The sequence below is a fragment of the Bradyrhizobium sp. WSM2793 genome (assembly GCF_000379585.1).
Lineage (GTDB): Bacteria > Pseudomonadota > Alphaproteobacteria > Rhizobiales > Xanthobacteraceae > Bradyrhizobium.
In genome coordinates, this window is record NZ_KB902813.1 from 56,033 (window position 1) to 111,781 (window position 55,749).

The 55,749-nt window shown below is 64.3% G+C and carries 53 protein-coding genes and 4 pseudogenes (2 of these 57 only partly in view); 27 read left to right on the plus strand and 30 right to left on the minus strand.

Annotation, left to right across the window (positions count from 1 at the left end; all coding sequences use genetic code 11):
• On the plus strand, positions 1–1,171 hold the 3' portion of the coding sequence (locus A3AS_RS44665; RefSeq protein ID WP_026202680.1) for a PAS-domain containing protein. 524 nt of this gene lie to the left of the window's left edge; 1,171 of the gene's 1,695 nt are visible here — the last part of the coding sequence; its start codon lies beyond the left edge, outside the window; its stop codon occupies positions 1,169–1,171.
• A gap of 31 nt (positions 1,172–1,202) precedes the next feature.
• On the opposite strand, the gene A3AS_RS48665 is transcribed toward A3AS_RS44665, so the two are convergent.
• Positions 1,203–1,367 carry a hypothetical protein gene (locus A3AS_RS48665; RefSeq protein ID WP_018322107.1) on the minus strand — a complete coding sequence of 55 codons (165 nt, stop codon included), beginning with the start codon at positions 1,365–1,367 and terminating at the stop codon, positions 1,203–1,205.
• Between the two features lie 93 nt (positions 1,368–1,460).
• On the opposite strand from A3AS_RS48665, the gene A3AS_RS0134880 reads away from it, so the two are divergent.
• Both A3AS_RS0134880 and A3AS_RS0134885 read left to right on the plus strand, forming a co-directional pair.
• Positions 1,461–1,799, plus strand: coding sequence for a hypothetical protein (locus A3AS_RS0134880; protein WP_018322108.1), 339 nt, complete (start codon positions 1,461–1,463; stop codon positions 1,797–1,799).
• 105 nt (positions 1,800–1,904) lie between these two features.
• On the plus strand, positions 1,905–2,282 hold the full coding sequence (locus tag A3AS_RS0134885; protein WP_018322109.1) for a hypothetical protein: 378 nt from the start codon (positions 1,905–1,907) through the stop codon (positions 2,280–2,282).
• A gap of 175 nt (positions 2,283–2,457) precedes the next feature.
• On the opposite strand, the gene A3AS_RS0134890 is transcribed toward A3AS_RS0134885, so the two are convergent.
• Both A3AS_RS0134890 and A3AS_RS49515 read right to left on the minus strand, forming a co-directional pair.
• Positions 2,458–2,952 carry a hypothetical protein gene (locus A3AS_RS0134890; RefSeq protein WP_018322110.1) on the minus strand — a complete coding sequence of 165 codons (495 nt, stop codon included), beginning with the start codon at positions 2,950–2,952 and terminating at the stop codon, positions 2,458–2,460.
• A gap of 177 nt (positions 2,953–3,129) precedes the next feature.
• Positions 3,130–3,282 (minus strand): annotated as a pseudogene (locus tag A3AS_RS49515) (aspartate/glutamate racemase family protein); the annotation flags it as partial.
• 86 nt (positions 3,283–3,368) lie between these two features.
• Here A3AS_RS49515 and A3AS_RS0134900 point away from each other — a divergent pair.
• Positions 3,369–4,112 carry a DUF5131 family protein gene (locus A3AS_RS0134900; RefSeq protein ID WP_018322112.1) on the plus strand — a complete coding sequence of 248 codons (744 nt, stop codon included), beginning with the start codon at positions 3,369–3,371 and terminating at the stop codon, positions 4,110–4,112.
• Here A3AS_RS0134900 and tcmP read toward each other — a convergent pair.
• From tcmP to A3AS_RS0134930, 6 genes are all read right to left on the minus strand, one after another.
• Entirely contained in the window at positions 4,068–4,970 is a 903-nt protein-coding gene (gene tcmP, locus A3AS_RS0134905) for a three-Cys-motif partner protein TcmP (protein ID WP_018322113.1), read from the minus strand. The genes A3AS_RS0134900 and tcmP overlap by 45 nt on opposite strands.
• A gap of 134 nt (positions 4,971–5,104) precedes the next feature.
• Positions 5,105–5,836, minus strand: coding sequence for an aspartate/glutamate racemase family protein (locus tag A3AS_RS0134910; RefSeq protein WP_018322114.1), 732 nt, complete (start codon positions 5,834–5,836; stop codon positions 5,105–5,107).
• 37 nt (positions 5,837–5,873) lie between these two features.
• Positions 5,874–6,752, minus strand: a complete 879-nt coding sequence (locus tag A3AS_RS0134915; protein ID WP_018322115.1) for an ABC transporter permease — start codon at positions 6,750–6,752, stop codon at positions 5,874–5,876.
• Between the two features lie 3 nt (positions 6,753–6,755).
• Positions 6,756–7,715 carry an ABC transporter permease gene (locus tag A3AS_RS0134920; RefSeq protein WP_018322116.1) on the minus strand — a complete coding sequence of 320 codons (960 nt, stop codon included), beginning with the start codon at positions 7,713–7,715 and terminating at the stop codon, positions 6,756–6,758.
• A complete protein-coding gene (locus tag A3AS_RS0134925) occupies positions 7,715–9,004 on the minus strand; it encodes a PotD/PotF family extracellular solute-binding protein (protein WP_026202682.1) in 1,290 nt (429 codons plus the stop codon). Before A3AS_RS0134925 ends, A3AS_RS0134920 begins: the two co-directional genes overlap by 1 nt.
• Before the next feature lie 42 nt (positions 9,005–9,046).
• The gene (locus A3AS_RS0134930; RefSeq protein WP_018322118.1) at positions 9,047–10,033 is read right to left on the minus strand and encodes an ABC transporter ATP-binding protein; all 987 of its coding nucleotides are present in this window, start codon (positions 10,031–10,033) and stop codon (positions 9,047–9,049) included.
• A gap of 267 nt (positions 10,034–10,300) precedes the next feature.
• Between A3AS_RS0134930 and A3AS_RS0134935 the strand changes: the two genes are divergently transcribed.
• From A3AS_RS0134935 to A3AS_RS0134950, 4 genes are all read left to right on the plus strand, one after another.
• Positions 10,301–11,008 carry a GntR family transcriptional regulator gene (locus tag A3AS_RS0134935; protein WP_018322119.1) on the plus strand — a complete coding sequence of 236 codons (708 nt, stop codon included), beginning with the start codon at positions 10,301–10,303 and terminating at the stop codon, positions 11,006–11,008.
• Positions 11,009–11,416: 408 nt separating this feature from the next.
• Positions 11,417–12,964, plus strand: a complete 1,548-nt coding sequence (locus A3AS_RS0134940; RefSeq protein ID WP_026202683.1) for an FAD-dependent oxidoreductase — start codon at positions 11,417–11,419, stop codon at positions 12,962–12,964.
• Between the two features lie 254 nt (positions 12,965–13,218).
• Positions 13,219–14,577 (plus strand): amidohydrolase family protein, encoded by a 1,359-nt coding sequence (locus tag A3AS_RS0134945; protein ID WP_026202684.1) that lies wholly within the window; start codon positions 13,219–13,221, stop codon positions 14,575–14,577.
• Positions 14,578–15,050: 473 nt separating this feature from the next.
• Complete coding sequence (locus tag A3AS_RS0134950) at positions 15,051–16,808, plus strand: CYTH and CHAD domain-containing protein (RefSeq protein ID WP_018322122.1); 1,758 nt, start codon at positions 15,051–15,053, stop codon at positions 16,806–16,808.
• Positions 16,809–16,925: 117 nt separating this feature from the next.
• Here A3AS_RS0134950 and A3AS_RS0134955 read toward each other — a convergent pair whose 3' ends face one another.
• From A3AS_RS0134955 to A3AS_RS0134965, 3 genes and pseudogenes are all read right to left on the minus strand, one after another.
• On the minus strand, positions 16,926–17,549 hold the full coding sequence (locus A3AS_RS0134955; protein WP_026202685.1) for a transglutaminase-like cysteine peptidase: 624 nt from the start codon (positions 17,547–17,549) through the stop codon (positions 16,926–16,928).
• A 328-nt stretch (positions 17,550–17,877) separates the two neighbouring features.
• Positions 17,878–18,489, minus strand: a complete 612-nt coding sequence (locus A3AS_RS0134960) for a PilZ domain-containing protein (protein ID WP_026202686.1) — start codon at positions 18,487–18,489, stop codon at positions 17,878–17,880.
• Between the two features lie 134 nt (positions 18,490–18,623).
• Positions 18,624–19,812 (minus strand): annotated as a pseudogene (locus A3AS_RS0134965) (MFS transporter).
• Positions 19,813–20,317: 505 nt separating this feature from the next.
• On the opposite strand from A3AS_RS0134965, the gene A3AS_RS0134970 reads away from it, so the two are divergent.
• From A3AS_RS0134970 to A3AS_RS0134980, 3 genes are all read left to right on the plus strand, one after another.
• The gene (locus tag A3AS_RS0134970) at positions 20,318–21,469 is read left to right on the plus strand and encodes a zinc-binding dehydrogenase (RefSeq protein WP_018322125.1); all 1,152 of its coding nucleotides are present in this window, start codon (positions 20,318–20,320) and stop codon (positions 21,467–21,469) included.
• Positions 21,448–21,954: a DUF5680 domain-containing protein gene (locus A3AS_RS0134975; protein ID WP_018322126.1), complete on the plus strand. Its 507-nt coding sequence runs from the start codon at positions 21,448–21,450 to the stop codon at positions 21,952–21,954. The genes A3AS_RS0134970 and A3AS_RS0134975 overlap by 22 nt, the downstream gene beginning before the upstream one ends.
• A gap of 110 nt (positions 21,955–22,064) precedes the next feature.
• A complete protein-coding gene (locus A3AS_RS0134980) occupies positions 22,065–22,487 on the plus strand; it encodes a VOC family protein (RefSeq protein WP_018322127.1) in 423 nt (140 codons plus the stop codon).
• 160 nt (positions 22,488–22,647) lie between these two features.
• Here the strand turns inward: A3AS_RS0134980 and A3AS_RS49520 are convergent.
• The 4 genes and pseudogenes from A3AS_RS49520 to A3AS_RS0135000 form a co-directional block, all read right to left on the minus strand.
• Positions 22,648–22,851, minus strand: a pseudogene (locus A3AS_RS49520) (SAM-dependent methyltransferase); the annotation flags it as partial.
• 248 nt (positions 22,852–23,099) lie between these two features.
• A complete protein-coding gene (locus A3AS_RS0134990) occupies positions 23,100–23,558 on the minus strand; it encodes a nuclear transport factor 2 family protein (protein ID WP_018322129.1) in 459 nt (152 codons plus the stop codon).
• Positions 23,559–23,702: 144 nt separating this feature from the next.
• Positions 23,703–24,176 carry an isoprenylcysteine carboxylmethyltransferase family protein gene (locus A3AS_RS0134995; RefSeq protein ID WP_026202687.1) on the minus strand — a complete coding sequence of 158 codons (474 nt, stop codon included), beginning with the start codon at positions 24,174–24,176 and terminating at the stop codon, positions 23,703–23,705.
• A 21-nt stretch (positions 24,177–24,197) separates the two neighbouring features.
• Entirely contained in the window at positions 24,198–25,091 is an 894-nt protein-coding gene (locus tag A3AS_RS0135000; RefSeq protein ID WP_026202688.1) for an NAD(P)/FAD-dependent oxidoreductase, read from the minus strand.
• Between the two features lie 211 nt (positions 25,092–25,302).
• Here A3AS_RS0135000 and A3AS_RS0135005 point away from each other — a divergent pair, with 211 nt between their 5' ends.
• The 4 genes and pseudogenes from A3AS_RS0135005 to A3AS_RS0135020 all read left to right on the plus strand — a co-directional run bounded on the left by A3AS_RS0135005 (position 25,303) and on the right by A3AS_RS0135020 (position 29,151).
• Positions 25,303–25,986, plus strand: a complete 684-nt coding sequence (locus A3AS_RS0135005) for a TetR/AcrR family transcriptional regulator (protein ID WP_018322132.1) — start codon at positions 25,303–25,305, stop codon at positions 25,984–25,986.
• 7 nt (positions 25,987–25,993) lie between these two features.
• A pseudogene (locus A3AS_RS46010) lies at positions 25,994–26,305 on the plus strand (transposase); the annotation flags it as partial.
• Positions 26,306–26,416: 111 nt separating this feature from the next.
• Positions 26,417–26,929: a hypothetical protein gene (locus tag A3AS_RS0135015; protein ID WP_018322134.1), complete on the plus strand. Its 513-nt coding sequence runs from the start codon at positions 26,417–26,419 to the stop codon at positions 26,927–26,929.
• A 272-nt stretch (positions 26,930–27,201) separates the two neighbouring features.
• On the plus strand, positions 27,202–29,151 hold the full coding sequence (locus tag A3AS_RS0135020) for a DEAD/DEAH box helicase (protein WP_018322135.1): 1,950 nt from the start codon (positions 27,202–27,204) through the stop codon (positions 29,149–29,151).
• 78 nt (positions 29,152–29,229) lie between these two features.
• Here A3AS_RS0135020 and A3AS_RS0135025 read toward each other — a convergent pair whose 3' ends face one another.
• Both A3AS_RS0135025 and A3AS_RS0135030 read right to left on the minus strand, forming a co-directional pair.
• Positions 29,230–29,538 (minus strand): hypothetical protein, encoded by a 309-nt coding sequence (locus A3AS_RS0135025; protein ID WP_018322136.1) that lies wholly within the window; start codon positions 29,536–29,538, stop codon positions 29,230–29,232.
• Between the two features lie 126 nt (positions 29,539–29,664).
• Complete coding sequence (locus tag A3AS_RS0135030) at positions 29,665–30,171, minus strand: GNAT family N-acetyltransferase (protein ID WP_018322137.1); 507 nt, start codon at positions 30,169–30,171, stop codon at positions 29,665–29,667.
• 146 nt (positions 30,172–30,317) lie between these two features.
• Between A3AS_RS0135030 and A3AS_RS0135035 the strand changes: the two genes are divergently transcribed.
• Positions 30,318–30,704: a hypothetical protein gene (locus tag A3AS_RS0135035; RefSeq protein WP_018322138.1), complete on the plus strand. Its 387-nt coding sequence runs from the start codon at positions 30,318–30,320 to the stop codon at positions 30,702–30,704.
• Between the two features lie 53 nt (positions 30,705–30,757).
• On the opposite strand, the gene A3AS_RS0135040 is transcribed toward A3AS_RS0135035, so the two are convergent.
• Positions 30,758–31,891, minus strand: a complete 1,134-nt coding sequence (locus A3AS_RS0135040) for a DJ-1/PfpI family protein (protein ID WP_018322139.1) — start codon at positions 31,889–31,891, stop codon at positions 30,758–30,760.
• Between the two features lie 127 nt (positions 31,892–32,018).
• Complete coding sequence (locus A3AS_RS0135045) at positions 32,019–32,573, minus strand: PAS domain-containing protein (protein ID WP_018322140.1); 555 nt, start codon at positions 32,571–32,573, stop codon at positions 32,019–32,021.
• Between the two features lie 455 nt (positions 32,574–33,028).
• On the opposite strand from A3AS_RS0135045, the gene A3AS_RS0135050 reads away from it, so the two are divergent.
• Together A3AS_RS0135050 and A3AS_RS0135055 are read left to right on the plus strand one after the other, a co-directional pair.
• Positions 33,029–33,850: a rhomboid family intramembrane serine protease gene (locus A3AS_RS0135050; RefSeq protein ID WP_018322141.1), complete on the plus strand. Its 822-nt coding sequence runs from the start codon at positions 33,029–33,031 to the stop codon at positions 33,848–33,850.
• A 190-nt stretch (positions 33,851–34,040) separates the two neighbouring features.
• Complete coding sequence (locus A3AS_RS0135055) at positions 34,041–34,469, plus strand: CBS domain-containing protein (protein WP_018322142.1); 429 nt, start codon at positions 34,041–34,043, stop codon at positions 34,467–34,469.
• On the opposite strand, the gene A3AS_RS0135060 is transcribed toward A3AS_RS0135055, so the two are convergent.
• Entirely contained in the window at positions 34,470–35,504 is a 1,035-nt protein-coding gene (locus A3AS_RS0135060) for a patatin-like phospholipase family protein (protein ID WP_018322143.1), read from the minus strand.
• A gap of 245 nt (positions 35,505–35,749) precedes the next feature.
• Between A3AS_RS0135060 and A3AS_RS0135065 the strand changes: the two genes are divergently transcribed.
• Positions 35,750–36,823 (plus strand): hypothetical protein, encoded by a 1,074-nt coding sequence (locus A3AS_RS0135065; protein WP_018322144.1) that lies wholly within the window; start codon positions 35,750–35,752, stop codon positions 36,821–36,823.
• Between the two features lie 401 nt (positions 36,824–37,224).
• The gene (locus A3AS_RS48670) at positions 37,225–37,419 is read left to right on the plus strand and encodes a hypothetical protein (protein ID WP_018322145.1); all 195 of its coding nucleotides are present in this window, start codon (positions 37,225–37,227) and stop codon (positions 37,417–37,419) included.
• 110 nt (positions 37,420–37,529) lie between these two features.
• On the opposite strand, the gene A3AS_RS0135075 is transcribed toward A3AS_RS48670, so the two are convergent.
• Positions 37,530–38,522 carry a zinc-dependent alcohol dehydrogenase family protein gene (locus A3AS_RS0135075; RefSeq protein ID WP_026202690.1) on the minus strand — a complete coding sequence of 331 codons (993 nt, stop codon included), beginning with the start codon at positions 38,520–38,522 and terminating at the stop codon, positions 37,530–37,532.
• 102 nt (positions 38,523–38,624) lie between these two features.
• Here A3AS_RS0135075 and A3AS_RS0135080 point away from each other — a divergent pair, with 102 nt between their 5' ends.
• Together A3AS_RS0135080 and A3AS_RS0135085 are read left to right on the plus strand one after the other, a co-directional pair.
• Positions 38,625–39,470, plus strand: a complete 846-nt coding sequence (locus A3AS_RS0135080) for a LysR family transcriptional regulator (protein ID WP_026202691.1) — start codon at positions 38,625–38,627, stop codon at positions 39,468–39,470.
• 1,310 nt (positions 39,471–40,780) lie between these two features.
• Positions 40,781–43,243, plus strand: coding sequence for a bifunctional diguanylate cyclase/phosphodiesterase (locus A3AS_RS0135085; RefSeq protein ID WP_018322148.1), 2,463 nt, complete (start codon positions 40,781–40,783; stop codon positions 43,241–43,243).
• On the opposite strand, the gene A3AS_RS0135090 is transcribed toward A3AS_RS0135085, so the two are convergent.
• The 3 genes from A3AS_RS0135090 to thrS all read right to left on the minus strand — a co-directional run bounded on the left by A3AS_RS0135090 (position 43,229) and on the right by thrS (position 47,272).
• A complete protein-coding gene (locus A3AS_RS0135090) occupies positions 43,229–44,497 on the minus strand; it encodes a serine hydrolase (protein ID WP_018322149.1) in 1,269 nt (422 codons plus the stop codon). The two genes, A3AS_RS0135085 and A3AS_RS0135090, sit on opposite strands and share 15 nt — an antisense overlap.
• Positions 44,498–44,560: 63 nt before the next feature.
• Positions 44,561–45,124, minus strand: a complete 564-nt coding sequence (locus A3AS_RS0135095; protein ID WP_018322150.1) for a nitroreductase — start codon at positions 45,122–45,124, stop codon at positions 44,561–44,563.
• A gap of 93 nt (positions 45,125–45,217) precedes the next feature.
• Entirely contained in the window at positions 45,218–47,272 is a 2,055-nt protein-coding gene (gene thrS, locus A3AS_RS0135100) for a threonine--tRNA ligase (protein ID WP_018322151.1), read from the minus strand.
• A 184-nt stretch (positions 47,273–47,456) separates the two neighbouring features.
• Here thrS and A3AS_RS0135105 point away from each other — a divergent pair, with 184 nt between their 5' ends.
• Both A3AS_RS0135105 and A3AS_RS0135110 read left to right on the plus strand, forming a co-directional pair.
• On the plus strand, positions 47,457–48,626 hold the full coding sequence (locus tag A3AS_RS0135105; RefSeq protein WP_018322152.1) for an MFS transporter: 1,170 nt from the start codon (positions 47,457–47,459) through the stop codon (positions 48,624–48,626).
• Positions 48,627–48,717: 91 nt separating this feature from the next.
• Complete coding sequence (locus tag A3AS_RS0135110; protein ID WP_018322153.1) at positions 48,718–49,095, plus strand: hypothetical protein; 378 nt, start codon at positions 48,718–48,720, stop codon at positions 49,093–49,095.
• Between the two features lie 34 nt (positions 49,096–49,129).
• On the opposite strand, the gene A3AS_RS0135115 is transcribed toward A3AS_RS0135110, so the two are convergent.
• Together A3AS_RS0135115 and A3AS_RS0135120 are read right to left on the minus strand one after the other, a co-directional pair.
• On the minus strand, positions 49,130–49,456 hold the full coding sequence (locus A3AS_RS0135115) for a GrlR family regulatory protein (protein WP_026202692.1): 327 nt from the start codon (positions 49,454–49,456) through the stop codon (positions 49,130–49,132).
• Between the two features lie 171 nt (positions 49,457–49,627).
• Entirely contained in the window at positions 49,628–50,917 is a 1,290-nt protein-coding gene (locus tag A3AS_RS0135120) for a hypothetical protein (RefSeq protein ID WP_018322154.1), read from the minus strand.
• A gap of 352 nt (positions 50,918–51,269) precedes the next feature.
• On the opposite strand from A3AS_RS0135120, the gene A3AS_RS0135125 reads away from it, so the two are divergent.
• Positions 51,270–52,637 (plus strand): APC family permease, encoded by a 1,368-nt coding sequence (locus tag A3AS_RS0135125; protein WP_018322155.1) that lies wholly within the window; start codon positions 51,270–51,272, stop codon positions 52,635–52,637.
• Between the two features lie 2 nt (positions 52,638–52,639).
• The gene (locus tag A3AS_RS0135130) at positions 52,640–53,854 is read left to right on the plus strand and encodes a hypothetical protein (protein WP_018322156.1); all 1,215 of its coding nucleotides are present in this window, start codon (positions 52,640–52,642) and stop codon (positions 53,852–53,854) included.
• On the opposite strand, the gene A3AS_RS50185 is transcribed toward A3AS_RS0135130, so the two are convergent.
• Together A3AS_RS50185 and yidD are read right to left on the minus strand one after the other, a co-directional pair.
• A complete protein-coding gene (locus tag A3AS_RS50185; RefSeq protein ID WP_026202694.1) occupies positions 53,855–54,094 on the minus strand; it encodes a hypothetical protein in 240 nt (79 codons plus the stop codon).
• Positions 54,095–54,186: 92 nt separating this feature from the next.
• Entirely contained in the window at positions 54,187–54,525 is a 339-nt protein-coding gene (gene yidD, locus A3AS_RS0135140; protein ID WP_026202695.1) for a membrane protein insertion efficiency factor YidD, read from the minus strand.
• A gap of 247 nt (positions 54,526–54,772) precedes the next feature.
• On the opposite strand from yidD, the gene A3AS_RS0135145 reads away from it, so the two are divergent.
• Positions 54,773–55,672 (plus strand): hypothetical protein, encoded by a 900-nt coding sequence (locus A3AS_RS0135145; RefSeq protein WP_026202696.1) that lies wholly within the window; start codon positions 54,773–54,775, stop codon positions 55,670–55,672.
• Positions 55,673–55,739: 67 nt separating this feature from the next.
• On the opposite strand, the gene A3AS_RS0135150 is transcribed toward A3AS_RS0135145, so the two are convergent.
• Positions 55,740–55,749, minus strand: partial view of an iron-sulfur cluster assembly scaffold protein gene (locus tag A3AS_RS0135150; protein WP_018322160.1) — the 3' portion only. The gene runs 446 nt beyond the window's last position; 10 of the gene's 456 nt are visible here — the last part of the coding sequence; its start codon lies off the right edge, out of view — the gene reads right to left on this strand; its stop codon occupies positions 55,740–55,742.

The window sequence follows — 55,749 nt, forward strand, 5'->3', positions numbered from 1 at the left end:
CCGCACCGTGCGCAGCAAGCTCAACAGCGATATCGAGGCGCTCGAGCGCATCTACCAGCAGCGCGCCCGCGAGGCGGACGAACTCGCCAATGAGAACCGCTATGCGGCTGCCTATCTGTTCGCACTCGGACTCGCCGCCTTGATGCTGGCGGCGCTCAACGTCGTCGTCATGCGCAGTTCGATCGTCGGCGCCCTGGCCGATATCACGCAGGCGACCGACCGGATCGCGCAAGGCGACGTCAAGAGCGAGGTGCCGCATCTCGGCCGTCACGACGAGATCGGACGTCTTGCGCGCGCCGTGCAGAACTTCCGCGACGCCGTCGCGCGCATCTTCGAGCTCGAGGAGCTCGAGCTCGGCACCGCCCAGGCGCGCGACGCCGCGCGGACCGAGCGCGACCAATTCAACGACAAGTACCAGGCCAAGAAGTGGCAGCTCTCGGCGGCGATCAACAGCATGCCGCAGGGCCTGATCATGCTCGACGGCAAGGCGGTCGTGGTCGCGATGAACTCGAACTACCGGCAGATCTACAATCTGCCCGAGACGATCCAGGCCGGATCGACCCTCGAGGATATCCTCCAGCACCGGGTCAAGAGCGGGCTATTCAGCGGCGACGTCGCGAAATATGTCGCAGCTGTTCTCGACCGGATCGCCAGGCGCGAACCGGCGGCCTACGAGATCGCCCTGAACGACGGCCGCATCATCAAGATCTACGAGCGTCCGATGGATGGCGGCGGCTGGGTGTCGGTGCAGGAGGACGTCACCGAACAGCGCCAGCGCGAGCGCATTCTCGAGCGGATGGAGCGCTTCCTCGCCACCATCATCGAGAACGTGGCCGAGGGCATCATCGCCAAGGATGCGCGCAATCTGCGCTACGTCTTCGTCAACAAGGCGGCCGAGAAGATGATCGGCATGTCGCGCGGCGAGATCATCGGCAAGACCGCGCGGGAATTGTTCTCCCCGGAGGCGGCCGAACTGATCGAGCGGCGCGACAAGCAGCTGCTCGCGCAGAAGCAGCAGCTCGAGCCGATCATCGATACCATCGACAATCCCGCGCGGGGGCGCCGCGTCATCTCCGCACGGCGGGTTCAGATCGGTGGCGCCAGCGAAGAGTCCCACATGTTCGTGACCATGGTCGAGGACCGGACGGAGAATAGGGTGGCGGCCGCCTAGCGATTATGCGCGCCCTCACGACAGCACCGCGTCAGCGCCCTTCGGATTCGCGCGCTTCGATTGCGCCTGCGACCTTCTCGTGGCCGGCGGCCCACAGCGCATGCTCGTCGCTGCCGTCGAGGTAAGGATTGGCTTCGGCCGGGATGTTGTCGCGCGCGGCGCGTTCGCCTTCTGCAAAAGGATCGCGATCGGTCATCGTGATGAGCCTCCTCGCTTTCAAGCTGATGTGACGGCATTTGTTCCGGAACCGGCCTTCGCCGCGGCGGTTGACCGGTAAAGGAGAATTCTCATGGCCGCATCGTCTGCAACCGTCTCAATCAAGACCATGATGGTGATCTTCGCCCTTGTGGCGATGCCAGCCGTCGCATTCGCGCAGGCGGGCGGCGGTTCTGCCGGATCGACCGGAGGCGCTGCGGGATCGACTGGAGGCTCCGTCGGATCGAGCGGAGGCGTCGCCAACTCGCCGGCTCCGCCGCCCGGCACCAACAGCCTGGGTACGGCTCAGTCATCCGGCCCGGGCTCCGGAGTTACGACCGGCAGCGGCACAGGCGGCAGCGCCGATGCCACCGTCAATGCCGAGAATCGGATGCTCGACAAGAAGCTCAAGAGCATCTGCCGCGGCTGCTGATCCCCTCGCGCGGAAGTGAGACAGCGTGGCTGTCCCGAATGCCCACGTGACGTTAGCTTGATCCTGCTTTGAAGCGTGGAGCGTGTCCACGCGGAGGATCGAGTGATGTTACGCAGGATGATGATGGCGGCGCTGGCCGTCGCGGCAGTCGGGCTGTCGGCGCCGCAGGTGGCCCACGCAGGCGGATTCGGACATGGCGGCGGGGGACATGGCGGCTGGGGGCACGGCGGGAGCGGCTGGGGCCATGGCGGCCATTGGCATGGCGGCGGCTTCTGGCCCGGAGTTGCGATCGGGGCGGGGATCGCCGGTGCTGGCTACTACGGCGGCTATTACGGCTACGGCTACCCTTATTACGGCGGTCCCACCTATTATAGTACCGGCTACGGCGACTATAACGATGGCTATGGCGGCTGCTACGTCGCGCGCAAGCGCGTCATGACGCCGGCGGGCTGGCGTATCCGCCGCGTGGACGTCTGCGAATAGCGTCCCACAAAAAAACAAGGCCGTTGACGCAGTATACCGTCAACGACCTTGCCAGCCCCGGACATTGAAATCGGCTCACGCCATCCGGTAGGGGCGAGCATCGCGCGGAATCATACGGCTGAATGTGATCCAGTTCACAAGTGGCGAAAATAAAGTTCCACCGCGGGGCGGATGCTCAGCCGCGCGAGCGCTTTCGCGCGCTGGCGTGGGCACGGTGCCGCGCCGGTTTCCTGCGGGTAACCGAGGGCGTTTCAACTTCGGTCGCCCGTGCGCTGGCAAACGACTGCCGCAAGCCGTCGATGGACTCGTTCAGCGATGCGACCTGCTCGGACAGGCGCTTGGTGTCGGCCTGCTGCGCCGCCATCAGCCGCTTCATCGTCTGGAGCTGGTCCTGCACGACCTGCAGCTGGTCGATCGATTCCTGCTGCGTCGCCTCCAGCCCCTTGGTCTTCTCGACCAGCTGTTCGGAGGCCTGGGCCGTGCGGGCCTGGAGCTGCCGCGATGCCACCACCCGGTCGGCTTCAGGTGCGGCGCCGGTATAGGCCCGCCAGATCGCGATCGAGGTCACCCCCGCAATCAGGAGCAGGAGCGCAGCGGCGGTCAGCGCGATGGGCTGGGCGCCAAGGCGAAGCAGGGGGTTCGACGGTGTGTCCTGGGCGAGATCGATCATCGCTGACAAAACCCAAATTGAAACTTGGTGAGTGGCGAAGACCGGCAACCAGAGGTCGCCGGGGCGTCCCGAAAGTGTTACGTTTCCGCAAGGAATGGGACCAAAAAGAGGCTAAGGGCCAAAAAACCAGGAATCAGCGGGCCTTGCGACCTCCAAGGCTCCGCCCTGGCGCGGGAATCAAGGTTGAAACGGCGCAAACGGCCCAGAATAGGTCTTGGCGCGCGGTGCCGCATAGGGTCCGAGCCGGGAGGTCTTCAGGCCCAGCCGCACCAGTGATTCCGCCAGCGTCACCGCTGCAGCGACGCCGTCGATCACGGCCAGGCCGTGGGAATTGCCCGGAGGCGGTTAGTGCAACCACAGGGCCTTAGGGATAATTTACTGCAATCTGTCAGGTCTAAACGTTCGGAGGATGCACGATGGCCGAGACCTCGATCGAGTGGACCGACGCAACCTGGAATCCGGTTGCGGGTTGCACTGTACTCTCGCCTGGCTGCACCAACTGCTACGCGATGCGCATGGCGGCGCGTCTTGAGGCCATGGGAGTCGAAAAATACCGCGGCCTAACGCGAAAAAGCGGAGAACGGTCCGTTTGGACCGGCAAGCTATTCCTCGATCGCAGAGCACTTGAAGCGCCAAAAACCTGGCGCAAACCGCGCCAAATTTTTGTGAACTCTATGTCCGATCTATTCCACGCGAATGTGCCGGATAGTTTTGTCCGCGAAGTGTGGGCGACGATGCAGGCGACACCACAGCACACTTATCAGATCTTAACGAAGCGCCCCGACCGGATGGCTGAGATCACGCAGGCTCTGCCAACGCTCAAAAATGTTTGGCTTGGTACGAGTGTCGAGAACGCAGATTACTTTGATCGCATCGACGATCTACGCCGGGTCCGCGCAGTGGTTCGGTTCATTTCGTTCGAGCCACTTCTCGGATCTGTCGCAACCGCCGATCTATCCGGCATTCATTGGGCGATCGTTGGCGGTGAGAGCGGTCCCCGAGCCCGGTCCATGGACCCCAAGTGGGTGGACGAAATCGAGATTGCTTGCCGCCGTCACGGCACGGCGTTCTTCTTCAAGCAATGGGGCGGTAGGAACAAGAAAGCAACCGGCAGACTACTTCGTGGTCGGACGTACGATGAGATGCCGCTTAGGATCTAGCAGATGATCTCCGATCCGCGTGGCGAGACCGATCGCCTCTGGCGCTGGATTGGAAATACATAAGAATAGTGAAAACATCTGCGGTCCGCGGTCGATCGGTAGCGCGAGAGGTTTCAATACTGCGCCGAAGATCTCGCTGAGCCGACTTCGTACGTAGCGCTCCAGACCAGCCGGATTGAGATCTCTTCTTCGCTCCGGCAACATACCGAACATGTCGGGGTTGCCGACCTCTGGATAGAGCTCTTCTTCCCAAGACTCAGAGCCAAACATTCGCGTCAACGCCGCGCGCTTATGCTCGTCGATGTCAGTCAGCTTCTTTGTGGCCTGTCGGAATAATCCCGCCAACGGAAATAAAAACCAGACGTCAATTGCTTGCGTTGCGGCGAGCGCTTGAAGAGTGATCCACTCGACCTCCATTCCATATGGGTCAAGGAAGACCACGGCTCGTTTGTCGTCCCAGCTGTTGTTGGCAACAAGTTGTTTCAGTGCGGAATTCGCGTCTTCCTCTGCGACAACGATCTTGCGTCGAAGATTCTTAGCGCGCAAGTCTTCCAGCGCGGACACATAATTGGGGTTCTTTTCGATGAATACCACGAAATCAAACTCGGGCCTTACATCCAGCGCAATTTGCGCTGATCCGCGCCTTCGCTCGATGACCTCTTCGACGGGCTTTTCGACTAGCGTGGCACCTTGTCGTTCAGTTCGGACCGTCCGGGTGCCGCTTCCGGCAAACGCATCAATGTACCAAAGGTTTTTGAAGTGAGGACGAAGTGCTGTGGTAAAGGCCTTTAGATACCCCTCAATAATCGACAATTTGAGTTCGGTATGTTGCCCGCCAAATTCGTGATCTGCGATCATGATTTCTCGCACGCCATAGTGGCGTAAGTAATGTTAGCCAAATATGCGGGCAAAAATATACTCTACTAAAAATAGTATCAATCCAATTGTGATAAGAAAACGAGCGCGTCGGTTAAGTCGGAGCCGAACCGAGCCTACGGTTGAAACGGCGCAAACGGCCCGGAATAGGTCTTCGCGCGCGGTGCCGCGTAGGGGCCGAGCCGGGAGGTCTTCAGGCCCAGCCGCACCAGCGATTCCGCCAGCGTCACCGCTGCAGCGACGCCGTCGATCACGGGCAGGCCGTGGGTAGTGGCAAGCTCAGCGGCGAGATCGGCCATGCCGGCGCAGCCGAGCACGATGGCTTCAGCCCGGTCGTCGCGGATCGCGGCGGTGATCTCGGTTGAGATCTTTGCGAGCGCGTCCGTGTTGCGCTCCTCGAGCGCGAGCACCGGGACCTCGGCGGCCCGCACGCGGGCGCAGCGATCAGCGAGGCCGTATTTTCGCAGATTATGTTCGATCGGCACGATGGAGACACCGAGCGTCGTCACCACGGCAAAGCGCGCGGCGATCAGGCTCGCCATGTGGAAGCCGGCCTCTCCAATGCCGATCACCGGTGCCTTCGCGACGGCGCGGGCGGCGTCCAAGCCGGTGTCGTCGAAGCAGGCGATGATGTGGGCCTCCGCGCCGTCGCGGTCGGCCTCGCGGATGCAGCCGAGCATGCCGGGCACGGCGAAGGCCTCGTCGTAAAATCCCTCGATCGAGACCGGGCCCATCGTCGGCTGCCGCGCGTCGATCACCGTGCCGGGCAGGGCGACGCTGCGCGCTGCAGCGGCGATCTTCGCCGTCATCGTAACAGTGGTGTTGGGATTGACGATGTGCAGTCGCATTTCGATCAGACGAGTCCCTTCTCAGACAAGTCCCTTCTCAGACAAGGCCTTTGCCGGCGTCCGAACCCTTGGCCGCCTGCCGCTTGTTGAGCATGTGGATGGTGCCGAGCGCAAGCGTGATCACCGTGAACGAGACAGCCGAGATCAGGGTGCCAAGCGCATAGATGTCGGGATTCGTCACCGTGGTGGTCAGGCCCTGCAGATCGAGCGGCAACGTATTCACCGCCCCGATCGCCTGGCTGGAGCGGGCGAGCTCGTCCCAGGACAGCGTGAAGCCGAACAGGCCGATGCCAATCACGGAAGGCAGGATGATCGGCAGCACGACATGGCGGAACGTCTGCCACGGCGTCGCCCCGAGATCGCGCGCGGCTTCCTCGAGGCGGGGATCGAAGCGGTTGAAGATCGCGAACATGATCAGAAGGCCGAACGGCAACGTCCAGGTCAGGTGTGCGCCGAGACCCGATGTGAGCAGGCCCATCGAGGTCTCGAAATTCTCGTTCCAATGCGCCTTGATCAGATCGTCGATGATGCGAAACTCAAGTGAGATGCCGAGCGAGGTGATGATCGAAGGCACGATCAGGCTCGCGATCGCCGAATAGAACAGAATGCTCTGCGCCCTGAACTTCCTGCGGAAGGCCATGCCGGCGGCGACCGACAGCACGACGGTGACGATCATCACGATCACGCCGAGCAGCAGCGAGCGGCGGAAGGCCGCGCCGAGATCGACGATGCCGGTGCCCTGGAACAGTTTTGCGATCCAGAAGGTCGACACGCCGTTCATCGGGAAGGTGAGGCCGCCCTGCGGCCCCTGGAACGACAGCACGTAGATCGCGATCATCGGCCCATAGAGAAACAGCACGTAGGCCGCGAAGAAGATCGCGAGCACGTAGAAAGAGCGCGGGCGTCCTTCCTTCATGCTCTAGAGCTCCTTCTTGATGTCGACGATGCGCGACATCATGGTGATGATCAGGAAGGTGATCGCGAGCAGGATCACGGCGTTGGCCGCGGCGGCCGGGAATTGCAGCGCGTTGACCCGCGTCTCGATGATCTTGCCGGCAGCTGCGATCTGCTGGCCGCCCATCACGCCGATGGTGATGAAGTCGCCCATCACGATGGTGATGACGAAGATCGAGCCGATCACGATGCCCGGCTTTGCCAGCGGGATGATGACGTTGACCAGCGTCTGGAAGCCGGTCGCGCCGGCATCATAGGCGGCCTCGATCAGCGACTTGTCGATGCGGATCATCGAGTTGAAGATCGGCACCACCATGAAGAAGGTGAAGAGGTGCACCAGCGCCAGCACCACCGAGAATTCGGAGAACAGCAGCCATTCCAGCGGATGGTTGATCAGGCCCGTTTTGACGAGGCCGGAATTGACGAGGCCGTTGCGCCCGAGCAGCGGGATCCAGGCGATCATACGGATCACGTTGGAGGTCCAGAACGGGATCGTGCAGAGCAGCGACAATCCCATCTGCCAGGTCTTGGACTTGACATGGAAGGCGAGGAAATAGGCGACCCAGAAGCCGATGAACAGCGTGATCGCCCAGACCAGGAAGCAGAGCTTCAGCGTCTTCAGATAAGTCTTGCCGATCGTGCAGAGATCGGGCAGCTGCGCGATGCAGCCTTCGAACGTGTCGGTGTAACCGCGGCCCGAGAAGGCCGGCAGCAACTGGTATTCGTTGTAGTCCCAGAACGAGACGATGACGACGAAGACGAGCGGAATGAGGAAGAAGGCCAGAAACACCAACATCATCGGCCCGGCCTGAAGCCAGGAGATGAAGGAGGGCGACAGGCGCGTCGGCTTTGCCGCGCGCGCTGTGCCCGACCCCGGGATCAAGCCCGGGGACGCCTGTTGCAGGACCTCTTCCGACATGTCCATTACGCCGCGATGAACTCATTCCACTTGCGGACCATGTAGTCGTTCTCGTCCATCACCGCGTTCCAGCAGGCGACGCCGCCCATGCGGTCCTCATAGGAGCCGCCGTCACGCACGGCGCCGGCCTTTTCGAGCAGCGAGCCGTCGGGCGCCTTGATGTCCTTCTCGGCCGGCTTGCCTTCCATCCAATAGGCCCACTCGTAGGGCTCCATATGCGCCTTCGCGGTGGAGAGCACGGCGGAGTAGTAGCCCTGGCGGTTGAGATAGGCGCCGGCATAGCCGGACAGGAACCAGTTCACGAACTCATAAGCCCATTCGAGCTTCGCGCCCGACACGCCCTTGGAGACGCAGAAGCCCGAAGCCCAGGAGCGATAGCCTTCCTTCAGCGGCTGGAAGGTGCAGGCAATGCCCATCGAGCGGACCTTGGTGACTGCCGGCGACCACATCGACTGAATCACGGTTTCCCCTGATGCCATCAGGTTGACGCTCTCGTTGAAGTCTTTCCAGAACGCGCGGAACTGGCCGGCCTTCTTGGCCTCGGTCATCACCTTCATGGTGAGATCGATCTCTTCCTTGGTCATGTTGCCCTTGTCGGCATATTTGTACTTGCCGGTGGCTTCCACGACCATCGCGGCGTCCATGATGCCGATCGAGGGGATGTTGAGGATCGAGGCCTTGCCCTTGAACTCGGGGTTGAGCAGCTCGGACCAGGAGCTGATCGGACGCTTGATCAGGTCGGGGCGGATGCCCAGCGTGTCGGCGTTGTAGACCGTCGGGATCAGCGTGACGAATTCAGTCGCCGAGGTCGCGAACTTCTTGGAGTCCTTGCCTTCGAGATAAAGCACCTTCCAGGGCGCGGTGCCCTGGCCGCCGATCTTCTTGCCGCCGGGCGTTTCGCCCTTGGTGAAGACGGGCGTGATGTTGTCGAACTGTTTGATCTTCCTGGCGTCGAGCGCGAGGATGTTGCCCGATGGCACGATCTTCTTCAGCGAGAAATATTCGGTGTCCAGCACGTCGAAGGAGTTCGGCTGGGTCATCACGCGCTTGGTGACGTCGTCGGTGGTCGCGGTGATGTATTCGATCTTGATGCCGGTGTCCTTCAGGCACTGCTTGGAGATGTCGTCGCCCTCGTTCACGGCGGTGCCGAGATAGCGCAGCACCTTGGTCTCGGCCGACTTCACATAGGGAAAGCCGGTGATGGCGCCGGAGCCGGCGGCAAGGCCGGCCAGACTGGCGGTGCCCTTGAGCAGCGTGCGGCGGCTGACGCCCTTGGTCCTCGTGGTCTCGCTCATGTCAGTCACTCCTCTGTTGCGCATTCCAGTGATCGATCGGCGCTATTGCAGGCGTTGCGCCTTGGCGGGATCCCAGGTGGCCAGCACGCGATCGCCCGGACGGAACGGGTGGACGTCGAAGGTGGCTTCGGGAACGTGGGAGAACAGGGCGGTGCCGTCGTCGAGCGTGAGCGAGACGGCGATGTAGGAGCCCTGGTACTCGGTCTGTATCAGCCGCGCCGGCGCGCCGAACGCACCGTCGGTGAACGGCGCGATGCCTAGCTGATCGGCGCGCACGGCGATCAGCTTGCCGGCGTCGCTGAGCACGTTGTGGCCGCCGATGAAGCGCGCCACGAATTCGGTGCGGGGATGGTGGAAGATGTCGCGGGCCGTGCCCTGCTGCTCGATCCGGCCGTGTTTCATCACCACGATATGGTCGGCGAGCGCCATCGCCTCTTCCTGGCCGTGGGTGACCTGGATGAAGCTGATGCCGAGCTCGCGCTGCAGCCGCTTCAATTCACCGCGCATCTTCACCCGCAGGAACGGATCGAGCGCCGAGAGCGGCTCGTCGAGCAGGAGGATCTGCGGCTCGGTGATCAGCGCGCGGGCGAGCGCAACGCGCTGCTGCTGGCCGCCGGAGAGCTGTGCCGGGAGACGGCCCGCATATTGGCTCATCGCCACCAGCTCGAGCAGTTCGCCGGCGCGCTTGTGGCGCGTCGGCTTGTCGACGCCGCGCATCTTCAGCGCAAAGGCGACATTGTCGATCACGCTGAGATGCGGAAACAGCGCGTAGGACTGGAACATCATCGCGGTGCCGCGCTCGGCCGGCGGCAGGTCGGTGACGTTCTGGCTGCCTAGGATGATGTCGCCCGCGCTGACCGCCTCGTGGCCCGCGATCATCCGCAGGGTCGAGGTCTTGCCGCAGCCGGACGGGCCGAGCAGGCAGCAATAGGTGCCGGCCGGGATCTTCAAATTGACGGTGTCGACCGCCAGCGTCGTGTCGTAGCGCTTGGTGACGGCGACCAGTTCGAGAGCGGCGGGAGTGGCCATGGCGTGTCCGAGGAGGGGCGGTGCTTCCGGGCTCTCTCCGCAAGGTCCGTGCCAACCGCCGCTTGGCCGGCCGAATTCCGAAACTGTGCAGTGGAGTCAGATCGTTAGATCGAATCCTGGGCATCCGGGCTGCCCGCCGCTTGCACAGTCAATTGCACACAAAATGGGCGAAGATTGTATAAAGTTTCGCCTGTGATTGGATACAGGTCGTCGACTAACATTCGAAGCGAACGTCGTCGATCGCCCTCAAGCCCAACTGTCGAACCAATGGCCGCCAAGTCCCGCCCCAAATTCGACGCGCCAGATGCGAGCGATCGCGTCAGCCGCATCCGGGAGGGCGTGACCGCCGCGATCCTCGAGCATCGCCTGCTGCCGGGCACGAAGCTAGGCGAGGACGAGATCGGTGAGATCTACGGCGCGAGCCGCACGCTGGTCCGCACCGCGCTGCAGCAACTTGCGCATGAGGGCATCGTCAACATCGAGAAGAACCGCGGCGCGTTCGTCGCGCGTCCCACGCCCGCCGATGCCCGCGAGGTGTTCGAGGCGCGGCGCCTGATCGAGCCCACCATCGTCGATCACGCCATCGACGCGATGTCGCCGGCCTGGCTCGATCGTCTCCAGCAACATCTTACCGAGGAACGCGAGGCCGAGCTCCGCGGCGACGCGCGCGCCTCGGTTCGGCTTTCCGGTGAGTTTCACAAGCTCGTCGCCGAGATGAGCGATCACAGCATCTATCTCGGCTTCCTCAAGGAGCTGATCGCGCGCTCCTCGCTCATCATCCTGCTGTACCGCCGCCACGACACGCCGGCCTGCGGCACCGATCATCACGCCGGCATCGTCGCCGCCATCCGCAACCGCGACAAGCAGGCCGCGCGCGCGCAGATGCTCTCGCATTTGACCGAGATCGAGGACGAGCTGTTCCTCAAGGACCCCGCCGCCGACGAGCTGCGGCTCGCGGACGTGCTGGGCGTCTGATCGGCACCGATCTTAGGCGCCAGGAATCCGCGCCGGAGCCACGAACCCGCGTCAGTGGTTGAGTGCGCGCTCTGCGGCGAGCTGTCCGTCCGGAGTGATCTCGTAGTCGCCGCCTCGCTTTGTCATCCATCCTGACCTGACCATCTCCCGTGCCAGCTGCACCGAGCAGATCGGATGGTTACCTCCTGGGTAATACAGCCTGTCATTTCGGACCAGCAAGTGTCCGTACAGTTGGGCATGACGTAATGCCCTGCGCATCCCGGGTGATGGATCTTTCATGCCGGTTCAAGCGCGAGCGCGACGAAGGTTCCTAATCAACGCCGTGACTTTCGATGGCTTTGCGCTGCGGAGGGCGGGTAGGAACTCGCGTTCTGCCGCATCGTTTGTTGTTTTCGAAGGAGCAGCATCATGAACGTACGGGACGAGTACACGCGATCGCTCTGGATGGATGTTTCGGTCGCGGATGCCCCCGCGCTGTCGCGCACCGTGGGCGTAGACGTCGTTGTCATCGGCTCCGGAATAGCCGGGCTGTCGGTGGCTTATGAACTGGCCTGCCATGGACCTTCGGTCGCGGTGCTCGACCGCGGCGGCATCGGCAGCGGGATGACGGCGCGCACCACGGCGCATCTGGCGACGGCGCTCGACGATGGCTACGGCAAATTGGTCCGGGTCCGCGGCCCTGATTGTGCGCGGCACTATTATCAGAGCGTCGAAGCCGCAATCGACCGCGCCGACGCCATTCAGCGCGACGAGCACATCGATTGCGATTTTCGGCGTGTCGACGGTTACTGGGTGCAGGCGCCCGAAACGCCCGCATCCGAGCTGGGTGAGGAATTGGATTGCTGTCGCAAGCTCGGGATCCCCGTCGAAGATTGCGCCGAGCCGACCGTGTTCCATTCTGGAGGTGTGGTGCGTTCGTTGCGTTTTTCCCGCCAGGCGCGCCTGCACCCGACCAGATATCTTGCTGGCCTAGCCGGCGCCCTTCAGCGCCGCGGGGCGCAGCTCTATGGCGACACCTGCGTTGAAAGCATCCGGCAAGAGCGTGGCGACATGATCGTGACGACCGCCTCGGGCTACGAGGTCCACGCCGCCGACGTGGTCGTCGCGACGAACTCGCCGGTCAATGTGCAAGTGGCGATCCATACCAAGCAGGCGCCTTACCGCACTTATGCTCTCGCCGCCAAAATCCCGGCCGGCGCGCTGGAGGATGCGCTGTATTGGGACACGCTCGATCCCTATCACTATGTCAGGCTTCAACCGCTCTCCGCGGAGGAGGATCTCGTCATCATCGGCGGCGAAGATCACAAGTCCGGTGAAGCGGACGACGGCGCACAGCGCCTTGCCGCGCTCGAACGCTGGGCGCGCGAGCGATTGCCGGCGCTACGCGAGGTCACTCATCGATGGTCAGGTCAGGTGCTGGAGCCGAGCGATTTCGTCGGCTTCATTGGCCGCAGCCCCGGCGAGGAGCACCTTTTCATCGTCAGCGGTGACTCCGGACAGGGCATCACCAACGGGCTGGTGGCGGGCATGCTGATTGCGGATCTCGTCATGACCGGCGCGAGCCCGTGGGAGGATGTCTACGCCCCGGCCCGCAAGATTCAGAAGAACATCGGCGAATTCATCAGCGAGAACATCACGCCGCTGAAGAATTTCGCGGAGTATCTGACGGCGAGCGAGATCGCCGGCGTCGAACATCTCCGCCCCGGGGAGGGGCGCCTTGTCCGCAGCGGCCTGAAGAAGATCGCGGCGTGCCGGGACCGAAACGGACATTTGCATCTGCATTCGGCAAGCTGCACCCATCTCGGCTGCGTCGTGCACTGGAATGCGCTCGAGCAATGTTGGGATTGCCCGTGTCACGGTTCGCAATTCGCCCCTGATGGCACCGCGCTCAACGGCCCTGCCGTGTCTCCGCTCGGCGATATCGAGAAGCCAGCCAATCTTGAAGCCGCAGAGTGAGGCGAGCAACCTCGCCGACGTGCCGGGCGCGTGAGCGAGGCGCGTTCGGCAGCTGATCTCGCACGCGGCGATATCTCTTTGATTCAAATTGGAGCCGACCGCGGCGACCTCCCGCCAATGCAGATGGCAGGACTGCATATTTGCCGCCGTGGTGGCCAGTTGACGGCGGCCGGACGTCGGCGTCAAATGGCACGCAGAAGTTGCGTGCCTGCCATCACCCCTCGCGTAGCCCTGCACCTCAGCGGAGGCCGGCCATGACGGGTTTGAGGATGCCGGCCAGAGTGTCCGGAATCGCCACGCTGCTTGCGGCCGTTGCAATGATCCTCGGCAGCGCGCCCTCGGCGCCGGCCCAGCAGGACTCCGCCGTCCTGTTTCGCAACGTCCGGATATTCGACGGCAAGAGCGCCGCGCTGTCAGCCGCGTCCAACGTCCTCGTCAGAAATCGCACGATCGAGAAGATCTCGACCGCGGACATCGCGGCCGCCGGTCAGGTGATCGACGGCGGCGGCCGCGTGCTGATGCCGGGACTGATCGACGCGCATTGGCACGCGATGCTGGTGCGCCCGACGCCGATGGCCGCGCTTGCGGGCGATATCGGCTACAACAACCTGCTCGCCGCCAGCGAGGCGACGGCCACGCTGATGCGCGGCTTCACCACCGTGCGCGACATGGGCGGGCCGAGCTTCGGCCTCAAGCAGGCCATCGACGAGGACCTCGTCGCAGGTCCCCGCATTTATCCCTCCGGCGCCATAATCACCGTCACCAGCGGTCACGGCGACTTCCGCCAGCTCTCCGATCTGCCGCGAACGATCGGCGGCATGCTGAGCCGCATGGAGCGGATCGGCGGCAGCATGGTGGCCGACAGTCCCGACGAGGTGCGTGTGCGCGCGCGCGAGCAGCTCATGCAAGGGGCCTCGCAGGTCAAGCTCACCGCAGGCGGCGGCGTTGCATCGCCCTTCAGTCCGCTCGACGTCTCCACCTTCACCGAGCCCGAGCTGCGCGCGGCGGTCGAAGCCGCCGACAATTGGGGCACCTATGTTGCGACGCACGCCTATACGTCGGTCGCGGTCCAGCGCTCGGTCGCGGCTGGCGTCAGATGCATCGAGCACGGTCATCTCATGGACGAGGCGAGCGCCAAGCTGATCGCGGAGAAGGGGATCTGGTTGAGCACGCAACCGTTCCTGGATATCTCCGCTGCAGCCGCGCTCGGACCCGCCGAGCAGGACAAGATGAGGCAGGTGGTCGCTGGAACCGACCGCGTCTATGCGCTCGCGAAGAAGTACGGCATCAAGACCGCGTTCGGCACCGACGTCCTGTTCTCGCAGGCGCTGGCGGATCGACAGGGCGCCATGCTGGCCGCGCTGACGCGCTGGTACACATCGGCCGAAGCGTTGGCCATGGCGACGTCGGCCAATGCCGAATTGCTGAGCTTGTCCGGTCCGCGAAATCCCTATCCGGGCAAGCTCGGTGTGGTCGAGGAGGGCGCGTTCGCCGATCTCCTGCTGGTCGACGGCAATCCGCTCGACGACATCAAGCTCGTCGAAGATCCCGCGAGGAATTTTGTGGTGATCATGAAGGGCGGCAAGGTCTACAAGAACATCCTCGCACGCTGACGAGTGCGCGCGTGGATCACATCCTGCGCGCCTGCCAGAGGATGAGGTGGCGGGATTGGATCGTGGCTAGGGGCGATCCTCCGCAACCGGGCTGATGCGCCGCGGACCGGCCGCGATCTCCGGAACCGCGGCAGGCCGTCCAGGGCTTGTCATAATTCCGGGCCTGTCGTCGGAGGCATGGCTTCTCAGCGTCTCCAGAACCAGGAAGAATTTCTCGGCTAGCATGAGTCAAACTCGCTGATGCGTTCGTTTCGGTTTCGAGAACAGCGAATTTCGCTCGTCAAATCGGTCGCTTGCTGCGCTCCGGGGCAATTTAGTTCGTCATGGCACGCCGAATTGTGACAAGCCTTGCCGGATTTCTGCGTCTGGCACGTCGTGTCGATGATCAGGCAGCGCGACTAACGTGACTATTCCTCGCCGGCCTGACGGGCTATATGCTGTCGCTCTGTCATTAAACTGTCATGTCATCGTAAATGCTGAAATCAGACCCAACACCGGCTCGCAAAACCTCGAGTGCGCCGGACGGAAATCCTGTCTCGAAGGACAACAAGAGGACGCAAGTCGTCGCCGGCTTTCTCAGGCAGATTGAACCGGCCGAGCCCGGCGCGGAACCTGCGATCGTCGAGGGCGCTGTGGGTGATCAGACGCCATCGCAAGATGCCCCGCCTGCTCCGGAACCAACTCGGTCGAGCCTTGTCGCGCACCCCGGTGAGATCGAGCTCAAGCTGGTCGTCGATGCCGATCGCATGGCGCATTTCAACGCCGCGCCGGTCATTGCGGCGAATGCGCGCAACAAGGGCTCCCGAAAACACCTCAAATCCGTCTACTATGATACGCCTGATCGGATGCTTCGGCGCAACGGCCTGAGCCTGCGCGTTCGCCAGAGCGGCGCGCGCTTCGTGCAGACCGTGAAGACCGACACAGCGGATGATCCGCTGCGCCGCGGCGAGTGGGAGGCGAGCGTGGCCTCGCTGGCGCCCGATCTCGCTCTGGCGATGCCGTTCATTCCGGAGAAGCTTCGCAACCATCTCGAAGCGCAGCCACTCGAAGCTATCTTCACCGCCGACGTCCATCGCCACGCGCGGATGATCGACCTGCCGTCCGGCACGGTCGAGATCGCGTTCGACCAGGGCGTGCTCACGGCGAGCGATCGATCGCTGCCGGTGAGCGAGATCGAGCTGGAGCTCAAGAGCGGCAGTGCGAGCACGATCTACGAGGTCGCGTTGCGGCTTGCAGAGCACGGCGCGGTGAAGCCGTCCATCCGCAGCAAGTCGGCGCGTGGCTTCGATCTTGCCGCGGGCGCGCCGCCCTCGGCACGACGCCCGCGAAAACTTCGCCTCGATCCTTCGGTGACGCTCGACGAAGCCTTCGCGACGATCCTGCGCTCGTGCTTTCTCCATCTGCTTCAGTCGCTGCCGGCGGCCGAGGACGGGCGCAATCCGGAAGGCGTGCATCAGCTGCGTGTCTCGCTGCGCCGGATTCGATCGGCGCTCGACCTGATGCGCTCGGTCGGCGCGCTCAGCAATCTCGACGCACTGCGCTCGGAGGCGCGCTGGCTGGCGCAGGACCTGTCCGCCGCACGCGACTGGGACGTGTTCCAGCGCGAGACCTTGCCGACGATCGCGAAGGCTTGCCCTTCAATCGCCGGCTTCGATGCGCTCGGCCGGGCTGCGGCCGAACGCCAGTCCGACGCCTATCGCAAGGCGCATCACGCGCTCGACGATCGCCGCTGCGCCATGTTCCTGATCGGCCTCGGCAACTGGATCGAGACGCGGGGCTGGCGCAACGACGTCGCCGCCGAAGATCTCGGCCGGCTCGCCGAGCCCGCCGTCAACTTCGCGCAGCGCATTCTGTCGGAGCAGTACGCCAAGGTGCTGAAGCGCGGCCGCCGCTTCAAGTCGCTCACGATGGAGGAGCTGCACCGGGTGCGGCTCGCGACCAAACGGCTGCGCTATCTCAGCGAGTTTCTGCTGCCGCTGTTTGCCGATCGCAAGTCCGCGAGGAAGTTTGCCCGCAGGCTCGCCGGTTTGCAGGAGGAGCTCGGCGTCTTCAACGACATGGCGGTCACGGCTTCGCTGCTCGACGGGCTCGGTGCCGAGCCTGATAGCGCCATCGCCGCCGCCGCGATCGCCGGCTGGCAGGCGCGTGCATCGATCGGCGTCAAGCCCGCCTTGCAAGGCACCTGGCGCGATTTCACTGCCGCGCGCGTGCCTTGGTCCTCACAGGGCTGATCGCAGAACCCCAAAAAGTTGCGGCCAGCCATTGGGGGATGGCTGGCCGCGCGCGAACCGGTCTGGGACGGGGAGGGGTGGGGATGTGACCGGGTCGCGTAACTCCTTGTCTCGTTCTTAATCTCTGGCGCTGGCGGTGGAGACCGCCGGCTTGGTATCGCCCAGCGAGACCCAGACGTTGGGATCGCTCTGCGACTGGCGCTTGACGAAGCGGTAGCCGGTTTCCGTCCAGGCAACGACGTTCTCGTTCTGATTGTCGAGAACGAACTCGCCCTTGTCGGTCTTCACCGTCAGCACCGCGTGTCCTTCGCCTTTCTTGTCGCGCACGACGGTGATCAGCAGGGCCTGGCGCGGCCATCCGGCATCGATCAGCATCTTGCGCTTCAACAACACGTAGTCTTCGCAGTCGCCGTAACCGTCGGTCGGCAGCGACCATTTCTCGATCACGCCCCAGTGCTCCTGGTCGGTCAAAGGCTTGACGGTCTCGTTGACCCAGCGATTGACCTTGACGAGGTCGCGCCATGCGGCCTGCGACATCACGATGTCGCGCGGCTGTGCCGGCGTGCCCTGGCACTGAGCGGTATTGTCCGCGCAGAACTCGACCCAGCCGATCGGCGCACGCGTGGTGTCACCGAGGCTCGCGTAGAGCAGACGGCCTTCGCCGGCCTGCGCTGCCGCGCTGATCCCGAAGAGCATGGCAACCAGCGCCAGCCCTTTCCCCTGTCCCTTGAAGTCAAACATTGCGGCCCCCGTTTCTTGTTGGGACCACATTTCGCACGGAGCTTTTGAGTTGCCGCTAAGTCAGTCAAGTCAAGTCGAGACGAATACAAGTAAAAGGCGCGGCGAATTCGATCTATACTTGAATCGAATTCTCGTAAAATTTGAAACAACTGCAATTGATTCAAATTTTATCGATTAACGCGGAAACGCTGGCGGAACCGCCATTTCAACCAAACGGGCCGCGCGTTAACCGGCGCGAGGCCCATGATCACGCGCGAAAAAGGCGGCGTCCGCATCGCGGAGGCCGCCTTCGGGGCTGGAAATACAGGGGTTTTGACGTCCTAGCGCTTTACCGCGCGGTAACGCTCTCTTCGAGTGTCTCGATCGGCTGCGCGTGGACGAACTCCAGCGCGAACCCGTCTTCGAGGTTTCGGACCACGCGGCCCTGGACCCGGCCGAGCATGACCGTCGATTTCAGCGGCGGCCGGTTCTCCGCTGCAATGGCCGCGCCGGACAAGGAGAGGTCGATGATGCGGCAGGTCATCTTGGTGCCGTCCTCGAGCGTCAGCACCGCGATTGGGTTGCGCGGCACGATACGGTCGTGGCGGCGGTCCTCCGGCAGATTGAGGATGTCGCGGTTGGCGAGCCAGGTCAGCTGCGCGGCGAGCTTGTCGCGCTTCCGGGGCGTCGCCCCGATCGTCATGGCAAAGCCATTGTCGATGATGCGGGTGATCTTGCCCTCGACACGGCCGATATGGTCGAGATAGGCGACGACGCGGTCGCCGACATTGCCGATGCCGGGGGCGAGCAGCGCGAGGCCGCCCGGCGACATGTTGATCACCTGGCAGGGGAATTCGCGGCGGTCCGGCAGCATGTAGCGGCCGAGCAGGTGCACCTTCACCCGCTGGAAACGCCGACGCTCTTCGGCGGCAGGAAGAAATTTTTTGTTCGCCAACGCCATTTTCAACACCCGACCCCCCGCCCGGGCGGAGTCCGGGACGACCCTAAGGTGCATAGGGTTAATGCCGCGTTAGGATTGGGTGCGGCGGAAACGGACAGACACGATGCGTTCGAAAAGCCACACCCGGAGGGTGCTCAAGCCGGCCTCATCGCCCGCCGCTGCAACAAGACCAGCAGCGCCAGCAGCACCGCGGCGGACAGCCCGAGCGACCAGTGAATGCCGATCGCCGCGCCAAACAGCCCGACCGTGATGCCGCTGAACGCCCGCATCCCGAGCCCCGCCATATTATAAAGACCGACGACGCGGCCGCGAATGTCGTGCGGGGCATTCACCTGCACCAGGGCCTGCGCCATGGTGTTGAACGACAGCTCGAAGAAGCCGGCGCAGAACAGCAGCACGATCGCAACCGGATAGATCCGCACCGTGGCGAAACCGAGCAGCGCCGCGCTCCAGAGCATGGCCAGCGTGATCGCGGTGCGCGGCGTGCCTTTCACGTCCCCAGGACTCCAGCGCGATAGCGGCGAGCACTGCGCCGGCCGCATCCGCCGCGAGCAGCACGCTATAGGAGACGCCGGGATCGCCATGGCCGAGGTCGCCGGCAAAGCCCGGCATCTGGGCGTGATAGGCGTTGCCGATCATGAAGGAGGTGAGGCCGGCGAGCCAGGTCATCGCCGTCAGGGTCGGCTGGGTGCCGATGGCGCGGATGGTCAGCACGATGTCGGCAAGGCCGCGCACCGCAAAGCGCCGCACCGCCACGCTGCTGTCGCGCGCCGGCGCCCAGAACAGCCAGAGCAGCATCGGCAGATAGAACAGCGTGTTGAAGATGATGCCGTGCGAGGTGCCCAGCGTCAGCATGATGATTCCGCCCACGGCAGGCCCGACCAGAATGCCGAGATAGCGCGCCATCGCGTTCAGCCGCACCGCGCTCGGCAGGTCGGCGGGGCCGACGAGGTCGTAGAGCAAGAGCTGGTTCGGCGTCTGCCAGAGCACGCCGGCGCAGCCATGGATCACCAGCAGCAGCATTGCGTGCCACATCTGGATCGTATCGGTGATGAAGAAGAAGCCCCATCCGCTCGATGCCACGATGAACAGCAGCATGCCGCACTGGATGATGCGGCGCGGATCGAACCGGTCGGCAAGCCCGCCGACGGCGACCGAGAACAGCAGGAACGGCAGCCAGTGCGACAGCACCGCAAAACCCGCCAGCGCCGGCGAATGGAATTTCTGGAACACCACCCAATAGCTGATCACATGCTCGATGTTGTCGGCCATCATCGCCAGCACGTAAGAGCCGAACTGGAGCCGGTACGGCACCGACTTCATCGCCGCGAACGAGCCGGACGCAGCCACGGGATTTTGGGGAAGGGGGTTCAAGGGGGCACCTGGGTGGGACTATCGGCGCCTTACACGGTCGAGGGTGAGGGCTCAAGACAATTGGGTGTGTGGGCATCTGCCATGCACTGCCACCACGAACTCCGCCGTCATCCTGAGGAGCTCACCTTGCGATGCGTCCGCATCGCAAGGTGAGCCTCGAAGGATGGACCGCAACCCGTAGCCCATCCTTCGAGGCTTCCCGTGCGACGCTACGCGCCGCACGTTTCGCACCTCCAGCGACAACCGCTTCGCGGTTGCGCGGGGATGACGGTAGAGTGTGTGGCAGCTGCCGTAGCCCGTATGAGCGCAGCGATATCCGGGGCCGCTGATTCCGCATGTCGCTTCGCTCATGCGGGCTACGAATTCCTGCATCTTGGCACGCGCGTACATCTCACATAGCTTTGCCTCAGCCCGCACCCATCAATCATAACAGACGGGCATCGAGGAAACAGCCATGCAATCCATTCGCGTCTGCACCCATGCAGGGCCGGGCTCAGAGCCAGTCATCCGCACCGTGCCGTGGCCGAAGGTCGGCCGCAAGGCCGCGCTGATCAAAGTGGGCGCCTGCGGGGTCTGCGGCACCGATCTGCATATCCTCAAGGGACATTGGCCGAAGCCGCTGCCGTGGCCGTTCACGCTCGGGCACGAGCTTGGCGGAATCATCGTCGAGTGCGGCGAGGAGTTTACCGAGGACTTCATGAGCAAGCCGCTCAAGGTCGGATCAAAGGTGATGATCCCGCCGCTGATGCCCTGCGGCCGTTGCTATTACTGCATCCATTATCCGCAGACCGCGAACAAATGCCTGACGCCGGTCTATTACGGTCGCTATCTCGGCTTCGACAAGGCGCCGCACATGTGGGGCGGCTGGGCCGAATACGTCTATGTCGATCTCGAGATGCTGCCGGGCACCAAGATCTACAAACTGCCCGACGACATGTCGTTGCGTCTCGGCGCGCTGTCCGAGCCGCTGACCTCCTGCATCCGCGCCTTCAACCGCGCCAGCCGCGCCGGTGGTTTTTCCTGGGGCGACACCGTGGTGATCCAGGGATCGGGGCCGATCGGCATTCTCGCGGTCGCGGCCGCAAAGGAGATGGGGGCAGGGCGCGTCATCTGCGTCGGCGCGCCGGAGGAGCCGCGGCTCAAGCTGGCCCGCGAGTTCGGCGCGGAGGCGACCGTCAACATCGAGGAGATCAGATCGCCGCAGGAGCGCATCGCCCGTGTGCGCGAGATCGTCGGCGGCTTCGGCGCCGATCTGGTGATGGACTGCTCGGGACACCCCAGCGCCGGCCCCGAAGGCATCGAGATGCTGCGTGACGGCGGCACCTATGTCGAGATGGGCCAGTTCACCGATGCCGGCTCGATCGAGACCTCCTGGCACCGCATCTGCACCAAGGACCTCAACGTGCTGGGATCCTGGGGCTTCACGGGCAACGATCTCCCGCTCGGCGTCGACATGCTCTACCGCACCGCGGGCAAATATCCCTGGCTGAAGATGCAGACGATCTATCCTTTCACGGAGGAGGGTGTCGCGCAGGCGGTGAAGGACGCCATGGCGATGAAGACGGTGAAGTCGACCATCGTGCCGTGGCCGGAGCTGGTGGAATAGAAGAGCCACCGATCCCGCACGATCTCGCGGCGTTCCTGGTCGAGGCCAAGCGGCGCACCTATGCCGGCCTCGACGACGACGCGACGGTGGCCGCGCCGCTGCTCGCCGGCTCCAAGCAGCTCGAGCATCGCGCGCCGCCTTATGCCTATCGCGATATCTATTTCGGCATGGGATTCTTCGTCGGGCAGGAGACGGTGTCGAAGGACGACCGCGTCATCTGGTCGATGAGCTACGGTGGTGGCGCCGGTGCGGAGATCAGGGATCGGGAGACTCTCCTCGCGATCTACAAATTCCTGCGTTACGCGCTGCTGGCTGTGAGCGTCGAGCAGCCATACCGCGGACCGCGCCGGTTCGAGCAGGCGGGGATGGTCTACCGCAACGAGGTCGAAGGCGCGCTCGATCGTTTCCACGGCGTCGAGACGATTGCGCGGCAGGATGGCATGCAGCTCTACGAGCTGCGCTATGGTGGCGGGCTGCTGCGATAGCCCTGCGAGCCTGTAGCCCGGATGGAGCGAAGCCCAATCCCGGGACACCGGCCCCGCAATCCGCTTTGCTTCATGCGGGCTACGAGCCGCAATTTGGAATAAGGGCCACGATGACAAACGAACAGACACCCGAACCAACCCGGCGCTCTCCCTTCAACGCCATCCGCGCGATCGACTACACCGTTATCTTCGTGCGCGACATGGCGGCGATGCGCCGTTTCTATGAGGATGTCCTCGTCTTTCCGCTGCTGCGCGAGCTGTCGCCGAACTGGATCGAGTACGGCTTGGGCGGCAACACGCTGGCGCTGGCGCGGCCGAGCCGAACCGCCGCCGATGCGCCGACGCCGCCGGGCAGTGCCTCGCTGCAACTGGCGTTCAAGGTCTCCGCGGCCGAGGTCGATGCATGCGCCGCCGAACTCGTTCGGCAGGGCGTTGCGCTGGTGTCGCCGCCGACCAACCAGTCGTTCGGGCATCGCACGCTGTTCTTCCGCGACCCCGACGGCAATCTCTTGGAGATCTATGCCGAGATCTAGGCTGTGTACTCATTAAGCAGCTGTGCTCCGCTCCGGAGTCTCGGCGTCAAAATGCGCGGTCGCAACTACAACCGGCCGCGGCGGTTCGGCTTTTTGCGCCACGGTATCCTTCCCGGCCAGCGCAGCGGCCATCAAGGCCAGCGAGGGGCGTCTCCCCCTGCTAATCGCTATCAGCTTGCGCAGGATTGCGCGCCGTGACGATCCACGTCGCGCCGTCGATCATCACCGACCGCTCGCCGGGGCAGTCCGCGAAGGCGGCACGAACCGCGGCCGAGGCGCGGGCGCGGATGTCGTCGGGCTGATCAACAAGCGCGCGCGACAGCGGGCCGACCTCGAACGTCATCTTCACCGCGTCGTCGATCGCCGTGATCGCGGCCTGGCCGAACACCTCCAGCCTAGCGTCGAGCCGGGCCTGGTGGACGACCCAGCGCTCCCCGCTTTGGCCCTTCCAGTTGGTGATCTGATCGGCATTGTGCTGTGCCATGACATATCCTTGTTCTGGTTCGTTCTTAACGAACTATCCGATGCCAAAGTCCATCGTCTCCAGCGAGCCCGCCTCCACTAGTGATAAGGCGCCGTCCGCTGATGGCGGCATCACACGAGCGATCCGCGTTAGCTCACGATTGGGCCAGCCGCAGCTTCATCCAAACCAGCACGAGCTTGGATAGCGAGGCTTCGTTCTGCAGCCTGCGAGTCGAAATATTCCTCAATCGAATAAACCTTGCCCCATCGCAACTTGAAGACGTGGACGCCCCTGTTCACATACGAGCTTTGGCCGTCAAGTAGCCTCGCGTTGGCCCGCCACTTGACGAACACTGTGGTATTCCATGGCCAACCCGTCACCTCGACCTGCTCAATGTCTATATGAAGCTTCGGGAAAACACGGCCCATGCGCTCGAACCACTGCTTCACCGATTGCTTTCCATGTCGCTCACCCCCCAACGCATGATTTCCGGCAACCCAGTGATACGCGTTTGGTGTTAGGCCCTTTGCAGCATCATCCCAACGCTGGTTGTTGACATGATCGAAGCTCCTGCGGATCTCTTTTTTGACAATTAGACTGTAGACCATTGATGCCACCTGTTGTTGGATAGCCGACGGCTCTGCAAGACGGATGGATACTTTCCAGATACTGAAAGCTGCTCCGGGTAACGACGGCGATCCGTTGGGAAAGCTGGCCGACGGGCGGCCCCGCAGGCGGCAGCGGCGGAATAGTCAGAGCCAGCGGCGAACCTCGGCCTTGTAGTGGCGGTAGTCGTCGCCGAACTTCGCTTCGAGATAGCGCTCCTCGCGGGCGATCACCTGCGTCTGGATCGCGATCAGCACCAACGGGAGCAAGGCGAAGGCGATCGGCCCGTCGAAGCCGATCGCAAGACCGGCATAGATAAGCGCCATTCCGAGATACATGGGATTGCGGGTCCACCGATAAGGGCCGGTCGTTGCGATCAGGGTCGTTGGCTGCGACGGCGGAACGTTGGTGCCCAACCGCCGGAACAGCCCCGCCGCCGCAAGCATCATCGCCGCGCCGGCAACGAACAGCAGCACGCCGGTCGCGACCAGCAACCGCCCGTCGATGCCGAATGAGCGCTGGGTGACGAACCGCTCCGCCGCCAGCCCCAACAGCAGCGCTCCCAGATAGACGAAGGGCGGAGGGAAGCGCACACCCGCGCTGTCCGGTTCGACCGCCATGCTCATCTCCAATCTGCGCTCTCAAACCACCATCGACTGCTGGGCGAAGATACCCGCCATCGCGCCCTGCGATGATGCCTGGGTGACCGAGGGCAAGAAGGGCGTGGTGAGGTCGCCGGCGGCGTAGATGCCGGGCATGCTGGTTTGACGGCGTTCGTCGACCTTGAGGACGATGCCGGCGGGCGTAGCCACGGTGGCAAGGCCCAGTGCTTCATGCAGGCTTGCGGACGGCTTGTTGCGCGGATTGGCGAACAGGATGTCGACCGCGACATTGCGGCCGGTATCGAGATTGACGGTGGCGATATGGCCCTGGTGATGGGCGATCTCGACGATCCGGCCATGGATGAGAGGTATGTTGCGGCGCGCCAGATCGGCCTGGATATCGGGCGGAATGTCGTGACCATCGGCGAAGAGCGTCAATTTGTCAGTCCAATCGTGGAACAGCCTGACCTGATTGTGCGACTGCGGGCTGGACCAGACGAGGCCCCAATGCTGGCCGGCGACTTCAAAGCCATCGCAATAGGGGCATGGCACGATGGACGTGCCCCAGCTTTCGGCGTAGCCCGGAACATCAGGCATCTGGTCGGCGACGCCATAGCTCAGGATCAGACGACGCGCCGCAAGGCTTTCACCATCGCCAGTAAGGACAGAGAAATTGTCGATGGCGCCGGAGACGCTGTCGGCCCGGGCACTGACAAGCTTGATCGCGGGATAACGCGCCAACTGCCGCCGCGCCTCCGCCAGGATGTCCTGCGGCGGCTTGTGATCGTGGCCGAGCAGTCCATGCGAGTGGCCGGCGGAGCGGTTGCGTGGCAGACCGGTATCGAGAACGGTGACCTTGCGGCGGGCGCGGCCGAGCTGCAAGGCGCCGGCGAGACCGGCAAAGCTGCCGCCGATGATGATGACGTCATCCATGGTGATGGGCTCCGTGTTGTGGATGGAGGGAGACGAGTTGGGCTTGGCGGTGGCCTGAGCGCGGGCGAGGCCGATGGCGGAAAGCGCAGCCAACTTCAGCAGGGCTCGTCGTTGCATCGAAGGAGTCACCTTACCCCCTGGCTTGCACATTTCAGATACTTCATGGTATCGTAATTTAAGAATTAGGATACTGTCAAGTACTGGAGTTGCCGTGACCGAAAACAGCCAGGGCCGGCGCGGCCGGCCCGCCAACGAGGCGCTTGGCCAAACCATCATCAACGCCGCGCGCGAGCTCTTTGTGGAGTTGGGTTTTCAAGCGACGACATTGGACAAGGTCGCCCAGCGAGCGAAGATATCCAAGCTCAGCATCTACAGGCACTTCGAGAATAAGGAGGCGCTGTTCGGCGCGGCCATGGCGGCCGGCTGCCATCAGTTGTTTGCACCACAGGCCCTTCTTGAAGGCGTCGACGGTTCGGTCGAAGACCAGCTCGTGGCGGTGGGATCATCACTGCTTCGCACGCTGTTGAGATCGGACGTCCGCAGCCTCGAAGCCATGGTCATGGCCGACAAGACGAGTCAAAACGCGTTAAGCAAGCTCCATTTCGAATCCGGCCCCGCCCATGTCATCGCCGAAATCGAGGCCCTGTTGCGTCAGTTGCACGCGAAGGCGGTTCTGAACGTGCCCGATCCTCTCCGGTCCGCCCGCTTGTTCGCCGCGCTTTTCAAAGGATCCGATCTCCTGATGATCGCACGCTTCGATCAGGCGAAAGCAGAGGACGACAACGAAATCGATTCCTATTGCCGGTCGGCCGTCGCCATGTTCATCGCCGCGCATCGTGACAACGACCAAGTGGGCGGAGATTTGCCTGCCTCAAGGTCAAAAAACAAAATTTGAATCGTGCGTGACTAGCAAAATTCATGCGGTGGTCGATAGCAATGGTCTGCCGGTACGGCTGGCGCTGAGCCCTGGTGAGGCGCACGACGTTCGACTAGCCGGAAAACTGCTGTCTCGTCTGAAATCCGGGGCAATGTTACTCGCCGACCGTGGCTATGACGCCGACTGGATCAGAGAACTTGCGATGAAGAAGGGCGCGTGGGCCAACATCCCGCCAAAGAGCAATCGCAGCGATCCGATCTGCTTCAGCCCGTATCTTGCTTTCGTTCAGCTCGCCTCGATCAGGCTATGGCTTCGCGTTAATAAGTCCACGTCCTAGTCCAGTCACGGTGACCGTCGCCTCAAAAGTTCCACCGGAAATCCTCGAGTTATTCACGCCGAGGTGAAACTTAGGTCCAGGTTGCGGCTTTCAGTTGCCAGGAGAGCGATCGTGAAGCGAATCCTGAAACCCGTCACTTACGTGCTGGCTGCCATTTACTTCGTGTTGGATGCGGTCTTCATGGCCGTGGCGCGGCCAATAGCGCGCTGGATCGGACGGCATTTCGAATTCAGGCGATTGCGCGCCTGGATCAGGGGGCTACCGCCTTATCCGTCGCTCGCTTTATTCTCGGTGCCCGTCATCATTCTGGAGCCGGTCAAGCCCGTGGCGGCCTATCTCGCCGCGACCGGTCAGTTCGTCAGCAGCGTTGTGACCTTCATTGTCGGCGAGTTGCTCAAGCTGGTGTTGGTCGAGCGCCTCTTTCATCTCACGCGCGACAAGCTGATGCGAATTCCAGCGTTTGCCTGGGCTTACGGAAAATACGCCGCGGCAAAGGCGTGGCTGCAGGCGACCGAGGCCTGGCGCGCCATCCGAGCGCTGGCCCGCGCAATCAAGGACAGTGCTGCACGCGCGAGAGCCAGGCTGGCCGGCCGCTTCAGCCGGCTGGCGGCCTCCAGGGATTAGGCCGCGCGCGCTGCCCTCTACGCAAGCTTGCGCGCCGCGGTGCGGCAAGACCGTATCCATTGACCGATCGAGGTGGCGGTAAAAATCCTCCGCAACCTCTAAGCGCGGTTCTCTGCGCGAAGCCATGCATCATAGGCATGGTGATTTTCGGGCACTTGGCGTAAAGAGCGCCCAGATCAAATCAGCGTGCGGCCGGGCCGTTTGCCGCGCATGCAGCTCAGGCCCCTCGGCTCACCGTTTGCGCGCCTGAATTAACCAAGGTTCTCCATCCCGTGTCTTTTCCGGCCCTGACCCCGCCGCTCGCCCGCGCTTTGGCCGAGCGGAACTACGATTCGCCAACCCCCGTTCAGCTCGCCGTGCTCGCGGACGAAGCCGCCGGCCGCGACCTGCTGGTTTCGGCCCAGACTGGCTCCGGCAAGACCCTCGCTTATGGCCTCGCCATGGCCAAGGATCTGCTCGGCGATGCCGAGCGGTTCGAGCGGGCGGCGGCTCCGCTCGCCTTGATCGTGGCGCCGACCCGCGAGCTCGCGATGCAGGTTCAGCGTGAGCTTGCCTGGATCTACCAGCATGCGGAGACGCGCGTCGTCTCCTGCGTCGGCGGCATGGATCCGCGCCGCGAGCAGCGCGAGCTCGCCGCGGGCGCTCACATCGTCGTCGGCACGCCCGGCCGGTTGTGCGATCATCTGCGCCGCGGCCGTCTCGACATCTCGGAATTGAAAGCGGTCGTCCTCGACGAGGCCGACGAGATGCTCAATCTCGGCTTTCGCGAGGACATGGAGTTCATCCTCGAGACCACGCCGGAGACGCGCCGCACCCTGCTGTTCTCGGCGACCTTTCCGCGCGGCATCGTCGCGCTCGCCAAGCAATATCAGCAGCAGGCGTTCCGGATCGAAGTCGCCGGCGACGAAGGCGGTCATGCCGATATCGAGTACCGCGCCATCCGGATCGCGCCCGCCGATGCCGAGCATGCGGTCGTCAACGTGCTGCGCTTCTACGAGGCGCCGAGCGCGCTGGTGTTTTGCAGCACGCGCGATCACGTCAGGCATTTGCAGGCGGCGCTCCTGGAGCGCGGCTTCTCCGTCGTCGCCCTGTCGGGCGAATTGACGCAGAACGAGCGGACCCTGGCGCTGCAGTCGCTGCGCGACGGACGGGCCCGCGTCTGCGTCGCCACCGACGTTGCCGCCCGCGGCATCGACCTGCCGAGCCTCGACCTCGTCATTCACGCCGACCTGCCCAACGACGCCGAGGTGATGCAGCACCGCTCGGGCCGAACCGGGCGCGCCGGCCGCAAGGGGACAAGCGTCCTGCTGGTGCCGCCCGCCCGCCGGCGTCGCGCGGAGCTGCTGCTCAATCTCGCAGGGGTCGACGCGGACTGGGGCACGGCACCGCAGGCGGACGAAATCCGCAAGCTCGACCACGAGCGCATGAAGGACGTGTTGTTCACCGAGGAGACGACCGCGGACGATCTGATGCTGGCCCAGGCGCTGCTGGCCGAGCGGTCGGCCGAGGATATCGCAGCTGCCCTGGCGCGGCTCTATCGCGCGCGGCTGCCGTCGCCCGAAGACATCCTCGATCCCGGCGAGCGCAGCGGCCGGCCGCGCGACGATCGCGGTCGCGATAAATTCCAGGATAGGGGCGACGGCGGCGACGATCGCGCCGGAAGGCCTCGATCGAAATCGGGAAAAGTATCGTCGAAGCACGGCATGTCGGAGACGAGCGTCTGGTTCCGCGCCGCGATCGGACGACGCAAGAATGCGGAGGCGCGCTGGCTGCTGCCGATGATCTGCCGCCGCGGCGGCATCGACAAGCGCGACATCGGCGCCATCAAGATCATGGACACCACGACCGAGTTCGAGATCTCCGAGCGGGTCGCGGAATCCTTCGCGGCCAAGGTCAAGCGTCCGGACAAGGAGGACAGCATCCGCATCGAGCGGCTGGGGGAGGGCTCGCAGCAGCAGGCGCCTGCGGAGGAGCGGTCACACACGCGCGAGAGCCGCGACAGCGATCATCGTGAACGTCGCGACGATCGTCCGCGCGACAAGAGTGAATTCAAGCCACGCGGCAAGCCTCAAGGCGAGCGCGGGCCGAAATTCGGCGATGCTCCGTCTTTCGGCAAGAAGAAGCACAAGAACAAGCCGGGTCACGCAGAGCCGTCGGTCACGGCGTGGCCCGCGAAGGGCGCGCCTGGAAAGAAGCCGAAGAAGAAAAAGCATCGCGGCTGAACCGGCACCGTTCAGCGTAGACGACAATGATGCCGCCGGGTTGCACCGGCGGCATCATCTGAAAAGTCAGGTGTGAGTTCAGCGGCCGCCGCCACCACCACCACCGCCTCCGCCGCCACCACCTCCGCCGCCGCCGGCATCGCGCATCGACGAGCTGTAGCGCGGATCAGTCTGCTTCATGTAGGTCGGCGAGGTATCGTTGGCGAGGCGCGCGACGGGGCGGCGTGCGCGGCCCGGGGTCGTCGACTCCGCAACGATGCCACAGCTTTCGAAGAAGCCGAACTGGCAACCATCGATTCGGTGTGGCGCCGCGTTGGCGCTGGTCGCGGCGAACGCGCTCGCTGCAACACATGTCATCAAAGCAATCTTCGACAAAGTGAGTTTCATGGATCTTCTCCAGCCTCGGTTCGGCGAGACCGGAACGGCTCGCACATCCCTTCGACGGAGCGCCACTTGACCCGGTTCGAGGGCGCGGCTTCACGCCCGCGTGAGCCGGCTGGCCGGTGAGGGACATTACGCCGCGGTAAGGTCGCGCAGCATATACGTCGCGCCTTCGCCATAGGATGCCAGTTTTGCGCGCAGTGCCGCATCCGCAGTGACGGGCCGAAAGCCGAGACGTTGCCACAGCGGCCGCGTGGCGTAGACCGAGACCAGTGCGAGCGTGGCGATGCCTGACGCGCGCGCCAGCTGCTCGATCTCGGCGACGTAGGGGCGCACGACGCCGCCGCGAAAATCGGGCAACACCGCGACGTCATGGATGTAGAGGCAATCCGCATCGTCAGGCAGTCGTGCGAGCAAGCCGTCGAGCGGCGGGATCCGGTGTTGCTTCCAGGGATGCGAAAGTCCGTAGCCGGCGATCTCGTCGCCCGTGATCAGCACGCGGCATCCGTCGGGATAGAGCCGCATCTTCTCCGCGAGCACCTCGGGGCTCTCAGGAAGAGCAGGATGAATCCGTGCCGCGATCGCGCTGATCGCGGGCAGGTCGGATGCGTGCGCGGGACGCCAATGCGGCTTGCTCATGTCTTTCCGTCGTTCCGTCTCGGTTGATCCAGTTTATTCCGCCGCGTCGGCGCGCGCAGTGAAAAATATCTTTGCCGCCATCTCAGGAATACGACGCCGCGTGCGGCGTCCTACCCATGCAAGCCAATTGCATGACAGGAGATATCATGACGTCCTCGATCCGCCTCGCGCTCTCGCTGGCACTCTCGCTCGCAATCGTTCCCGCCGCCTTCGCCGCACCGCCGACCAAGACCGGCAAGACCGACAAGGGCAACGTGCTCACCGATGGCAAGGGCATGACGCTCTACACCTTCGACAAGGACGCGGACGGCAAGTCCGCCTGCAACGGTCCATGCGCGACGAACTGGCCGGTGCTGAAGGCCGAGGCCAGCGATGCAGCGGGCGACGGCTACACCATCATCACGCGCGACGACGGCTCGAAGCAGTGGGCCTACAAGGGCAAGCCTCTCTACACGTTCGCCAAGGACCAGAAGCCCGGCGACGTCACCGGCGACGGCTTCTTGAACGGCGCCTGGCATCTGGCGATACCGTAACCGCGCATCGTGCGTCGGCTGTTGCTAGCGACAGCCGGCGCACTGACGTGCGGTCATCTCGGATATTCGAGCTGCATCGCGACGAAGTCGGCCGTGCGTGACCCGTAGCGCGCATCGATGGCATGCAGCGTCCGGTCCAGCGCTCGCGCCGGCGGCAAGTCGACGGTATCAGGCGGCGTCAGCTTTGCCGGCCAGTCGGCCGCGACTTTGTCCGGCAGGACGCGAAGACCGCCGCGGCTCGTCTGCGGCTCTGCCGTGGCCGCGAAGGTGAGGGCGCGCGAGCGATAGGTGCGCGACCACGCATCAGCGACAAGCGCAAGCGACACCTCGTCGACATCAGGCGTCAGCGCGATTCCGAGTTGCTCGCGGTTCCAGAATGCGAGCGTGTTGCCGACCGCCGTCAGCGCGAACGGGCGTGTGAACTGGAACGCCGCGCTGCGATGGCGCGCATTCCACTCCGCAAGACCGATGTCGCGGGCGACCGCCTCGGCCCTGGCGCGGCCGGCGATGGCCTCGACCAGGGTCAGGGCCATCGGCATGGACGCGGTGATGCCGGTCGTCGTCGCGATGCCGCGATCGACCACCAGCCTGCGGTCCGCGACGTAGCGGATCGCGGAATGCTTCTGCAGATCGCGCACCGAATACCAGTGCGTGGTGGCCTGCCGGCCGTCGAGAAGTCCCGTGTTGGCAACGACCTTGGCGCCGACGCAGACGCCGATGATGATCGCGCCCTTGCCGGCCTGGCTTCTGATCCATTGCAACGCCACGGCATCGTCTTCGCGGCTCATCGCGGGCACGATCACGTAATCGGCGCCGTCGGGATGCGCCGCGTCGAACTCGGCGATGGTCGCATGCGGCTGCACTTTCAGCGCGGGATAGAGCATGACGGGTCCGGGCTGCGTCGCCAATGTGAGGACGTCGGCGACATCGGCGCGCGCGAGGATGCCGTACGGCATCAGATAGTCGGTCGTCTCGCTCATGTCGTTGATGCCGACGATGGCGATCAGCGGGCGTTTGCGCTTCGGCGGCTTCAGCGCCGCAAGCGTCGCTTCGGTCTCCTCCTTGGATATTGCAGGGGCGGTTCCCTGAGCCGGAGCGCCTGGCAGCAGGAACAGCCAGCTTCCGCCGATCGCCGCCAGCAGCGCCACGCAGCCGAGGCCGCTCAACGCCAGAACGCGCCATGTCATGATGATGTCACCCGAACCTCGTTGCTTCACGCGAGGCGGAAGCTAACCCTTGGCGACGACATCAGGAATGACGCAGATCCGGCAAAAACGGCCATCCGCATGCGCGTGATTTGTCGGGCGGCGGAGACTATCTCAGCCCTTCATACACCATCAGCCCGCGTGCGATCTGCAATTTGCGGATCGCGCGCGGCAGCAGCTTCTCCGGCTGGTGCAGATAGCGCCAGGAGGTGAGGGTGAAGGTTGAGAGCGCGCCGCATTCGTCGTCGAACGGTGCGAGCACGCCTGTCACGCTCACCGGCGTGTGCGGGCGGGCGTTGAAGGGCAGCAGCAACAGCTCGAGATAGGCCTTGCTGCCGTCCTCGCGCGCGGCCGTGATGCCGGCGATTGCACCTAACGCCTCGTCGGCGACGATGGTTGTGATCTCCTCGATCTCGCCGCGGCTCGCGGCCGTGAACAGCGCAGCAAAGCTCTGGTCCTTGAGATCGCATCCCGCCAGTGCGCAGACGCGTGTGCCGGCGACGCGGAAGGGAAAGCCGAGATTGGGCTCGCAGGAGAGGACAAAAATGTCGCCGAGCAGGCCGCGGACCGCGGCCGGATCGATGTCGGCCCTGTCGGGAGCCCGTGCGGCGCCGCGCTTCTTGTCCCAATACGCGAAGAACGCGCGGCTCGACGGATGTTTCATGTCTGAACGCTTATCCCGGGGTGCGACCTCGAAGGGACAAAGCTGTCCCGCTTCAGTGCACCCGCGATCCCTTGTGATGTTGTGCAGGAGGGGATTTGCAGCGTCCATGCCGGGAGGGCGTTTTCGCCCCCGTTTAGGCAGTCTTTGCGTCGTTAACGTTAAATTAACTATGGCCTTTGCGTCTCGCGCGGCGCTGCTATGGTGATCCCAGTCGCAAGCCTCGCCGCTTTCATCCAGGTTCTCGGCGGGGCCTGTACACAGGGCGTCAAACAGTTTGGTCACGGGCCGCGGGGAGGGGTGGGGATACACCTTCATTCCTCCGGCACCGGAAGGCCGACACGGACAGGCAGGGCTTCCCAGGGCCCTGCCTTTTCCTTTTGTGCACTTGCGCAAGGCCGGCAAAGGCGACTATCTCCAAACGGATCGTTCCGATCGCGCCTGAAAGCGAAGCTGCCTTGGATTCCCCGCACGATTCTCCGCCGCAGGATTCTCAGCCCGGCCTGCCGGCCGCCCATGAGGAGGCTCCGCGCGAGCCGGTCCTGACGCTGCCTTTGGCGCTGACCGCCTATATCGTCCTGCTGGCGGTGGTCCATCTGCGGGTGCTGCTGCCGCCGGAGCTCGAGAACTGGACCATCGACGTCTTCGGCTTCATCCCCAAGCGCTACGATTCCTCGCTGCTGAACTTGCAGATCCCCGGTGGGGCCGGCGCCAAGGTCTGGACCTTCGTCACCTATTCGCTGCTGCACGCCAATCTGACCCATCTCGGCTTCAACGTGCTCTGGCTGTTGCCGTTCGGCAGCGCGCTGGCGCGGCGCTTCGGCGCGGTCAGGTTCTTCCTGTTTCTGGCGGTGACGGCGGCGGCCGGTGCGCTCGCCCATCTCGTCACCCATGAGCATGCGGTGGCGCCGATGATCGGCGCCTCGGCCTCGGTGTCGGGCGCGATGGCAGCCGCGATCCGCTTCGCGTTCGTGCGCGGCAGCTTCCTGTCGTTCAATCGGTCGGACGCCGATACCGCAGCCAAGGTTCCGGCGCTGCCGCTGTCGCGCGCGCTGCGCGACGGACGGGTGGTCGGCTTCCTCGCCGTGTGGTTCGGCGTCAACATCATCTTCGGCCTCGGTGCGATCGGCATCGATTCCGAAACCACGAGCGTGGCCTGGCAGGCGCATATTGGCGGCTTCTTCGCCGGCCTGCTGCTGTTTGCGCTGTTCGATCCCGTGCCGCGCGTGCGAAACGATGCTGCGGATGCGTCATCACAGGACGTTTCAGACCGTATTTGAAGCGACGCTTGCGGCGCGGCCCGAATTCATCCATCATTTGCCGGAAGAATGTTCCGAAGCTGTAAGCCGCTAGCGGCGATGCTTCGCAAAGCGCCTGAGCCTGCAACCGGCGCTAAAACTGTTAGTTGAAGACTCGAAGAACAAGTCCGGGCCGCCAAAGGCGGAACGGGTCCGATTCAGGGAGGCAACAATGACGGTACGTTCCATTCTCAACACCAAGGGCCACCAGATCGTGAGCGTCGAGCCCGACGCGAAGCTGGCTGCCGCGGTCAAGTTGCTCGGTGAGAAGAAGATCGGCGCGGTGCTGGTGATGAACCAGAGCCGGCTCGAGGGCATCCTGTCGGAGCGCGACATCGTCCGCGTGATCGGCGAGCGCGGCGCCGGCGCGCTGGAGGAGCCGGTCGCTCAGGTCATGACCCGCAAGGTCGTGACCTGCAAGGAGACCGACACGGTCGCCGAGCTCATGGAGATGATGACGTCGGGCAAGTTCCGCCATCTGCCGGTGATCGACAACGGCAAGGTGGTCGGCCTGATCTCGATCGGCGACATCGTCAAGCGCCGGGTCCAGGAATACGAGTCCGAGCAGGAAGCCCTGCGCGACTACATCAAGACGGCCTGATCAGGTCTGCTCGCCCGCTTTCGGCGCGGTGCCTTCCGGCGCCGGCGCCAGCACATGGATTGCCTCCTGGATCGACTCCAGCGCGCGCTCCGCGGCGCGGGTGCCATGAGCGATCAGGTCCTCGGAGCGGTGGAAGTCGAACCAGCCGAACTGGCCGACCCGCGGCGTGATCAACAGATCCGGCGGATCGCCGGCAAGGCGGGCGCGGGTGATGCGATCCTGCATGATGTTGAAGGCATCCACCATCACCGAGGAGATGCCGGGCCGGCCATTACCGCCAAAGAACTCGCGCTTCATCGTCCTCTCGGGCGAGAACAGGCGCGGGAAGCGCCGCTTGGCCGTCGGCTCCTCCGCCTCCGGAGCGACCGGGGCGGGCAGTGCGCCGTGCGAATAGATCGTCGTGGAATGGGTGAAGATGTCGCTGGAAAGATTTGCGGCGATGACGATTTCGGCGCCGAGCGCGCGGGCGGCCGAGACCGGCACCGGGTTCACCAGCGCGCCGTCGACCAGCCAGCGGTCGCCGATCAGGACGGGCGAGAAGATGCCGGGCAGGGCGTAGGACGCACGCATCGCATCGACCACCCGGCCGCGTGTCAGCCAGATCTCGTGGCCGGTGCGGACCTCGGTCGCGACGCTTGCGAACTTGATGGGCAAGTCCTCGATCAGGGTCTGTCCGACCGCGTTCACGAGGCGGGTCGCCAGCTTCTCGCCGCCGAGCAGGCCGGAGCCGTTGAGGCGGATGTCGAGATAGCCGAGGATGTTGCGCATCCCTTGCAGGCTGCGCCCCCATTCTTCGAACGTCTCGAGCCGGCCGGCCGCATGCAGGCCACCGACCACGGCGCCGATGGAGGTGCCGACCACGACGTCGGGCACGATGCCGTTGGCAATCAGGGTCCTGAGGATTCCGATATGGGCAAAGCCGCGCGCCGCGCCGCCACCGAGGGCGAGGCCGATGACCGGCCGGCGGGTGGGGCCGAGGCCAATCTTCTCACCGTTCGAGCCGTTCGCGCCACGCCCCTTCAAGATGTCTAGCACCGAAACTCTCCTACGCCGGGGCCTGCACCGTCAGACTAGGCACCGCATTTGCGCTTCGCCATATCAGGCGCGAAGCATGGTTTATGCCGCTTTGGAAAGGGCACGGGGCAGGAGTATGGCGAGGGACGGTTGCCTCTGGTGTAATCACGCAGGCGTCAACCGGGTTCCATCGATCTGCACGGGCCCGTATTTCCAGGGGTATCAGAGGCTTGAATTTGCCGCGTTTTCGGTGAAAAGCAGGGGGCATGACACGCGGGGGTGACGGCATCATCGGATGGCGGCGCAGCGGCAGGCTGCTGCCGGCGCTGATCCTTGGCGCGTGCCTCGTTACCTCAGGCCAAAACGCTGCGCAGGCGCAGCTTTTCTCCGATCGTCCGCCGCCGGTCCCACCGGCTTCGGTGCCCGAGCCCGGCGGCGCCGTCAGCCTGGCGCCGCCCTCCGGGCCTGGCGCCGGCCCCCCGAGCCTGCCGCCGACCCTGATGCAGCCGGCAACCCCCAGCATGCCGCCGCCCGCGGTCACGACCGTGCCGCCGGCCGCCCCGCTCAACGCGGCCGTGCCCGGACAGGGCGTGCTGTCGCTGACCGCGAAATACGGCAAGGATTCTCCGGCGATCACCAGCGGCCTGGTCTGGCGCGTGTTTGCCGACCGTCCCGACGAGAACGGCACCTTCAAGCTGATCCGCGAGGACCGCAGCGCCACGCCCAACATCGTGCTGCCGCCCGGCAATTACGTCGTGCACGTCGCCTTCGGCCTCGTCAGCGCGGTGCGCACCGTCAGCCTGAAGGCCGAGACCGACCGTGAGTCCTTCGTGCTGCCGGCCGGGGGCCTGCGGATCGAGGGCCGGGTCGGCACCAGCCGCATTCCCCAGAACCAGATCTCGTTCGCGATCTACAAGGGCAGCCAGTTCGAATCCGGCGAGCGCGCCTCCTTGGTGCCGAACGTCGCCGCCGGCGACGTCGTGCTGCTGCCGGAGGGCACCTACTACATCATCTCCAACTATGGCGACGCCAATTCGGTGGTGCGCTCCGACATCCGCGTCCAGGCCAGCAAGCTCACCGACGTCACCATCACCCACCGTGCTGCCGTGATCACCCTCAAGCTGGTCAGCGACAGGGGCGGCGAGGCGCTCGCCAACACCGCCTGGTCGGTGCTGACCCCGGGCGGCGACGTCATCAAGGAATCGATCGGCGCCTTCCCGCGCGTCGTGCTCTCCGAAGGCGAATACCGCGCCATCGCCAAGAACGAGGGCAAGGTCTACGAGCGCGGATTCAACGTCGTCAACGGCGTCGACGGCGAGGTCGAAGTCGTCGCGCGCTAAGGTCCTGGCGGCAGTGCCGCCTGCAACCTGACACCGACCTGACGCTCGCACGGAAATTCTCATCGAGCGCACCAGCGTGCATCTCCTGTTACCGTCGCATCCGTCGTGGGGACTGGTGAGCAAATGCTCATCCCCATCAACCCCTGTGTTCTGCTTTGAATACTGCAAGCGCCGCCGGATTGCCTCCTGGGGCCAAGGCGAACACCGCTGGCGAAAGCTTATTCCCGCACCCCCGCCGTCTTCATCCCAGCGGTGCAAGAGACGAATTTCCGATCATCAATTTTATTCTCTTTCCACTCGGCTGGGTTATATGTCGGACATCCGTTTAATGGGGGAGGCCGGAGCAGGGGCTTGGATGCCTTTGCGAGACCGGCAAGGAGCAGGGGACCAAGCTCGTCGGCATGTTCGAAGTGATCCTCACCAGGCGCAAGCGGTTTGGCTGGCGATGGCAGGTGTGCGACCAGTCCGGCAAGATCTTTGCGGACGGTTTCGAGCGCACCCGGCCGTCCGCCAAATATCATGGCGAGCGCGCGTTGTTCTTCCTGTTGTCGCAGGCCTACTTGCGCAACCGCTCCGCCGCGTCCAGCGAGGACTAGCGGCGGGCACAGCTCCATAGCCCGGATGGAGCGCAGCGTAATCCGGGGCCTTCGTGCTCTTAGCGAGAATCCCGGATTGCGCTGCCCTCATCCGGGCCACAAGCTCCACCTCAGACATCGACGACCAGCTTGCCCTTGGCGGCGTGTTCCCTGATCAGCGCATAGGCCTCGTCGACGTTCTCCAGCGTAAAACGCCTGGCGTCGAGCAGCGGCACGAGCTTGCCGGCCTCGGCGAGGCGCGTGGCTTGCGCCATGATCTCTCCATGATGCGCGCGGCCTTCGCCCGACAGCAGCGGCAGCAGCGTGAACACGCCTGAATAGGTGGCCGCCCGGAATGACAGCGGCGCAAGCGCATGCGTGCCCCAGCCGAGCGCGCTCACCACATGGCCGAAGCGGCGCACTGCTTCGAAGGAAGCGTCGAGCACCTTGCCGCCTACGGTGTCGTAGACGATGTCGAAGCCGCGGCCGCCGGTATGCTGCGTCACGTAGGTTTCGACCGAGCTGCCGCGGTCGATGAAGACGGCGCCGAAACCTTCGATGGTGGCGCGCTGCGACGGCGAGCCGGTTGCGAACACATCCGCTCCGACGGCGCGCGCGATCTGGATCGCGACATGACCGACGCCGCCCGCACCGCCATGAATCAATACCTTCTGGCCCGCCTTCAACGCCGCCCGGTCGATCAGGCCTTCCCAGGCCGTGATGACGATCAGCGGCAGGGCGGCAGCTTCCCGCATGCTGAGATTGACAGGCTTCGGCGCGAGGAGATCGGCATCGACCGCGGCGAATTCGGCCAGTGATCCCTGTACGCCGCCGACTCCACCGGTCATGCCGTAGACCTCGTCGCCCGGCTTGAACCGCGTCACCTCGCGCCCGGCCAGTTCGACCACGCCGGCGAGATCGATCCCTGGAATCGCCGGCAGCGGATGGCGCGCATGCGCCGCGGCGCCCGCCTGGATCTTGGTGTCGAGCGGATTGACCCCGCTCGCCCGCACCCGCACCAGCACGTCGTGCGGGCCGATCTCAGGCGTGGAGATGGTTGAGACGCGCAAGGGAGCGTTGTGGGTCTCCAGGACGCCGGCGCGCATCGTCGATTGTCTCGTCATGATCGTCTTGCTCCGTGATCGGCTCAATATGCCCATGAAATTTTGCATGAGAAGGAACAAGGCTGTACGCTCGTCATACATTTTTGTATGGCGGGAATCCTGATGGACTGGAGCGATCTGCGCATCTTCCTGGCAATTGCGCGCGAAGGCACGCTCGGCGCTGCCGCTCGAAAAATCGGCCAGACCCAGCCGACGATGGGCCGGCGGCTTCGCGCGCTCGAGATATCGTTGGGCCAGACCCTGTTCCAGCGCACGGCGGATGGCCTGGTGCTGACCGACGAGGGCGCCGCCGTGCTCCGCCATGCCGAGCGGATCGAGGACGAGGCGCTCGCACTGGAGCGTCATGTATCCGGCGCGGAGACGCAGCTCGACGGCCTGTTGCGCCTGTCGTCGTCGGACTGGTTCGGGACGGTGATGCTGTCGCCGGTGATCGCCGCGTTCGGCAAGCGTCACCCCAAGGTGACGGTGGAGCTCCTGACCGATGCGCGGCTCTACAGCCTGCCGCGGCGTGAAGCCGATCTCGTCTTCCGCATCAAGCCGTTCAGCGAGCCCGAGGTGATCTCCAGAAAGCTGCTGCACATTCCCTACGCGCTCTACGGCAAGAAGGGCAGCAAGCCGCCGCGCGCCGGCGGCGCTGTCCGCGTCGTGACGATGAATGCCGAGTTCGCCGACATGCCGGACGCCGTTTGGCTGAAGCGCGCACTGCCGAATGCAGCAATCGCTTCGCGCAGCAACAACAGGCAGGTGCAGGCCGAGCTTTGCGCCAGCGGTGACGGCTTTGCCGTGCTGCCGCGTCCGCTCGGCGACCGCGACCGCCGTCTGGTCGCGCTCGACGTCGGAACGGCGCCGCCCGGCCGCGACACCTATGTCGGTTATCACCGCGATCTCAGGCGCCTCGCCCGTCTGCGCGCGCTGCTCGATATCGTGATCGAGAGGCTGGCGGGGTGAGGCTTCGTAGCCCGGATGGAGCGAGAGCGTAATCCGGGGCGCTCGTGCCTCGTAGCAAGACTCCCCGGATTACGCTGCGCTCCATCCGGGCTACAAGATCTTGCGCTGCCCGGCGGGCAAAACACGCGAGCCCTGGGTCAACGCAGGGCGACAAAAATATTTCACTTTACCGAAATTCGGAAATATCGTATGTGTCGCCTCAACCCGGCCCAAGGAAGAGGGGCGTATCGCGATCGTCACGAACGCGGGCCGGGCGGCGGTGGACGCAGGTGACATCGGCGCGAACAGCTTCGCAGGGCGGGTAACCGTGAGCGAAGACCTCGCGCACACGACCGGTGTGATCGGCGTACGGCAAAATCGTGTGGTCCTGACGCCCGGGGTCTGTGCGTCAAGTGTTGCGGTGATGGGTGTCGTCCAACCGGACGCATCCGTCAGCCAGCCGCAAGGCGACGGGGGCAATAGTGCAACGCTCCCCGGGGAGAGCACGACATAAGCCGTAAGCCCACTGCGCAGGGAAGGCCGGATGTCCTGGCTACACCTGTATGCCGCTGTGCAACTTCTTGTCACGCAGGTTTCGCACAGTGGACCGCGGGTGCCAGCGGGCTCCCGGCCTTCCCTGCGCCCTCTTTCAATTATGAGGGTGAAGAGATCAAGCAAAGCTCGGGCGAGATGAGCCGCGAGGATGTGAAGGTGTGTCTCCACGTCGAGAGCGAATACGGAATGCTGCCGCAAGCTCTATCCATCACCGTCACCCTGAGGTGCGCGCGCTGCGGCGCGACAGCGACGCAGAGCAAGCCTCGAAGGGCGACGGCCCGGCTGCATCAGCTCGGCCGTTCATCCTTCGAGGCTCGGCATGCGATGCGTTCGCATCGCACGCCTCGCACCTCAGGATGACGGATTAAATATGGCCACTGCGGAAGGATTCTGGATTGCTTCGGCCTTCGCCAAGGCTTCGGCGGACAAGTCGCTGCGCTCGCAGTGACGATGTTGACGCAGTGGTGCGCCAAGCTCCGCTCTCGTGCCCCGGACGCTGCGCAGCGCCTCTTCGGCGGTGCGCTGCAGAGCCGGGGCCCATGTATCAGCACGTGCTGCGGCTTCCTGGGTCCCGGCTCTGCGCAGCAGCGTAAGAACGCTGCAGCGCGTCGGGGACGCGAGAGCTTCGCATCACCGTCATAGTCTCTAACGCCCACTAACCAACACCTGACTTAAAACTGTCATAATCGCCGAATGGAACCCGCGCCTGCGGCCTTTTTACATGTCGTTAAGCGCAGCTGCATTGGATGCGCCGGGAAAGTGCGTTGGGGACTGCCATGAATGCCGCGAAGAAAGTGTCGGGAAAACCGGCCGCCGAAATGTTCGACGACATCCCGGTGCTTCAGCGCAAGTGGCGTGCCGCACTGAAGCCGGGCGATCGGCTGCCGCGCTATGAGGACGTGATGCTCGGCAGTCTCGGACGGCTCGCCGATCACATCGCGCTATTGAGGAACGACGGCACGCTCGAACTGTCGCGCAGCGGACGCTACGTGCAGAAATGGCTCGGCGAGGAGCGCTGGGATATCCCCGTCGCCGAATTGTCGCCGGATTGCGCCACCGCGCTGTCGGAAGCGGCGACGAGCGCGCTTGCCAATGGACGACCCTATCAGGCCAGCGCGCATTGCGTGCGCGACGGCATGGTCCGGACCTACGATGTGCTGGCGCTGCCGACGGCCTCGCGCTGGGGCGCCACGCTGGTCGGCGCCTACATCAACGAGCGCGGCACCCAGTACAATCTGCTGGACGCGATCTTCGCCTCGACCGACGACGCGGTGATCTCGCTGGCGACGCTGCGCGATGCCGGCGGCAAGCCGTCCGATCTCCAGGTCGTGCACCACAACAACAGCGCAAGCGCGCTGCTGAATGTAGCGACCGGAAACCTGTTGTGGCGGCGGATCGGCGAGGGCAACACGCTGCTGGCCTCGCCCGAGATCATGGACTTTTTGCTCAAGGCCGTCGCGGGCGGCCGCGGCGAGCAGCTCGAGATCGAAAGCGACGGACGTCATCTCCGGCTCAGCGCAACGGCCTTCGCCGACGTGGTCTCGTTGACGATCTCCGATGTCACGGCGTTGAAGCGGCGCGACGCCTCGTTCCGCCTGCTGTTCGACAGCAACCCGATGCCGATGTGGGTGTTCGACGCGCAGACCAAGGAATTCCTTGGCGTCAACGACGCCGCGGTCCAGCATTACGGCTACAGCCGCGCCACCTTCCTGCGCATGAAGCTGCACGAGATCTGGCCGGAGGACGAGTGGGACAGCCACGCCGAGGCGCTGGAGCGCGTCGGCGAGGCCTACCACTCATCGCGCAACTGGCGGCATTTGCGCGCCGACGGCAGCGAGATCGAGGTGCTCACCTTCGGCCGCCGCGTCGCCTTCGACGATCGCGACGGCTATCTGGTCGCGGTGGTCGACATCACCGAACGGCGCAAGGCCGAGGCGCGCATCGCGCACATGGCCCACCATGACGGGCTCACCGACCTGCCGAACCGCGAATATTTCCAGGAGCGGCTGAAGCAGGCGCTGGAGCAGGCGGCGGGAAAACGGGTCGGCGTGCTCTACATCGATCTCGACCTGTTCAAGAACATCAACGATTCCTTCGGTCATCCCGTCGGCGACCGCCTGCTCAAGGACGTCGCCGAGCGCCTGACCCTTGCTGTCCGCGGCGGCAATCTGGCGGCCCGGCTCGGCGGCGACGAATTCGCGGTGATCCTTGCCGCCGACGTCTCGCCGAACGAGGCCAGCGCGTGCGCTGGCCTGCTGATCGACATGCTGAAGGCGCCCTATGACCTCGACGGCCAGGAGATGGTGATTGGTGCCAGCATCGGCATCGCGCTGTCGCCCGGCGACGGCGCGACGCCGGAAGAGCTGATGCGCAATGCCGACATGGCGCTGTACCGGGCGAAGTCCGACGGCGGCGGCGTGCACCATTTCTTCGAGCGCGAGATGGACCTGCAGGCGCAGAAGCGCCGCGACATGGAGCTCGATCTGCGGCGTGCGTTCGCCAATGGCGAGTTCGAGCTGCACTATCAGCCGCTGGTGTCGATCGCCTCCGATCGCATCTCCGGCTTCGAGTCGCTGCTGCGCTGGCGTCATCCGGACAAGGGCATGATCTCGCCGGCGGAGTTCATCCCGGTCGCCGAGGACATCGGCCTCATCACCCAGTTAGGGGAGTGGGTGCTGCGCGAAGCCTGCGCCGAGGCCGTCAAATGGCCTGCCGACGTCAAGGTCGCGGTCAATCTGTCGCCGGCGCAATTCCGCAGCCGCAACCTGGTGCAAATCGTGATCTCGGCGCTGGCGCAGTCCGGCCTGTCGCCGCGGCGGCTCGAGCTCGAAATCACCGAGTCGATCTTCCTGGCCGAGACCGACGCCAATCTCGCCATCCTGCACCAGCTCCGCGAGCTCGGCGTCAGCATCTCCATGGATGATTTCGGCACCGGCTATTCCAGCCTGAGCTATCTCAGGAGCTTCCCGTTCGACAAGATCAAGATCGACCGCTCGTTCGTCAAGGATCTGGCGCAGCGGCCCGATTGCAGCGCGATCGTGCGCGCGATCTCCGGGCTCGGCCGCAGCCTCAACATCACCACGACCGCGGAGGGCGTCGAGACCGAGGATCAGCTCGACTGGCTGCGCGCCGAGGGCTGCAACGAGGTGCAGGGCTTTCTGTTCAGTGCGGCGCGGCCTGCGGCCGAGATCGCAAAGCTGCTCGCCGATTTCGGTCAGCGCGCCTCACGGGCGGCGTAGTCCCTCGGGGTAGCAGTCGTAGACCAGCGCCTTGAAGGCGGGCGTGATGCGGCTGCGCTCGTTCTGGGTCTGCTGCATCATGAGGTAGACCATGTCGAGCTTGGGATCGACGCCGAAATAGGTGCCGCTCCCTGAGTCCCATTTCAGCTCGCCGAGCGAGCCCGGCGGCGGCGGTTTGGCGTTGCCGGGATCGGTCCGCACCGCAAGGCCGTAGCCATAGCCGAAGCCGTCACCCGGGAAATAGAAATAGTCGCGTCCGACGCCGGAGCCGGGCCCGATGTGATCGGTCGTCATGGCCTTGAACGCTGCAGGGCTCAGATAGCGTTTGCCCTCGAACTCGCCGCCGTTGAGCAGCATCTGCGAGAAGCGCTGATAGTCGGTGATGGTCGAGAGCAGGCCGCCGCCGCCGGATTGCCATTCGGGATGATCGAGGCGGTCGCGCTCGGCGGCGAGCAGGATGAAATCGTTCGGCAGCGGCCGCGCCATCCGCGCGAGCTCGTCCTCGGTCGCCAGCGTGAATTTGGTGCTGCTCATGCCGAGCGGGTCGAAGATGCGCTTTTTCAGGAACTGATACAGCGTCTGGCCCGAGATGATCTCGATGACGCTGCCGAGCACGTCGGTGGAATGGCCGTAGCGCCACAGCGTTCCCGGCTGCCGCGCCAGCGGCAGCTTGGCGATGCGGTCGGCGAATTCCCTGTTGTTGAATTGGCCTTCGAAGATGTTGGCGGCCTTGTAGGCCTGCTCGACCCATTTGCCGCCGATATAATCGTAGCTGATGCCCGAAGTGTGCCGCAGCAAATCCTCGATGTTGACGGGGCGGACCGGCGGCACGAGATCGAGCTCCAGCTTGCCGTTGGGCAGGGTGACCTCGAGACCGACCTTGGTGTCGGCAAACAGGGGAACGTATTTCGACACGGGGTCGGTGAGCGCCAGCTTGCCTTCGTCGATCAGCATCATCGCGCCAAGGCAGGTGATCGGCTTGGTCATCGAGTGGATCGCGAAGATCGTGTCCGGCGTCATCGCAAGACTGGTCCTGACGTCGCGCACGCCAAACGTCTTCAGATAGACCGGCTTGCCGTGCTGCTGCACCAGGATCACGGCGCCCGGCAACCGGCCGCTTCCCACCTCGTTGTCGAAATACGCCGTGATGCGGTCGAGCCCGTCGGGCGAGGGGGCGGGGATGTCGGCGGCGCGGCTTCGTGCCATCGTGCCGGCCAGCAGCGCGGCCCCGACCAGAAAATCACGACGCTTCATCCCGGCTTCCTCCCTGGCCGGGATCAAAGCCGCAAGACGCCAGAGGCGTCAACAAGCCTTCGATTAAAAACGCGTCACGATTTCCGAAAGGAACGGCCGCGGACGGTCTTCGCTCGGCTTGGTCGGCGTGCCCACGTGGATGAAGCCGGCGAGCTTTTCGTCCGGCTTGAGGCCGAGGCCATCGAGCACCTCGCGATCGAACGAGAACCAGCCGGTCAGCCAGCAGGCGCCGTAGCCGAGCGCGGTCGCGGCCGTGACGATGTTCATGGCGCTGGCGCCCGCCGACAATTCCTGCTCGAACGCCGGCACCTTCGGATGCGGCCTGGTGAAGCTGACGATGCCGATCACCAGCGGCGCGTCGGTGAGGCGCTTGCGCTCAATCTCGACGTCGGCGGCGGGCGCGCCGGGATTTTTCCGGGCAAACACCTTCGCGATCACCTCGCCGGCGCGCTGGCGGGCGTCGCCCTCGAAGATGATGAAGCGCCAGGGCGCCAGCTTGCCATGGTCGGGCACGCGGGCGCCGATGGTGAGGATGGTCTCGAGCTCGGCCGCCGAAGGGCCGGGTCCGGTCATCTCGCGCGGCTTGACCGAGCGGCGGGTCTTCAGGAGTTCGATGGCGTCGGGCACTGGGAGATCCTCTTCAACTGGTCGTCGGGCGTGCCATGCGGAGATAAGCATGCACGCCCGCAACCGGAAGCGAGTTTAGATCGATTTCAGGGATCAGACCGCGCCCCGCACCCGCTTGACGTCCGGCGGGGTTGCCTCGTCGACCAGGGCGGCGATCGCCTCCTCGGTCGTCATCACCTTCTGGCCGTCGCTGCCGAGGCGGCGGACCGAGACCGAATGCGTCTCGGCCTCCTTCTTGCCGACCACGAGCAGGGCCGGGATCTTGGCCAGCGAGTGCTCGCGGACCTTGTAGTTGATCTTTTCGTTGCGCAGGTCGATCTCGACCCGAAGCCCGGCGCGGCGTGCCTGCTCCATCACCACCTTCGCGTACTCGTCGCCTTCCGAGGTGATGGTCGTGACCACCGCCTGCACCGGCGAGAGCCAGAGCGGGAAGTTGCCGGCATAATGCTCGATCAGGATGCCGATATAGCGCTCCATCGAGCCGCAGATCGCCCGGTGCACCATGACAGGCGGCTTCTTGCCGCCGTCATGGTCGATGTAGAACGCGCCGAACCGCTCCGGCAGGTTGAAGTCGACCTGCGTGGTGCCGCACTGCCAGTCGCGGCCGATGGCATCGCGGAGGACATATTCGAACTTCGGCCCGTAGAAGGCGCCTTCGCCCGGGTTGATCTCGGTCTTGATGTGATTGTTCTGCGACTGGATCTCGCGCAGCACGGTGGCCATCACGCGTTCGGCGTGATCCCACATCTCGTCGGTGCCGACGCGCTTGTCCGGCCGCGTCGACAGCTTCACCGTGAGATCGCCGGTGAAGCCGAAATCGGCATAGGTGGACAGGATGAGCTCGTTGATCTTCAGGCACTCTTCGGCGAGCTGGTCCTCGGTGCAGAAGATGTGCGCGTCGTCCTGGGTGAAACCGCGCACGCGCATCAGGCCGTGCATGGCGCCGGAGGGCTCATAGCGATGCACCACGCCGAACTCGGCGAGGCGCAAGGGCAGGTCGCGGTAGCTCTTCAGGCCGTGCTTGAAGATCTGCACGTGACCCGGGCAGTTCATCGGCTTGAGCGCAAACCAGCGCTTGTCCTCGGCCTCGTCGCCGGCCGACTGCGCCGCGAACATGTTCTCGCGGTACCAGCCCCAATGGCCCGAGGTCTCCCACAGCACCTTGTCGAGGATCTGCGGTGCGTTGACCTCGCTGTAGTCGCCGGTCAGGCGCCTACGCATATAGGCGATCAGCTGCTGGAAGATGGTCCAGCCCTTGGGATGCCAGAACACGACGCCCGGACCTTCCTCCTGGAAATGGAAGAGGTCGAGCTCGCGCCCGAGCTTGCGATGGTCGCGCTTCTCGGCTTCCTCGATCTGCTTGAGATAAGCGTCGAGGTCCTCCTGCTTGGCGAAGGCCGTGCCGTAGATGCGTGTCAGCATCGGGTTGTTGCTGTCGCCGCGCCAGTAGGCGCCGGCCACCTTCATCAGCTTGAAGGCGTTGCCGACCTTGCCGGTCGAGGTCATGTGCGGGCCGCGGCACAGATCGAACCAGTCGCCCTGATAGTAGATCTTGATCGGCTCGGTGCCGGGAATGGCGTCGACCAGCTCGACCTTGAAGGCCTCGCCCTTGTCGCGGAACACCTGCTTGGTCTTCTCGCGGTCCCAGACTTCCTTGGTGAAGGGTTTGTCGCGCGCGATGATCTCGCGCATCTTCTTCTCGATCGCGGCAAAGTCTTCCGGCGTGAACGGCTCGTTGCGGAAGAAGTCGTAATAGAAGCCGTTCTCGATCACGGGACCGATGGTGACCTGCGTGCCCGGCCACAGCGTCTGCACGGCCTCAGCCAGCACGTGGGCGCAATCGTGGCGGATCAATTCGAGCGCGCGCGGATCGTCGCGGCTGATCAGCTCGAGCTTGGCGTCGGCCTCGATGGGATCGTTGAGGTCGGCGACGACGCCGTCGAGCGCCATCGCGACCGTGCGTTTGGCCAGCGACGGCGAGATGCCCTTGGCGATATCGAGGCCGGTGATGCTTTGGTCGTATTGACGCTGGGCGCCGTCCGGGAAGGTGAGGGTAACTTTGGCGGCGGGGGTCACGGGCTTCAGATTGCTGAGGGAATATTGGAAGCCGGATTCGGACTTCGGCTGGTCCTTGGACTGGTCAGTCATTGCTTTTCTCCTGAGGCTCACTCCTGCGAACGAGCGCAGGTAAGCGGGAACGAGCGATATATCAGGCGATTCGGCCTGCGCAATCCGGCAATTCCAAGAAAATCGGCGCATAAAACGGGTGTGCGCACGAACTATTTCGCACCGGCCCTTTAACTGGCCCGGCGGCTGCTCTACATGCACTTGCATGGAAAATGCACGCGCCCCTCGTTTCGCGCCAACCGCCTTGATGCTCGGCAATCTCGTCACCGGCTGCTCGGTGCTGGCCCCGGCGGGCATGCTGCCGGAGTTGGCGACGGGGCTCGACGTCAGCATTCACGCGGCCGGGCTCCTCATCACCTTCGGCGCGATCACGCTGTGCATCGGCTCGCCGCTGACGGCCTGGCTGACAAGCCGCATCGAACGGCGGACGCTGCTCACGACGACGCTGGCGGTGCTCGCCTTCGGCAATCTCGCCTCGGCCTTTGCACCCGATTACACCAGCCTCCTCGCCATCCGTCTCGTGATGCTCGCGGTCGGTGCGCTCTACACGCCGCAGGCCGCCGGCACGGCGGCGTTGATCGTGCCGGTGGAGCGGCGGGGCAGTACCATCGCCTATATCTTCCTCGGCTGGTCGCTGGCTGCCGCCGTTGGCCTTCCGCTGATCACCTTCATCGCCAGCCGCTATGGCTGGCGCGCAGCCTATGGCGAGATCGGCGCGCTCGGCTGCATCAGTTTCCTCTTGTTGCTGCTGCGTCTGCCGGCAGGCCTGAAAGGCGCGCCGGTGGACCTGAAGACCTGGCGCGACGTCGGCCGCAACAGCACAATTCTGCTGCTGCTGGCGATCACCATGCTGCAAATGTCGGGGCAGTTCGTGGTGTTCACCTTCATGGGCCCGTTGCTCAAGAAGCTCACCGGTGCCGGTCCCGATGCGGTCGGCATGGTGTTCGCGCTTTACGGCGTCTGCGGCTTCCTCGGCGTCGTCATCGCCACCCGCATCGTCGACACCTCGGGCCCCTATCGGACCTCGCTGCTGTTCACCTGCCTGCTGCTTGCGGGCATCACGGGCTGGGCGCTCGGCGCCGGCACGCTAGCCTTCATGACGGTCGGAGTCGCGATCTGGGGCCTCGGCTTTGCCTCGACCAATTCGATGCAGCAGGTGCGGCTGGTCGCGGCCGCGCCGCGGCTGGCATCGGCGACCGTCGCGCTCAATACGTCCGTCCTCTATATCGGCCAGGCGGTTGGCTCCGCCGTCGGAGGGCTGCTGTTCGCCCGCGAACTCCTGCATGCGCTCGGCTTCGTCGCCGTCGGTTTCGTCCTGCTGGCGCTGATCCTGGTGGTCCTGACCCGGCCCCGGCCTGCGGCCGCAACGGCCTGAATCCCGCGGCTTCGTGTACGCAATGTGCTTGGCAAACCGCGCGCGGGAGCGCTAGAACGCCGGTCATGGGGACCAAAGAGAGTTGACTGAAATGAGGATGATTCTGGCGGTTGCTGCGGTGCTCTATTCAGCCTCCGCGTTTGCGCAAGCCGACAAGCCACCGATGGTGGGGGACAAGCCCTTGGTGCAGGTCAAGCCCAAGGGGACGAAGGAGGCAGCGGCCAAGCCGGCCGCAGCGGCGAAGGGCAAGCCGCAATCGATCGCGGCCCGGCTCCAGGCCTGCCTCGAGCTCGACGACGGCACCAAGGACCGCCTCAACTGCTACGACGCGGTGATCGCGCCGGCGCCGAAGCCGAAGCCGGCGAAGGCCAAGGGCTACGCCGATTGCCGCTTCTTCAAGGAAGAGGACGAGCGGCTGGCCTGCTTCAACGGTTTTGCCGAGAGCATTCCGAAGCTGCCCAAGAGCTAGTACTGACAAGAGCTGATCGTAGACGAGCTGAAGCTCAGTCGCTGATCCGGCTCAGCACGGCCCGGAAGGCAACGCCCGGCGCCTGCAGCGCGTTGCCCTCGAATTCGGCGGTGTCGCCGTCCTCCCGGCCGGCGAGCGCCAGCGTGATCCGGTCGGTGCCGAACAGAGCCTTGAAGGAGGGATCGTCGTTGTAGCGCTGGGTCGAGATCTTGACCTTGATGCTGTCGCCTTCGCCCTGATAGGTGCCGATGAAGGCGAACGCGGAATTGCCCCCGCGCATCTTGCTATCCATCACATAGACGACGCCGCAGCCCGTTCCATGAACGGTATGGAAGTCGACCTTGTACAATCCCTGACGCACTGCCTGTCCCCACCGAATTCCAATCGCAAACTGGCCGGCAAACTATGAGCCTTGCTGGCGGAAGCAATCCGGTGGCACCCGGGGATGTCGGCCATCAACATTACATTTTGATCAGAGCCTGAGGGAATTGCAGGCAATGCAGCCGGACACCGGCTGGACCAACATCCAAACCTATCGGCTCGATGCGCCGGAACTGGTGGCGGCCACGCGGGTCAGCGCCAGCGCCGGCGTCGCCGACATCTTCACCAGCACATCCTTGAGTGGATCCCGCGTCCAGGCGCGGGTGACGTAGTCGCGATGGGTGATGCCCTCGCCGGTCTCGACGAACACCACGCTGCCGGGACGCAAGGGACCGTCCATGTCCTCTGCGACACTGATGCCCTTCTGGCGGAGCATGCTCATCAGCTCGCGATCGCGCCGCGCGGTGTGGCGGGTGTAGGCGCTGACGAAGAAGCCGGAACGGTGGTTCTCGATCCAGGACGCGAACTTGTCCATCTCGCCATAGACGGCGTCGAGCAGCACGACGCCGCGGACGCGGTCGCTGATGCCGCCGACCTCGAGGCTCCAGGCCGTCGGCAGGAAGCCGCCGCTGTAGCCGACGATCACGATCGGCATGTTGGCGAAGGCGCGGGCGCCGTTGGGGTCGCCGGTGACGCGGGCGAGGTGGTCGGCCGATTCCGCCATGAAGCGCTTGAAGCCGCCAGGTTGCCAGAACTTGCCGGCGCTGGAATCGGCGGCATCGACGGCCATCTGCGGGGCGAGCAGCACGGCATTGGCGCCGGAATCGGTGATCTGCTTCGGCACCAGCTGGCGATCACGCACGTCGCGTTCGAGCGTTGCGCCATTGCCGTGGAAGAACACCACGATCACGCCGGGCTTGCGGACGTCGAAATGCTCGGGCACGTGCATCAGCACGCGGCTGTCATTGTAGGTCTCGTCCTGCCAGAACACGCGACCGGAATAGCTGCGATGGCCGCGGCGGTCGCCCTTGGCGACGTTGAGGAACGGCGCGTCGGAGGCGGGGTTGTTGCCGAAATAGGGGAAGGCCGACGACTTCATGCTGACGAGCGTCGTTAGGTCGTCGCGGGGCGAACGCTTGTAGGGGACCTGCGGCTCGAGCGAAGCGACCTTGTAGGGGGCCTGCTCCGGGGGCGGTTGCTGCACGGCCCGCTTCGGCGAGAAGTCCGACATCTGCCGCTGCAGAAAACTCTCGCTCGCCGAGGGGAAGCGCTCCCCGAATTGCGGGGCGGGGAAGCGATCCTCGAACGTGTCGCCGCTCGCGACTTGCTGATTTGTCTTCGCAACGACCTGAACATTGGCCTGCGAATTCGCCGCGAGGGCCGCCGGATTGGGCGCCTTGCCGCATTGAACCAGTGTCAGCGACAGCGGCACCAAGGCTGAGATCAGGCCGACCCGGAGCGCATGACCGCGCGCACCGGACGACGTCCGGTCGGCACGCATGTCAGCTCTCAATTTCGGAACGGCCCCGACCATCCACCCATGACCCCAAAGTCACGTCCATCGGCGTATTAAGAGACAATTGAGCCGACCGGCGTTTAGGTGACGTTAAGCGTCCGGAGAACTTCCCCACATCCGGAACGCTCAAAAGGACCATGCAATCGTGTCCTGATTGTGGGGGAGGGGGACGGGCTTTCCCGGGGCTGGAGCAGCTTTAGCGCTTGGGAGCAGAATAAGCGGTGTTCAATTACCTGCTTCCGTCGCCTCATTTAGCCCTTGTTAACCCTGCTTGAATTGACTGGGCCAACCTGCACGATGCGCCCATGAGGCACGACGCCTGAGGTTAAGGACCCCGATGACGGCATCAAATGCGGGAACCGCGCCCTGGACTGGCCGGCTGACCGGAAGCGGGACCGGGGTCTCAGTTCTGGTCGCAACCGCCATCGTCGTGGCCGACATGATCGGGGTCGGCGTCTTCACCAGCCTCGGCTTCCAGGTCAAGGACATCCCGTCCGGCTTCTCGATCCTGCTGCTGTGGACCGTCGGCGGCATCGTCGCGCTGTGCGGGGTGTTCGCCTATAGCGAGCTCGGGGCGATGTTTCCGCGCTCGAGCGGCGAGTACAATTTCCTCGGTCGCGCCTATCATCCCGCCTTCGGCTTTCTCGCCGGCTGGGTGTCGGCGACGGTCGGCTTCGCAGCGCCCGTCGCGCTCGCCGCGATGGCGTTCGGCGAATACGCCAAATCGGTCGTGCCCGATCTGCCGCCGATCCCGCTCGCCATCGCCGTGGTGTGGCTGGTCTCGCTCGTGCAACTGACCGGCGTCAGGCACTCCTCGACCTTCCAGCTGATCGCGACCATCATCAAGGTCGCGCTGATCGTCGCCTTCCTGGTCGCCGGCTTCGTCATCGCTGCCCCGCAACCGATCACGTTCGCGCCGCAGCCGGGCGATCTCGCCCACATCGTCAGCGCGCCGTTTGCGATCGGGCTGGTCTTCGTGATGTATTCGTTCTCGGGCTGGAACGCCGCGACCTACATCATCGGCGAGATGAACATGCCGCAGCGGAATCTGCCGCGCGCGCTGCTGGCGGGCACGCTGATCGTGCTCGTGCTGTACGTCGCGCTGAATGCAGTGTTTCTCCATTCGACGCCCGTCGGTGCGCTTGCCGGTCAGCTCGATGTCGCCAGCGTTGCCGGTAGCGCCATCTTCGGCAGCCTCGGCGGTCGGATCGTCGGCGCGATGATCTGCGTTGGCCTGATCTCCTCGATCAGCGCGATGATGTGGATCGGCCCGCGCGTGATGATGACGATGGGGGAGGACATTCCCGCCTTACGCGTGTTCTCGAAGCGATCGGCGAGCGGCGCACCGGCCTATGCGATCCTGTTTCAGCTCGCTGTCGCCAATCTGCTGCTGTTCACGCGCAGCTTCGAGGCGGTGCTCGACTTCATCCAGTTCGCACTGTTGTTCTGCTCGTTCTTCACGGTCGCCGGCGTCATCAAGCTGCGCATCACCGATCCCGATTTGCCGAGGCCCTATCGCGCCTGGGGATACCCGTTCACGCCCCTGGTTTTCCTGCTCGTGACCGCGTTCATGATGTACTACCTGTTGACCGAGCGGCCGCTGCAGTCGCTCGCGGGGATGCTCGTTATGCTCTCGGGCCTAGTGATTTATGCTGTTTTCCGCAGGCGGCCGGTCGCCGCTGGCAATTCACACGATCGCGCATAGACATGTTTCGTCCCCTCAGAATTGCGGCCACAGCTCTTGCCCTGCTGGCCGCGGCCGTCTCGTCCGCCCGCGCCGCCGACGCCACCTTCGATGACACCGCGCGCTTCCTCGCGGGCATGCAGCCTTCGGCGGACTCGCCACTGGTGGCGCTCACGAAGGACCCAGGCTGGCAGCGCCACGCAAAATTCTTCGACGGCGCCTTCGCCCAGCTCGAACAGCGCCAGCTCTCCAAGATCCGCGATTGGGCCGACGTCAATCTCGCCGCGCCCCGGCCGACCATGTTCTACATGTTCAGCGGTCCCGATTTCCTCTACGCCAACGCCTTCTATTCCAAGGCCAGCACCTACGTGCTTGGCGCGCTGGAGCCGGTCGGCGCCGTGCCCGATTTGACCCGGCTGCCGCGCGGTTCGATCGGCGCCGCGCTCTACAATGTCGAGCGCTCGCTCGGCTCGATCCTGAGCTTTTCCTTCTTCATCACCAAGCAGATGAAGGTCGACCTGCACGCCAACCAGGTCAACGGCACCTTGCCGATCCTGTATGTTTTCCTGGCGCGCTCCGGCAAGACCATCCGCAACGTCGAGATGATCGCGCTCGACGACAAGGGGGGCTTGCGTGTCGGCGACGACAATCCGGGGCGTAACGCGACGCGGGGCGTTCGCATCACCTTCGCCGGCAGCGACGGGGAAACGCGCACGCTGTATTATTTCTCGACCGATCTTTCCAATTCCGGCGCGCGCAACACCGGATTCTTGAAATTCTGCGAGACGCTCGGGCCCGGCAACAGCCTGCTCAAGAGCGCGTCCTATCTCATGCACTCCGGAAACTTCATCGTCGTTCGCGACTGGTTGCTTGCCAACAGCGCCACCATCATCCAGGACGATTCCGGGATTCCGCTTGCGAACTACGGCGCGCGGCAATGGCGTTTCTTCCCGTTCGGCCGCTATCTCGGGCCGATCGACGAATTCCCCGGCCGCTACCAGGAGCGCTATTCCGAGTTGTTCACCCGGGCCCAGCCGATCGATTTCGGCGTCGGCTACCGCTGGCGGATGCACGAATCCAATTTGCTGCTGGCGGTGAGGGTGCCGGGCATCGAAACGGCGCCGGGCGGGGAGGCCACCTCGTCGGCCGATCCGACGCCGAAACCGCCGCGTTCAAAACGGCTGCGGCCGCCCGAGCCGATCCCGCCGCCGCCCGGGCGCTTTTACTGGTTCCGATAATCACCAGTGCACGCTCTGGCTCGGCACGATGAACGCTGTCGTGCTCGGCGCGGTGGCTAAACTCGTCGCCAGATACCAGCCGGAGCCAAGCACGAGCGCCAGCAAGGCGACGATCGCGAGCAGATCCAAGGTTCTGGGGTCGTGGTGCCGCCTGGAGCCGGGGGTTGGCCCAGGCCTGAAGTGAGAAAGCCCGAAGTGAAAAGGCCTAAAGTGAAGATGAGGGCTGATTTTCCAGCGCATTGTTGTTTCCTCCCGGGGGAGCATCAAAACAACGCGGGAAGAACCCTTACGGTTCCCCTCAGGCCACCGATGCGCAAAGCATCGCGGCACTCTCAGGATGCATTGACGCCGCGCCAACGGCCGTAGCGCCATGGCAGATACCAGTGTGCGCCTGGCGGTGCGGTGAGCGGTACATTGTCGATGCCCGACGTGCCGAACGGATTGCAGCGGAGCAGGCGCGCGAGCGTCATCCAGCCGCCGGCCCAGAGACCGAAGCGTTCGATCGCCTCGTCGCCATAGACGGAGCAGGTCGGCAGATGCCGGCAATTGTAACCAACCAGGGGCGACAGCGTGTGCCGGTAGAGCCAGATCAGCGCACGGCCGAATCTGCGCGGGAGCCGGAGCACACCTTCGACCGGATTGGAACAATGCTCGCAGGCTGAATGCTTCATGGGCGCTTTGCTGCGATGTTGATCGAGGTGTTGCACAGTTCCGGCGCAGGGAACTGTAAGCTGTTGTTTGCGCGCCATATTTTGCGTGCTTTTTGGGAGCAGTGCAGCAAGTACCTGTGGACGATCTGTATTCCCACGGATACCATTTTTGTGACGTCCATGTGTAGAAACATACGCCTGTATGATGGACTCAGAGGGCGCTACCAAGGATTGTTGGGGACCTTAGGGGCTTGGGGAAGGAACCAGATTGAGACTTCTGAACTCCCTTAATCTTCGCGGCTGGTTGCTGGTGGGAACCGCCGTCTGTGGAGTCGTGCTGGCTGGCGCCGTCGCGACACTCGGGTCATCGGCTCGCGCGGGTGTTGCTCTCGAAGAGCGCAAGCTGCCGATGAAGTTCAACTGGATTGCCTGCGAGCCGAACTGCCGCGGCTGGGTCAGCGCGGTCGGCATCATCACCGCTGACACACCGAAGGATTTCGAGGAGTTTTCCCGCGGACGCCAGCTCGGCGGCGCCACCGTGGTGCTCGATTCCAGCGGCGGTTCCGTCAACGACGCGATCACCCTCGGCCGACGTTTCCGCAATCTCGGACTCCTGACCACGGTCGGCGTAAGTCTCCGCGGCGGGCAGTCTGGCCGCCCGGCGGTTGCGCCAGAGGCCTATTGCGAATCCATGTGCGTGTTCCTGCTGCTGGCCGGCAAGAAGCGCTACGTGCCGGAAGCTGCCCATGTCCGCGTCCATCAGATCTGGATGGGCGACCGCGCCGACGATGCGAAGGCGGCGAGCTACAGCGCGCAGGACCTGATGATCGTCGAACGCGACATCGGCCGGCTCGCCAAATACACCTTCGACATGGGCGGAGCCGGCGATCTGCTGTCGCTCGCGCTCAGTGTGCCGCCCTGGGAAGACCTGCATGAGCTGGACGCCGGCGAACTCAAGCTCACCAATCTCGTGACGACCGACCTCGTGGCCGACGTGCTGCCGCATGTGGACATCTCCGCGCCGGCAATGGCCGAGCTTGCGCCGAAGACGCAGGCGAGGTTCGGCGCGGAACCGGAGCAGTCGCAAGCTGCCAAGTCGACCAAGACGGCGGAAGCCCTGGTGCCGACCGGTGGCGTGGCCGCGCCGACTCCGGCGACGCAGAAGTAAGCTCTGAAATCTTGATCATGATTCCGGGTTCGTCGCTTGGCGACGCCCCGGAATGACCTGGGGAAGTTCAGCCCTGC

Coding starts and splice junctions, on each gene's coding strand:
- A3AS_RS48665 (WP_018322107.1), bottom strand. CDS start 1,367: ATGACCGATCGCGATCCTTTTGCAGAAGGCGAACGCGCCGCGCGCGAC.
- A3AS_RS0134880 (WP_018322108.1), top strand. CDS start 1,461: ATGGCCGCATCGTCTGCAACCGTCTCAATCAAGACCATGATGGTGATC.
- A3AS_RS0134885 (WP_018322109.1), top strand. CDS start 1,905: ATGTTACGCAGGATGATGATGGCGGCGCTGGCCGTCGCGGCAGTCGGG.
- A3AS_RS0134890 (WP_018322110.1), bottom strand. CDS start 2,952: ATGATCGATCTCGCCCAGGACACACCGTCGAACCCCCTGCTTCGCCTT.
- A3AS_RS0134900 (WP_018322112.1), top strand. CDS start 3,369: ATGGCCGAGACCTCGATCGAGTGGACCGACGCAACCTGGAATCCGGTT.
- tcmP (WP_018322113.1), bottom strand. CDS start 4,970: ATGATCGCAGATCACGAATTTGGCGGGCAACATACCGAACTCAAATTG.
- A3AS_RS0134910 (WP_018322114.1), bottom strand. CDS start 5,836: ATGCGACTGCACATCGTCAATCCCAACACCACTGTTACGATGACGGCG.
- A3AS_RS0134915 (WP_018322115.1), bottom strand. CDS start 6,752: ATGAAGGAAGGACGCCCGCGCTCTTTCTACGTGCTCGCGATCTTCTTC.
- A3AS_RS0134920 (WP_018322116.1), bottom strand. CDS start 7,715: ATGGACATGTCGGAAGAGGTCCTGCAACAGGCGTCCCCGGGCTTGATC.
- A3AS_RS0134925 (WP_026202682.1), bottom strand. CDS start 9,004: ATGAGCGAGACCACGAGGACCAAGGGCGTCAGCCGCCGCACGCTGCTC.
- A3AS_RS0134930 (WP_018322118.1), bottom strand. CDS start 10,033: ATGGCCACTCCCGCCGCTCTCGAACTGGTCGCCGTCACCAAGCGCTAC.
- A3AS_RS0134935 (WP_018322119.1), top strand. CDS start 10,301: ATGGCCGCCAAGTCCCGCCCCAAATTCGACGCGCCAGATGCGAGCGAT.
- A3AS_RS0134940 (WP_026202683.1), top strand. CDS start 11,417: ATGAACGTACGGGACGAGTACACGCGATCGCTCTGGATGGATGTTTCG.
- A3AS_RS0134945 (WP_026202684.1), top strand. CDS start 13,219: ATGACGGGTTTGAGGATGCCGGCCAGAGTGTCCGGAATCGCCACGCTG.
- A3AS_RS0134950 (WP_018322122.1), top strand. CDS start 15,051: ATGCTGAAATCAGACCCAACACCGGCTCGCAAAACCTCGAGTGCGCCG.
- A3AS_RS0134955 (WP_026202685.1), bottom strand. CDS start 17,549: ATGTTTGACTTCAAGGGACAGGGGAAAGGGCTGGCGCTGGTTGCCATG.
- A3AS_RS0134960 (WP_026202686.1), bottom strand. CDS start 18,489: ATGGCGTTGGCGAACAAAAAATTTCTTCCTGCCGCCGAAGAGCGTCGG.
- A3AS_RS0134970 (WP_018322125.1), top strand. CDS start 20,318: ATGCAATCCATTCGCGTCTGCACCCATGCAGGGCCGGGCTCAGAGCCA.
- A3AS_RS0134980 (WP_018322127.1), top strand. CDS start 22,065: ATGACAAACGAACAGACACCCGAACCAACCCGGCGCTCTCCCTTCAAC.
- A3AS_RS0134990 (WP_018322129.1), bottom strand. CDS start 23,558: ATGGTCTACAGTCTAATTGTCAAAAAAGAGATCCGCAGGAGCTTCGAT.
- A3AS_RS0134995 (WP_026202687.1), bottom strand. CDS start 24,176: ATGGCGGTCGAACCGGACAGCGCGGGTGTGCGCTTCCCTCCGCCCTTC.
- A3AS_RS0135000 (WP_026202688.1), bottom strand. CDS start 25,091: ATGGATGACGTCATCATCATCGGCGGCAGCTTTGCCGGTCTCGCCGGC.
- A3AS_RS0135025 (WP_018322136.1), bottom strand. CDS start 29,538: ATGAAACTCACTTTGTCGAAGATTGCTTTGATGACATGTGTTGCAGCG.
- A3AS_RS0135030 (WP_018322137.1), bottom strand. CDS start 30,171: ATGAGCAAGCCGCATTGGCGTCCCGCGCACGCATCCGACCTGCCCGCG.
- A3AS_RS0135035 (WP_018322138.1), top strand. CDS start 30,318: ATGACGTCCTCGATCCGCCTCGCGCTCTCGCTGGCACTCTCGCTCGCA.
- A3AS_RS0135040 (WP_018322139.1), bottom strand. CDS start 31,891: ATGACATGGCGCGTTCTGGCGTTGAGCGGCCTCGGCTGCGTGGCGCTG.
- A3AS_RS0135045 (WP_018322140.1), bottom strand. CDS start 32,573: ATGAAACATCCGTCGAGCCGCGCGTTCTTCGCGTATTGGGACAAGAAG.
- A3AS_RS0135055 (WP_018322142.1), top strand. CDS start 34,041: ATGACGGTACGTTCCATTCTCAACACCAAGGGCCACCAGATCGTGAGC.
- A3AS_RS0135065 (WP_018322144.1), top strand. CDS start 35,750: ATGACACGCGGGGGTGACGGCATCATCGGATGGCGGCGCAGCGGCAGG.
- A3AS_RS48670 (WP_018322145.1), top strand. CDS start 37,225: ATGTTCGAAGTGATCCTCACCAGGCGCAAGCGGTTTGGCTGGCGATGG.
- A3AS_RS0135075 (WP_026202690.1), bottom strand. CDS start 38,522: ATGACGAGACAATCGACGATGCGCGCCGGCGTCCTGGAGACCCACAAC.
- A3AS_RS0135080 (WP_026202691.1), top strand. CDS start 38,625: ATGGACTGGAGCGATCTGCGCATCTTCCTGGCAATTGCGCGCGAAGGC.
- A3AS_RS0135085 (WP_018322148.1), top strand. CDS start 40,781: ATGAATGCCGCGAAGAAAGTGTCGGGAAAACCGGCCGCCGAAATGTTC.
- A3AS_RS0135090 (WP_018322149.1), bottom strand. CDS start 44,497: ATGAAGCGTCGTGATTTTCTGGTCGGGGCCGCGCTGCTGGCCGGCACG.
- thrS (WP_018322151.1), bottom strand. CDS start 47,272: ATGACTGACCAGTCCAAGGACCAGCCGAAGTCCGAATCCGGCTTCCAA.
- A3AS_RS0135105 (WP_018322152.1), top strand. CDS start 47,457: ATGGAAAATGCACGCGCCCCTCGTTTCGCGCCAACCGCCTTGATGCTC.
- A3AS_RS0135110 (WP_018322153.1), top strand. CDS start 48,718: ATGAGGATGATTCTGGCGGTTGCTGCGGTGCTCTATTCAGCCTCCGCG.
- A3AS_RS0135120 (WP_018322154.1), bottom strand. CDS start 50,917: ATGCGTGCCGACCGGACGTCGTCCGGTGCGCGCGGTCATGCGCTCCGG.
- A3AS_RS0135125 (WP_018322155.1), top strand. CDS start 51,270: ATGACGGCATCAAATGCGGGAACCGCGCCCTGGACTGGCCGGCTGACC.
- A3AS_RS0135130 (WP_018322156.1), top strand. CDS start 52,640: ATGTTTCGTCCCCTCAGAATTGCGGCCACAGCTCTTGCCCTGCTGGCC.
- A3AS_RS50185 (WP_026202694.1), bottom strand. CDS start 54,094: ATGCGCTGGAAAATCAGCCCTCATCTTCACTTTAGGCCTTTTCACTTC.
- yidD (WP_026202695.1), bottom strand. CDS start 54,525: ATGAAGCATTCAGCCTGCGAGCATTGTTCCAATCCGGTCGAAGGTGTG.